33 protein-coding genes are annotated in these 46,662 nt (G+C 35.9%); 6 read left to right on the forward strand and 27 right to left on the reverse strand.

Annotated elements, in window-relative coordinates:
* Window positions 1-407 precede the first annotated feature (407 nt).
* Complete coding sequence (gene yfcC / locus WMO19_RS05685; protein WP_349170651.1) at window positions 408-2,120, forward strand: putative basic amino acid antiporter YfcC; 1,713 nt, start codon at window positions 408-410, stop codon at window positions 2,118-2,120.
* A gap of 12 nt (window positions 2,121-2,132) precedes the next feature.
* On the forward strand, window positions 2,133-3,317 hold the full coding sequence (gene iadA, locus WMO19_RS05690) for a beta-aspartyl-peptidase (protein WP_349170652.1): 1,185 nt from the start codon (window positions 2,133-2,135) through the stop codon (window positions 3,315-3,317).
* A 120-nt stretch (window positions 3,318-3,437) separates the two neighbouring features.
* Here the strand turns inward: iadA and WMO19_RS05695 are convergent, their stop codons facing one another.
* The 15 genes from WMO19_RS05695 to WMO19_RS05765 form a co-directional block, all read right to left on the reverse strand.
* On the reverse strand, window positions 3,438-3,785 hold the full coding sequence (locus tag WMO19_RS05695) for a helix-turn-helix domain-containing protein (protein WP_349170653.1): 348 nt from the start codon (window positions 3,783-3,785) through the stop codon (window positions 3,438-3,440).
* A 305-nt stretch (window positions 3,786-4,090) separates the two neighbouring features.
* A complete protein-coding gene (locus tag WMO19_RS05700; RefSeq protein WP_349170654.1) occupies window positions 4,091-5,095 on the reverse strand; it encodes a hypothetical protein in 1,005 nt (334 codons plus the stop codon).
* 28 nt (window positions 5,096-5,123) lie between these two features.
* Complete coding sequence (locus tag WMO19_RS05705; protein ID WP_349170655.1) at window positions 5,124-5,951, reverse strand: class C sortase; 828 nt, start codon at window positions 5,949-5,951, stop codon at window positions 5,124-5,126.
* Complete coding sequence (locus tag WMO19_RS05710) at window positions 5,941-6,768, reverse strand: class C sortase (protein WP_349170690.1); 828 nt, start codon at window positions 6,766-6,768, stop codon at window positions 5,941-5,943. The genes WMO19_RS05705 and WMO19_RS05710 overlap by 11 nt, the downstream gene beginning before the upstream one ends.
* Complete coding sequence (locus WMO19_RS05715) at window positions 6,752-7,732, reverse strand: class C sortase (RefSeq protein ID WP_316719140.1); 981 nt, start codon at window positions 7,730-7,732, stop codon at window positions 6,752-6,754. Before WMO19_RS05715 ends, WMO19_RS05710 begins: the two co-directional genes overlap by 17 nt.
* A gap of 38 nt (window positions 7,733-7,770) precedes the next feature.
* Complete coding sequence (locus WMO19_RS05720) at window positions 7,771-8,367, reverse strand: SpaA isopeptide-forming pilin-related protein (RefSeq protein ID WP_349170656.1); 597 nt, start codon at window positions 8,365-8,367, stop codon at window positions 7,771-7,773.
* 14 nt (window positions 8,368-8,381) lie between these two features.
* Entirely contained in the window at window positions 8,382-8,990 is a 609-nt protein-coding gene (locus tag WMO19_RS05725) for a hypothetical protein (RefSeq protein ID WP_349170657.1), read from the reverse strand.
* Between the two features lie 127 nt (window positions 8,991-9,117).
* On the reverse strand, window positions 9,118-11,310 hold the full coding sequence (locus tag WMO19_RS05730; RefSeq protein WP_349170658.1) for a SpaH/EbpB family LPXTG-anchored major pilin: 2,193 nt from the start codon (window positions 11,308-11,310) through the stop codon (window positions 9,118-9,120).
* A 176-nt stretch (window positions 11,311-11,486) separates the two neighbouring features.
* On the reverse strand, window positions 11,487-11,981 hold the full coding sequence (locus tag WMO19_RS05735) for a hypothetical protein (RefSeq protein ID WP_316719136.1): 495 nt from the start codon (window positions 11,979-11,981) through the stop codon (window positions 11,487-11,489).
* Window positions 11,982-12,000: 19 nt separating this feature from the next.
* On the reverse strand, window positions 12,001-12,594 hold the full coding sequence (locus WMO19_RS05740; RefSeq protein WP_316719135.1) for a hypothetical protein: 594 nt from the start codon (window positions 12,592-12,594) through the stop codon (window positions 12,001-12,003).
* 140 nt (window positions 12,595-12,734) lie between these two features.
* Window positions 12,735-12,968 carry a hypothetical protein gene (locus tag WMO19_RS05745; RefSeq protein WP_349170660.1) on the reverse strand — a complete coding sequence of 78 codons (234 nt, stop codon included), beginning with the start codon at window positions 12,966-12,968 and terminating at the stop codon, window positions 12,735-12,737.
* Window positions 12,958-27,204 carry a SpaA isopeptide-forming pilin-related protein gene (locus tag WMO19_RS05750; protein ID WP_349170662.1) on the reverse strand — a complete coding sequence of 4,749 codons (14,247 nt, stop codon included), beginning with the start codon at window positions 27,202-27,204 and terminating at the stop codon, window positions 12,958-12,960. Before WMO19_RS05750 ends, WMO19_RS05745 begins: the two co-directional genes overlap by 11 nt.
* An 841-nt stretch (window positions 27,205-28,045) precedes the next feature.
* Window positions 28,046-29,299 (reverse strand): ABC transporter permease, encoded by a 1,254-nt coding sequence (locus WMO19_RS05755; protein ID WP_349170664.1) that lies wholly within the window; start codon window positions 29,297-29,299, stop codon window positions 28,046-28,048.
* The gene (locus tag WMO19_RS05760; RefSeq protein ID WP_349170666.1) at window positions 29,299-29,982 is read right to left on the reverse strand and encodes an ABC transporter ATP-binding protein; all 684 of its coding nucleotides are present in this window, start codon (window positions 29,980-29,982) and stop codon (window positions 29,299-29,301) included. Before WMO19_RS05760 ends, WMO19_RS05755 begins: the two co-directional genes overlap by 1 nt.
* Window positions 29,972-32,077 (reverse strand): efflux RND transporter periplasmic adaptor subunit, encoded by a 2,106-nt coding sequence (locus WMO19_RS05765; RefSeq protein WP_349170668.1) that lies wholly within the window; start codon window positions 32,075-32,077, stop codon window positions 29,972-29,974. Before WMO19_RS05765 ends, WMO19_RS05760 begins: the two co-directional genes overlap by 11 nt.
* Before the next feature lie 176 nt (window positions 32,078-32,253).
* Between WMO19_RS05765 and WMO19_RS05770 the strand changes: the two genes are divergently transcribed.
* On the forward strand, window positions 32,254-33,555 hold the full coding sequence (locus tag WMO19_RS05770) for a Na+/H+ antiporter NhaC family protein (protein ID WP_349170669.1): 1,302 nt from the start codon (window positions 32,254-32,256) through the stop codon (window positions 33,553-33,555).
* A gap of 124 nt (window positions 33,556-33,679) precedes the next feature.
* Here WMO19_RS05770 and WMO19_RS05775 read toward each other — a convergent pair whose 3' ends face one another.
* From WMO19_RS05775 to WMO19_RS05810, 8 genes are all read right to left on the reverse strand, one after another.
* A complete protein-coding gene (locus WMO19_RS05775; protein ID WP_435891048.1) occupies window positions 33,680-33,967 on the reverse strand; it encodes an ABC transporter permease subunit in 288 nt (95 codons plus the stop codon).
* Between the two features lie 9 nt (window positions 33,968-33,976).
* A complete protein-coding gene (locus WMO19_RS05780; RefSeq protein WP_349170671.1) occupies window positions 33,977-34,504 on the reverse strand; it encodes an ATP-binding protein in 528 nt (175 codons plus the stop codon).
* Window position 34,505: 1 nt separating this feature from the next.
* On the reverse strand, window positions 34,506-34,889 hold the full coding sequence (locus tag WMO19_RS05785) for an ASCH domain-containing protein (protein ID WP_349170672.1): 384 nt from the start codon (window positions 34,887-34,889) through the stop codon (window positions 34,506-34,508).
* On the reverse strand, window positions 34,867-35,916 hold the full coding sequence (locus WMO19_RS05790) for a hypothetical protein (RefSeq protein ID WP_349170674.1): 1,050 nt from the start codon (window positions 35,914-35,916) through the stop codon (window positions 34,867-34,869). Before WMO19_RS05790 ends, WMO19_RS05785 begins: the two co-directional genes overlap by 23 nt.
* Window positions 35,917-36,003: 87 nt before the next feature.
* On the reverse strand, window positions 36,004-36,648 hold the full coding sequence (locus WMO19_RS05795) for an ABC transporter permease (protein ID WP_288167274.1): 645 nt from the start codon (window positions 36,646-36,648) through the stop codon (window positions 36,004-36,006).
* Window positions 36,641-37,627: an osmoprotectant ABC transporter substrate-binding protein gene (locus tag WMO19_RS05800; RefSeq protein WP_349170676.1), complete on the reverse strand. Its 987-nt coding sequence runs from the start codon at window positions 37,625-37,627 to the stop codon at window positions 36,641-36,643. The genes WMO19_RS05795 and WMO19_RS05800 overlap by 8 nt, the downstream gene beginning before the upstream one ends.
* A complete protein-coding gene (locus tag WMO19_RS05805; protein WP_349170678.1) occupies window positions 37,627-38,262 on the reverse strand; it encodes an ABC transporter permease in 636 nt (211 codons plus the stop codon). Before WMO19_RS05805 ends, WMO19_RS05800 begins: the two co-directional genes overlap by 1 nt.
* The gene (locus WMO19_RS05810) at window positions 38,255-39,475 is read right to left on the reverse strand and encodes an ABC transporter ATP-binding protein (RefSeq protein WP_349170679.1); all 1,221 of its coding nucleotides are present in this window, start codon (window positions 39,473-39,475) and stop codon (window positions 38,255-38,257) included. Before WMO19_RS05810 ends, WMO19_RS05805 begins: the two co-directional genes overlap by 8 nt.
* A 130-nt stretch (window positions 39,476-39,605) precedes the next feature.
* On the opposite strand from WMO19_RS05810, the gene WMO19_RS05815 reads away from it, so the two are divergent.
* A complete protein-coding gene (locus tag WMO19_RS05815; RefSeq protein ID WP_288163886.1) occupies window positions 39,606-39,950 on the forward strand; it encodes an encapsulin-associated ferritin-like protein in 345 nt (114 codons plus the stop codon).
* A gap of 73 nt (window positions 39,951-40,023) precedes the next feature.
* Here the strand turns inward: WMO19_RS05815 and WMO19_RS05820 are convergent, their stop codons facing one another.
* From WMO19_RS05820 to WMO19_RS05835, 4 genes are read right to left on the reverse strand one after another with little or no spacing between them, the layout of a single operon-like run.
* Entirely contained in the window at window positions 40,024-41,274 is a 1,251-nt protein-coding gene (locus WMO19_RS05820) for an AI-2E family transporter (protein ID WP_349170681.1), read from the reverse strand.
* 9 nt (window positions 41,275-41,283) lie between these two features.
* Complete coding sequence (locus tag WMO19_RS05825) at window positions 41,284-41,793, reverse strand: hypothetical protein (protein ID WP_349170683.1); 510 nt, start codon at window positions 41,791-41,793, stop codon at window positions 41,284-41,286.
* Window position 41,794: 1 nt separating this feature from the next.
* Window positions 41,795-42,661 (reverse strand): radical SAM protein, encoded by an 867-nt coding sequence (locus WMO19_RS05830; RefSeq protein WP_349170685.1) that lies wholly within the window; start codon window positions 42,659-42,661, stop codon window positions 41,795-41,797.
* 27 nt (window positions 42,662-42,688) lie between these two features.
* Window positions 42,689-44,143 carry a nicotinate phosphoribosyltransferase gene (locus tag WMO19_RS05835; RefSeq protein WP_332087655.1) on the reverse strand — a complete coding sequence of 485 codons (1,455 nt, stop codon included), beginning with the start codon at window positions 44,141-44,143 and terminating at the stop codon, window positions 42,689-42,691.
* A gap of 246 nt (window positions 44,144-44,389) precedes the next feature.
* Here WMO19_RS05835 and WMO19_RS05840 point away from each other — a divergent pair, with 246 nt between their 5' ends.
* Both WMO19_RS05840 and WMO19_RS05845 read left to right on the forward strand, forming a co-directional pair.
* Window positions 44,390-45,208: a tRNA lysidine(34) synthetase gene (locus tag WMO19_RS05840; RefSeq protein WP_349170687.1), complete on the forward strand. Its 819-nt coding sequence runs from the start codon at window positions 44,390-44,392 to the stop codon at window positions 45,206-45,208.
* 94 nt (window positions 45,209-45,302) lie between these two features.
* On the forward strand, window positions 45,303-46,508 hold the full coding sequence (locus tag WMO19_RS05845) for an FprA family A-type flavoprotein (protein ID WP_349170689.1): 1,206 nt from the start codon (window positions 45,303-45,305) through the stop codon (window positions 46,506-46,508).
* The last annotated feature ends 154 nt before the right edge of the window (window positions 46,509-46,662 follow it).

Consider the following 46,662-nt stretch of genomic DNA (forward strand, 5'->3'; position numbering starts at 1 on the left):
TCGTTATTAACATTTTACACGAAGTTAGTATGAGTTTTTATTTTTTATTTGTGTCGCATTTAATTTTACAACTTATCTTTCCTAAAATAATAAGAACTCATCAATAAAAAATTTTCCCTATGATAACTTTGCTCCTACAAAATGAAAACCTTTTGATATATACTATTTACATGGGATATATTATTTCAGATGAAATTTTTATGAACTCTGACTCTATATCTTAAACCTATCCATAAAGACCTAATTATAAAATTTTACAAGCTAGTCCAAGACCCCCAGCTTATAATTTTAATTATTAGGTGATTTTACCTGGCTATAAATTTATTTTCTTGTAATTATACTTATCCTAAGTCTAAAAAATTTACTAGCCAAAAAAATATGGATAAAAAACTCGAAAGGAGAAAATTATGACAAAAAAAGATTTAACAAAATTTAAAACGCCGCACACCTATGCAATTATTTTTGTTGTCGTTCTTATTTGCTGGGGCTTAACATTTTTAATTCCAGCAGGTAAATTCTCAACTCACGAAGTTGAATACCAAAATGCCTCTGGCGAAACCGACACAAGAACAGTTTTGCAAACTGAAACCTTTAGGTACATGCACCCTCTCAACAAGGACTTCTTGGCTCAAAATCTTGGCAACTTGTCCCAAAATAAAGAAGCCATGGAAGAAAATGACATCGACGAGGAGGCCTTTGCTGAACTTCTAAAAACTCCAGCTGACACTTGGGACCAAGGCGCCCTAGATAAGGTTGGCTTGACAGACGATACTCTATACGGACTTTATGGGGATAATTTTTACGATAAATCTGTCAACTTAAATAAGACAGCAAAAATTTGGGGCACAGATGACTTCAATGGCTTTGGTTTTTTAAACTACTTGTTCGAAGGTCTAGTGTCTGGTGATAAATATGGGTCTGCCGTTGGTATTGTTGCCCTTCTTTTAGTTGTAGGTGGAGCTTTTGGTATCATCATGTCTACTGGCGCCATTGATGCTGGTATTTATGCTGTAATCAACAAAACAAAGGGTCTCGAAAAATTTGCAATTCCAATTTTATTTTACCTATTTTCACTAGGTGGAGCTACCTTTGGCATGAGTGAAGAGGTTATTCCCTTCTCCATGGTCATGGTTCCCTTTGTCATTGCCCTTGGCTACGACTCCATTGTCGCCGTCACTGTAACCTTCGTTGCATCACAACTTGGCAATGCCGTTTCTTGGATGAGTCCCTTCTCTGTTGCCATAGCTCAAGGTATAGCTGGCATTCCAGTTTTATCTGGTGCAGGCTTTAGGCTTGTATGTTGGGTTGTAGTTACAGGCCTCGGCGCAGCCTACACTATGGTCTATGCAGAAAGAATTAGAAAGACTCCAACTCTTTCCGTTGTCTATGATACAGACAATAAGTTTAGGGCAAAACTTGCAGAAGACAATTCTGCACAAGAATTTAAACTTGGACATAAAATTATTTTACTTGAAATGTTGGCTGTCCTAGTTTGGATTGTTTGGGGAGTTATGAAAAAGGGCTACTACATTCCTGAAATAGCTTCACAATTCTTTGTAATGGGTCTTGCTGCAGGTCTTACAGCAGTAATCTTTAAATTAAATAACATGACAATTAACGACATGGCTTCCTGCTTCCAATCTGGTGCAGCTGATCTTGCTGGCACTGCCGTTGTTGTAGGTATGGCTAAGGGTATTTTAATTGTACTTGGCGGCAGCGATGCAAATTCCTTCTCTGCTCTAAATACTATTCTTTACTCCATGGGTAATGCCTTCGCTGGCGTGCCAAAGGCAATCGCAGCAATTGGTATGTATCTATTCCAATCACTATTTAACCTAGTTGTAACATCAAACTCAGGACAAGCAGCCCTAACTATGCCTATCATGGCACCACTCGCTGACTTAGTTGGTCTTTCAAGACAAATTGCAGTCCTTGCTTACCAAATGGGCGCAGGCTTTATGGATGCCTTTACACCTGTTTCTGCAAGTTTAATTGGTGTCCTTGGCGTTGCTGGTATAGATTGGTCTAAGTGGGCAAAATTCCAAATCAAGATGCAAGCCTTCTTCTTCCTACTTGGCTCAATAATATTAATTATTGCAGTCCTTATTAATTTCCAATAGGAAGTGAATAAGATGATTAAAGTTATTAGAAAGGCAAAAGTTTATAGCCCAGAATTTTTAGGAACAAAGGACCTCTTAATTCTCGGAGATAAAATTGCAGCCATTGAAGATGAAATTAAAATTGATTTGTCTTGTTTGGATGTAGAAGAAATCGACGGGAGAGGAAAAATTTTAACTCCTGGCTTTATAGACTGCCATGTTCATATCCTTGGTGGCGGTGGAGAAGGTGGTTTTAAGACAAGAACACCAGAAATAACACTAAGCACTCTGACAAAAGCTGGCGTCACAACAGTTGTTGGAACCCTCGGCACAGATGGTATTGCAAGAGATATATCCGCCCTCCTTGCCAAGGCAAGAGGCCTTGAGGAAGAAGGAATCACATCCTATATCTACACTGGAGCCTATCAAATACCAACTCCTACCCTAACTGGTCATGTCATGAAGGATATAATGTCCATTGATAAAATAATTGGGGCAGGGGAAATTGCCCTATCTGACCACAGATCATCTCAACCGACCTTTGAAGAGTTCATAAGACTTGCAGCCAATGTTAGAGTTGCAGGCATGCTCTCTGGCAAGGCTGGCATAATTAACATCCACATGGGCGACGGAAAGTCCAACCTGGACTATCTAAATCGTGCAGTAGATGAAACAGAAATTCCTATTTCACAATTTTTGCCAACTCACTGTGGCAGAAATCCAGAACTTTTTGAAGAAAGCATAAAATATTTAAAGCGTGGTGGCTACTGTGACTTCACTGGTGCAGACGACCCCGACCTTTGGGAAAAAGAATATGGCGAAGTTAGAATCTCCAAGGCCTTAAAACGCATAATTGATGAAAAAATATGCCTCGAGAACTTTACTTTCACATCAGACGGACAAGGAAGTTTCCCAATGTTTAACGAAAAAAATGAATACCTTGGACTAGGCATTGGCAAATCATCTTGCCTCCTTGAAGCAATAAAAGAATGTGTCTTTAAAGAAGACATCCCACTTGAAATCGCATTAAGAGGTCTCACTACAAACCCAGCAAAAATATTGTCCCTAAAGAATAAGGGAAGTATTAAAGTAGGCTTTGATGCAGATATAAATTTGCTTGACGAAAAAACTTTGGACATCGACACAGTCCTCGCTCGTGGTAAAGTTATGATAAGGGATAAAAAAGTAGAAGTCCTTGGAACTTTTGAAAACCTTTAAAATTTTAATTCTCATGACTTTTGAAAAAATTTAGAAAAAAACACACAAAAAAAGGATGCAGGCACAAAAGCTCGCATCCTTTTCTTCTTATTATGTTAATATAATCTACTTAAACTCATCTTACTTTGCATCTTGGCTCTTCCTTGCAATCCTATCCATTTCAAATTGATTAAGTACAAGCTTGTTAATTAAAGACAAAGCTTCTAAGTCCTCTCTTTTTATTAAATTAGACCTATAATCTACCTTGCAATTTAAATCTTCATTTCCATACAAAATGGAAGAAAGAGGACAGCAAAACAAATTTGCCAACTTATCAATTTGACTTTCTGAAATATTTATTTTGCCCTTTTCAATTTTCGAAATCATGTCTTGGTCCAAATCCAAAAACTCAGCAACTTGCCCTTGATTTAAACCAGATTTCTCTCTTAAACATTTTATATTTCTTCCAACATTTATTAAATCAACCATAAGCTTCCTCCTTCCTTCTTTCTCTTCCCTTTTATAAGAAATATTTTATCATAAACTAAATGATTTAAATTTTTGGACATTTTAGTTTATTATGATTTTAAAAAAGTCCTTTGCTAAGAATATCCTATACAAAAAATTGCTTTGATTTCAAATCGAAGAACTTCGGCTAAAATCGCACTGTTCGAGCGAAGCGAGTCCCAGATTTTAGAAGTTCGAGTTCTGGAAAGCGTGAGTTTAGAATGAGATATACATAATTAATTTTGATTATAGCTTTTATCAAAAAAAATATGGTCTCCCATAGTTTTTCAATCAAAAACATTCTCAAAAAATCTTACAATTATCATCGGATCTTTCTTTTCATAAGAAAATCTATATTCTAAAAGTTTTTCATCTAATTTAAATCCCTTTTTATATAATACTAAAAAAATAATACTTCTTACATTCGGATTTTCTGAATAAAAATTAGCCAATCCGTCTAAAGTTTTTATGACTTCCGATTTCTTACTCTTATTGTCTATCCATTTAGTCTCAATAATAATTTTATTATTATATAATCCTAAGTCAGCTCTTTTTTCTTGACCATCTAATTTTATCGCCACATTTTCGGTTTGTATGTCTTTATAAATTGGTCTAAGCAAAAAATGAATAAAATTTTGAAAATCATATTCATCTTTCAGCTTTATTTTGTCAAAAGTAAAATTTTTTGCTTTTTTTGAATATTCCGTAGGAATTGTTAATCCACATTCTATTATATCTAATATACTATTCGTAATCTGTTTATGGTTATATCCCGAAAAAAATGGTTTTATACCAGAATACTCTAAGTCTTTCAGAAATAGATCAAATATATAGACATCATCTCTTATCGCATTTTTAGGAATTACGCTCATAATAAATTCTGTCCCTATTAATGTTCTCATTTCCCATAAATCAAAACTATTATTAAATCCATCTTTTAAATCCCATAAACTTATAGCATCTATTTGGTCTATAAGATCTTTAAAACCTTTTTTATTATCTGATCTATAAAAAATTTTACTTCCGTTAACAACAGAATATGCAGTTATTGAATCCGTAGACAAAAATAAATCTACTGGTGGGTATTCATCGTGTAACCAAGAATTTATATCTGCTATCGCTATAGGCTCTTTACAAATTGCTAATAAGTCTATATCTGATCGATAACTTTCTGTTCTATATGCTCTTGATCCAAACAAAAATATTTGATTGATTTCTGAATACTTTTCAATTAAAGAATTGATAATATCTCTTAAATTCCAAACAAGGAAATCGGTGTTATATTTTAACATATCTTTTCTCTCAAAATTCTATTATCTATTAGCTTTTCTTCCTTCTCTTGCCTTCTCTAACATATCCCATCATTTTAAAGAAGACAACAATAAAGGCAAGCCAACCCACAAGAGTCACTCCATAGATTGCGTACTTCAAATAAGAAACTTGTCTTTCTTCCTTTACTTTTTCCACAGGCTCTGCCTTTTTCTCAACGACTCTCTCTGCGTTAATGAGTAGTCTCTTTGGCCTCGGTGGTCTCTTTGGATGACAAGTTAAAAGTGTCACCATGTCCCTGCCCTCTATTGGCAGAACTTTTTCCCAGTCGCTGGGGTCAATTATCTCCTGCCCAGTGACCTTGTACTTCAAGAGTCCAGATCGACCGTCAATAAAAATGTCGTCGCCTGCTTCAAGCTTCTCCACATTGTAAAACATGAGGTCTCCCCACCAGCCCCTGTGACCAGCTATGACAGATCTCGTGGACTTGCCACCAAGAGGAAGACTTGTCCCTTCAACTTGCGCCACGCCAAGGTCCAAGTGCTTGTAAGTTGCATCAAGATAAATTGGCTTTTTCATGTCAAGCTTGGGAATGATGAGATAGGCAAAGACTTCCTCCTTGTCAATACCCTTAATGTCATAGTATCCATCATAATTTTCATTAGAGAAGGGGTCAATAATATTGGAGTCGCCCTTCTCAACTTCCTTGTTGTACTTTTTTAGCTCCTCAGTCAGAGCCTTATCCTTTTCCTTAAAAGCCGCATACCTTTTGTTCGCCACAATTTCCCTATAAGACATGGAAGTAAAGGCAAGTAGGGGCATAAAAATCCCCAAGAGAATAAATAAATATCCAATTAAAACCCTAGTCTTAACCTTCATAGCGTCTTCTCCTCCTATGTCTAATATATAAGAATATAATAAGCATAACTACAGCAAGAACGATTCCCGGCACAATTAGAGACTTGTAATTGAACTTAGCTCTTTCGATTTCCTCTTTCACCTCTGGCACATAAGGCACCCTGTGGCCACGCACAAGCAGTCTGTGAGAGTTAATCATGTAAGGCGTACAAGTAAGTAGGGTCATGAGGTCCTTGCCTTCCACAACGAGGACTGGCTCGAAGTCCCAAGGTTCAACAACGAGAATTTGGTCCACCTTGTAGGCTAGAGTCTCCTTAACATTTGTGAAGAAGAATAAATCTCCCACTTCCATCTTGTCTAGGTCCCTAAAGAGTTTAACTTGTGGCAGTCCCCTATGGGCTGTAATGACAGCGTGAGTGTCCTTGCCGCCAATAGGAAGAGATGTCCCTTCCAAGTGACCACAAGCGTGTTGCAGTACATCCTCAGAAGTACCAGCGTAGACTGGAATTTGTTGGTTGATCTTTGGCACATCAATGTAGCCAATCTTTTCCCTTACTTCAAGCATACGAGCATAGTTTTCCACGCCCTTCTTTTCCCTTTCAGTGTAGGGGTCAGCCAGCCTTGAAGGGTCGAGAGTATCATTGTAAGCCTTGGCAAGATCAATTCTCTCCAAAACTTCCTTACTTGGCATTTCGGCAACAGCCTCTTGGAAGTCCTTAACCTGATTGTTGTTCTCCACAGTGTAATAATAATTGGAAATAATTGGGTAAATGGCAATCATTAGCCCAAGCACAAAAATAAGAATAATTTTCCAATTTTTTTTAAACTTTTCCACCATTGCCATCACCCTTACTCATATCATCATTTCCACTATTGCCATCGCCCTTAAGCTGATCCTCACTCTTATTATTAGCGCTCATATTCATCTTAGCTAGCTCAATATTTTTAGCCCTTTCCAGCTCTCTCTTCCTTGCCAATTTTTTCTTTCGCCTTGACAATAAATATCTAACTAAGATAATTATAGCAAAAATTAAGAGAATGATAAGCCTTTTATCAATGCCAAGATTTCCGCCCTTGTCTTCCATAACTTTTTCATCAACCTCTGGCACATAAGGCACCCTGTGACCACGGACAATGAGCCTGTGAGTGTTGATCATAATAGGAGTACAAGTAAGTAGGGTTGCATAGTCCTTTTCTGGCACCACAAGAAGCTGAGAAAAGTCACTTGGGTCAATGACATCAATGTGGTCAACCTCATAAGCCAGTGTGCCCCCAATATTTTCGATGTAAAACTTCTCGCCCATCTTCACCTTTTGCAGGTCCGTAAAAAGCCTTGCAGAAGGAAGACCAGAGTGAGCAGTGATAACAGTGTGAGTGGACTCACCACCAATAGGAAGAGATGTGCCTTCCAAGTGACCAGCACCCTTTTGGAGGATTTCCTCGTTAGTACCAGCATAAATAGGCAGCTCTACATCAATAGAAGGAATAGTGACAACGCCTATCTTAGTCCTTAGCTCTAGCATCTGAGCATAATTTTCGATTGCCTTGTGCTTTTCCTCTTCACTGTAAGGGTCCTTTGGAGTCACATTGCCTAGATTGTCGTTGTAAATCTTGGCAAGCCTCATCCTCCTCTGGATCTCTTCGTCACTTAAGAGGTTTCTCGCTTCCTTGTAGTCGGCAACTTGATTGTTGGACTCAATCCTATAATACCAGTTGGATATCATGGGATAGGACAAAATACCAAGCCCCAGTATGAAAATAAAAATAAATAAAAAATTAGATTTTTTCCTTTTCTTGCTCATATAACACCATAAAAAAGAGGCCCCCAAGGAGCCTCATTCTATCTCTTGTCCTTGATTAAATACTTACCTAGCCCAATCATCACAGCACCAGCAACAACTAGCACAATGAGAGTTATGTCACCCGTTTTAGGAATAGGTGGCTTTTTACTGTTTTCAATAATTAGGACTTTCTCAAAAGAATTGTCGTCAATCTCAAATTTTAAAGAACCCTGCAAGAGAGTGTAGCCATCGGGAGCCTTAGTCTCCCAAATATAATATGTGCCATAGGGAAGATCATAGACAGCAAACTTGCCATCATCGCCAGAATTTAGCACAAGGTCTTTGCCATCCCTTTGTACCCTTTGGTCCATATTGTCCTTGTCACGAGTGATTACAAACTCAGCCCCAGGAAGACCAATTTCCCTAGCCTCATCGGTCTTGTAGAAATTATAAGAACCTAACTTCTTCTCGTTGACAACCTTGACAGTGGCACTTTCACCTTCAAAAATAGCAAAGTCGCTTTCACTTTCCACAATCTTATAGCCCTTTGGAGCCTCAATTTCCTTGAAGACATAGGCACCAGGCTTCACATTCTTAATAAGAATCCTACCACCATTATCTGTGACAAAAATCTCAGCAGAACCCTTATCGTCCACAGACCCATCCTTAGTCAAAAGAGGATCGCCATTGGCATAGAGTGAATAGTGAACTTAGCACCTTCAAGAGCCTTGCCCTCTCCATCAGTCTTCAAAAGAAGAACAGAATTAGGAGGTGGTGGTGGAGTTTCTCCAGGAGGTTCGTGAGGTGGCTTTTCAGGTGGAGGTGGTGGAGGTGGCGGAGTAATCTTTAACCCCCATTTTAACTTGATAATATTAGTGTCCCCAGGACTGAAGACAGCAGACTCAATAAACCTCTCCTTATCTCCAAGTTCTCTTATATAATAAGTGCCAGGCTCAAGACTAAGAGTAATCTTATAGTCATCAGCCTCTTTAGGACTTACAATCCATTTATCAGCCTTGTTTTCAAGCTGCCTATCTAAGTCAGCCTCACTCAACCTATCGAGGATGGCAACAAGTCTCGTCTTGTCCATAGAAGTGTCAATAAACTTATCATTTATCTTCCATATACCAAGAGTCCTGCCCTCTAAATCATTTTTACTTAAACTTTCCTTTGTCTTTATGTCGATGGTAACAGATGATGCTCCCAAAACAGTAAGAGGTAGGAAGACCGTAGTTACCATCGCAAATAAAATTATTAAACTGTATATTTTCTTCTTCATCTCTACCTCACTATCATAATATGTAGGGGAAAGGGAAAGACCCCTTCCCAATTTAATAATTAGATTTAACTAATAATAATCTCCTTAAACTTAACAAATTGTCAAATTAAATTTAAATTACTAATAATTAAGCTTCTTCTCTATTTTTCTTCATTGCCATTACAGCGCCAGCCATTAGACCGATACCAACAACAGTGAAGATAACAGTACCCATACCACCTGTTTGTGGAATAGTTACTTTCTTATTGACTAATCTTTGAGCTTTAGTTGTATCAGTTGTTGTTGAATCAATCATAGCATTTTCACCTGTTAGATTTAAGTTGCTATAAGAATCCTTATCAACAGTAAACTCAAATTTTTGACCATCAGCTGGAATAGCATATCCTTTTGGTGCTTCAATTTCGACTAAGTTGTAAGTTGCAAAATCAAGTCCTGTTATTTCCATATAACCTTGGCTGTTTGGAGTTAAAACTACTAGATTTTCAGTTAAATTATCTTTTGTTCCAAATCCTTCTTTCCAAGTATATTGAATAGATGCTTTCTTCTTTAATCCTGCGATTTCAGTTGCTTTTTCATCAATTGCTGTTTTCTTAGCTGTTCCTTCAGCTCCATTTTGTTGTTCTACTGTCATAGCATTATATTCATCTACAAGAGCTTTTAATTGTCCTTCTGCAGTCTTTAAAGCTGTTTGTTCATCTGTTAATTGTGCCTCTGTCTTGTAGTATAAATATTTACCATCTTGGTTAGAAATTATAAACTTACCACCGATTAGACGAAGTGGATTTGCATTATTATCATCAGTTTTTACAAATCTGATACCGCCAGATGTTACAGTTACTTCTGGAGGTGTAATTGGATTAGGGTTAGGATTTTCCTTATTCTTGATTACAACACCACCTTGAGCATCGTGAGAATAATTAGCTACCCAACCATTGATTTCAACTTCCACTACTCTATATTTTTCTTTTTCATTAAGACCATCAAATTTACCAGAAGTTTGAGCATCATTTAAAGTTAAAGTTTTGCCTGCTACATCTTCCCATTTGTTTGTTGCTGGGTCCCATTTTTGTAACTTAACAGTAACACTTAAATCTTTTGGCCAATCTTTTGCTGTAGCGCCATCCCCACCAACAAAGGATTTGCTTACAGGAATTTCAGTTTTATTTGTTTCTGGAATTGGGTTTTTATCTCCTGGTTGTGGAGTGTATCCTGGTTTATTTCCATAGAAGAAAGAAACTGTATTTGTTTCTGGGTCTACTGGACCAGTAAGTCCGTTAAGAGTTGCTGAATATTTTAGTGTTATTTCAACTTTTTGAGCAGCTTCATCAGCTTGTTTGTTATATATTGTATTTCCATCAATAAGTTTTACGCCGTCACCTTTATTAAGTGTTTTTTCTAATACTTTCTTGATACCTGCATCAGTGAATTTTAATACAAAACCATTATCTGAATTTGTAATAGTATAATCTGCTGCTTCTAAAGCTAAATCAGTTCCTGGGTCACCATAAGTTGCACTTACAACTAAATCATTGTTATAAGTTAAACCTGGGCTCATTCTATCTGACCAAGCTAGTATGATTTCTTTTGAACCAGCTGGAATTGGAGTAGTTACAACGTAAGGAACTTTTGCGCCCTTATCTAATGTAAGAATTCTATTTCCCTTATCATCTTTAACTGTTACATTGTGAGTTTCTGTTTTCTTATTTGCCTTATTTGCTTCTGTGTCTAAATCCTTAGTTGTAGTTTTGTCTGTCAATTTGTTCTTTGGATAAATGTGTACATCCTTCATTGCAGCACCATTATCATCATAAATTGGCAATGTGATTTTAAAAGGTACTGCTAATGCACCAGTATGGTTTGCTGGTGTTTCAGATTCTACAAAGTAATAAGTTCCTTCAGCTAAGTTTGGAATTGTAACTAAACCATTACCACTTGTAGCCTCTGTTTCTACTCCTGCAACTCCATCAAATAATGCTGCATTTTGATCAATTATAGCTTGTACTTGTTCTTTTGTTTGAGGATTAGTTTCTTCAATCTTAGCTAATTGTTCAGTAGTTACTTTATAATAAGTAAATTTAACTCCATTTAACCATTCTGGGTTTTTACCTTTGAAATAGTTTTCGCCCTTAAGGTCATCAAGTGATAATTCTTGACCTTTGTGGTCTTTAGCTGTTACTCCATCAAAATTGTCTAACTTAATCTTGTGAATATTAAGATTAGTTGTGGGTACTGTTTGATCAGCGAATGCTGTTAGTGGAGAAAATACTCCAACGATCATCACTAATGCCATGATTAGTGATAGAATTTTTTTCTTGTTCATAATAAACTCCTTTGTTTTATTTTCTGGGATTGGGTCCCAGTTCCCATATTACTTCTAAGACTTATAGTCTTAATTAATCTGGGTTAGGGTCCCAGCGCCCTTATATAAATGGTCCTAAGACCAATTATGACAAATTATCGGGTTTTATAAAACCCCTTCATCTCTTTTCTTTCCAATTAATCTTTCTTATCAGATTCTAGTTCTTCCTTCTTCATTTCCAATACATCTATTCCATATTGTAATGCTACAAGTTTTCCATTGGCTGTTTTATAAACAAATAACTTTAGTGTCGAAGCTAATATAGATATTGTAGAGAAAACCAACAGTATAAGTGCAGCAATAGATATGCTTTTTACATAATACTCTGTATTCTGTAATGCTGCTATAGATATAATCAAAGATGCTCCAGCTACTATAAATGTGAAATAGTTTAGAAAAACTTCTCCATTTTTTAAATTTCTATCTAAATCATTTCGGCAATACTTAAATACTATTAAATCATTTTTCACTTCATCTTTTGTGAAATCTTTTTTAATTAAATAGTTAGTATTAATATACTCCCCTACTTCCTCGTTAGTCGCTTTCTCCAAGCTATTAGGAAACGGCTTAGATAGATTGTAAATAGATTTTCTAGTTTTTATTCCCATAGTTTTTTTTATCAGTATTTTCATTTTCCATAGAAAGATCTCTTCATTTGTTCTTATCTTCTAATTTCTGAGTCAACTTTTCTTTTTTGTACTCAAGAATGTGAATACTTTCGTTAACAATCTTTAATTTGTTGAGTTTTGAATTTTTGCAACGGCGCCATAAAAAATTTATAAATTTCATGATTAATGACAAAATTACAGCTATTATTACGATTGAAAGAACTAATTCAACTGCTCTCCAATCTTTATTTTTTGGGCTTAACACTATTGTTATTAGTGTCGTAGAAATAGCTATGCCTAGAGTTTCAAAATAATTACTTGTTTGGCTTCTGTATTCTAAGCTTGCTTTTAAATTATCCCTATAAATTTTAAAAGTTGTTAAATCTCTTAAAAATTTATCACTATATTCTTCTTTCAGATTTGAATAGGTTGTTTTTACATAGTTTTCCACATCATTTGATGTCATTTCTTCAAGATTTTTATCATTTTTATAGCTTAATGTATAGTATCTATCTATTTTTCCTAGTAAATTATCAATAAATTCAGCATCATTAAAATTGTTTTCTTTAGTTGTATCAGTTAACTTAGAATCCATATTATTTTTAGAATCTTTTTCGTCTAAATTTTTTTCTACCATAAATCACCATTTTATTATTTAGATGTTAGGAAAGTTATGAATCCGAGAGGGCGGTGGGGACTGACCCCTCCACCACTCTCAATTCATTAAATTTTATTTACTCCCACTAAGGAGGGTGCCTCTTCTTGTCTTTTATAGAATTAATCATAAGAGCAACACCTTCTCTCACTTGCCCTTAGTGGGTTTATCATAAGAGCTTGTCTCTTCTTGATTTTAAAATCATTTAAGATAAGATGATTTACCTTGTCCCTATAAGCTTTCGTCATAGGAAAACTTATCTTGTCCTTGTAACCCTTTGTCATAGAAGAACTTATCTTGTCATAGTTATTACTCGCCATTAGAGGATTACTTTTGACCTTATAACTAATCATCATAAGATTCCCTCCTCTTTCTGCTGTAAACATAAGCCGCAGCACTCATTAGTATCAAACCACTAACAGTAAAGATTAAAGTACCCATACCACCAGTCCAAGGATATACACCCTTCTTGTTTTCTACAACTATTGGAGTCTTGGCTTCAATATAAGTTGGCTTTCCACTTGCGAGTTTTGTCATATCAAATGCATATGTTAAACTATCATATTCTTTTGAACTATCTTTAATTTTAAAACTCAAATCTTCAGAAAGATTTACATTGTCAGAAAACTTACCGTTAAACTCTATTACTAACGCATTAGTAGTTGTTACATTTCCTGTTGCATTATTTTCTGGCAAATTGTGTAGGTAGTAACTATAAACATTATTGCTGCTACCATCAATTGATCTTGTTTTAAAATCTTCTGATTTAAGGCTATCTAGATTCTTACCTTTTTCTAGCTGACCGTAACTAATTACACCACCGAAACTATCTGTAGGATAAATCTTCCAGTTTTTCTCACTTATTAATAATTCAGTTGAGTCATTATCATAAGTGAAGTTTTTGTGTTCTGGGTTTATAATTAGTCGAGCTTTAAAGGTCCTATCCTTTTCATTTATTTCTAGGATTTGACTTGTCATCATACCTTTATCGCCCCTAGTCAAACTTGCTTTGAATGGATCTTTTTCAAGCACTTGAAGTTTTCCTTTTTCAAGTTTGAACTCTCTGATATATCCTGGGAATTTACCATATCCTTCTGGTGCCTTTGTTTCTTTAAGAGCATAGTAACCATCTTTTGTAACTTCTAATTTGAACTTACCATCCTTATCAGATGTTACAGTCATTGGAACTTCTTTTACTGTTGTGCCTTCAGTTTTCTTAATCTTAATAGTTTCATACTTGCCATCTTCTTTATCTTTGTATTGAACTTCAAAGATTGCATCTTTTAGCTTCTTGGCATTATCATCAGCATCAACCTTTTCAAACTCAATTGGCTTGTTGTTTACAATCTCAATTGGAACTGTTCCGTCAACTTCTTCGAAAATATCAGTTGTTACTGAACTTCCGGTTTTATTTATAGTGATTTTTCTAAATATCTTTCCTGACTCATCAACCTTAAAGTAGGAAACTGCTTCTGTTGGTTTTATATATCCTGGAGGACTTATAGTTTCAACTAACTTGTAGTAACCTTTTTCAAGTTTTTCGTAGGAAACAATTCCATCTTTGTCAACAGGTCTTGCGTTACCTATAGGAGTCCAGCTTTCATTAGGGTTTTCTGCCGTGCCACCATTTTTGAATAGTGAGAAGTAAGCGGCATCTTTTACATTGCCTTTATTATCTTTTATTACTTCACCATTTTCATCTAATGCTGGTTTTAATTCATTTCCATAAGGGTCTACCTTCTTGAACTTTATCTTGTTAGATGGGTTAACTGCTTGGATAGTTAGGTCTGCAGATGCTGTATTTGTATTATCAAAGGCATAAATCGCATCCCATCTATAAACATAAGGTGAAATGGCAGTTCCAGAAACAGTGTCATAATATCTTCCCCATGAATCATATCTATCGTATTCATAGTCGTAGGTACTGTATAAACTAGATACGCCTTTATAAGATAGAACTTGGTTTTCAGTTCCAACATCTTTCATTCGACCAGTTACTTTTATTATCATTGAACCTCTAGGTCCAAGATTACCTATGTTGTGAGTTACCTTCTTATTTGCTGCAACATTTTCAGGAGATGTACCACCACTCCTTACTAGGTTAGAATCAGCTTCATTTACAGCAAAGGACTCTGGCATAGATTGGTTGATATAATAATCAGAGTTATACCTTAGCTTGTAGTAAGTCAATTGTAAATTATCAACAGCTACATTTGGAGTATATGTGAAATACTGATCTTTTGCATTGTAATATTTGTCTCTATTTACATAGAAGTAGTGAACAAATTCGCCTGTTTTTGTGTTATATTGTGTGATCTTTGATGCTAGGTTGACTGTTGCATTGTCATAGGATTCTGAAATTGCATCAACAAGGTATTTAATATTTATGTTGTGGTTTATAGAAGAACTTCCAACGCTTACTCCAACTTTAGCATTTGGATCAGAGTTTCTTACCTTAGCTAGGCTAATATGAGCAGCTAATTTGTTTTCGAAGTTCAATAGCTTATATTGCTCAGCATATTTTGTGAAGGTATAAGTTATTGTTCCTGCTTCTTTGTTATAGTCTGCCTTAGCTATTGTACCAACACCATCAGCAAATAGGTCTAAGTTAGTTGCACCATCTGTTCTAACACCCTCTAGGTCCATGTTGTCAGTTAGTTTTAATACGAAGTAATCTCCAGGCCTTATCTCAATATTTGGATCAAGTTTAAATTCGTTGTCAAATTCCAAACTTTGTCCAACGTGAGGTCTTATTACAGTATTTCCTTCAGAGCCTGTTTTCTTTTCATCATCAGCATTAGGTCTAACAACTTTAAGTTCAGATTTGCTAATGCTAATCTTATCTGTTAAGTTTTGACCCGTCCTTGCTATGTCACCTGCATAAGGGTCTAGGTCTTTACCGCCAACTGTAAAGTGCCATATTTGGCCAGTGTTTACGTGACCAGATGGATTTTCAATTTCTTTTAGTTCGTAGTTACCAATTGGTAAGCCATCTATTACAAGAACACCATCTTTATTTACAGTACCAGTGTATTTAGCATCAGCTACTGGATTTCCATTTTCATCCTTCTTACCACTAGTTCTTACTGCTTCAAACTTTGCTCCAACTGTTAATTCTCCAGAAGAATCTGCAGTTGCTCCTAAGGCATTTCCGTTTTCGTCAAGCTTTTTGATAGTTACTTTACCTTTACCAGGTGTTTCATTTAGAATTTTACCCATGTTCTTAGCAGTGGCAGATGTTACATAGTCCACTAAGGATCCACCTGATGATCCGGCATTGCCATATTCTGCTACATAGCCACCTGGTTTGTATTCTAAGGTAATATAACCTTGGGCTCCAGAAATAATTCTACCCATTGGTTCTTTTGTTTCTGGGTCTATAAAATTTGCTTCCTTTAGTGGAATTTCCTTTGGATTTCCACTATCGTCCTTTACCTCACTTAGGATTAAGCAAGTGTCAATATCAAACTTGCTATCCTTAACTAAGTCGCTGAAGTTGTAAACTGTGTTACTAGGATCACCTTTTATTTTTGCTTGTGCATCTTTAAGTGCTATTTGCTTTTGGTTATTTGGGTCTATTATTGTTAGGTCAACCAAATTAACTTCTTTTTTAGTTTTTGGATTGATGATCTTGCCAGACCTTGTGTCAATTTGTTTGATTGTGAACTCTAAAAGTGGTCCTTCAATAGGTTTATAACCTTGAGGCGGTGTAACTTCTAGTAGTCTATAACGACCTGGTTCAAGTCTTCTGAAACCAAAGTAACCGTTGAAAGCTGATGCTACATAGGATTCATCAAGGTCATACCAGAAGGATCCTTCCTTCTTTTGTAGCTTAAATACTGCACCTTCTAGTCTGTTTTTATTGAAATCCTCTTTCTTCGGATCTGTTTCTAACTTAGCGTGCTTAGAGAAAGTAAGATTATAAGTTTCATCTTCGTTTGTTATTGTCATACCTTCTTGAGGCACTGTCTTAATTGTATCTGATGAATACAAGTCTTTGATATCTGCCTTGGTAGTTGAAGTTTGGATTGGCTTGGCATTCTTAATGTTTGAGTTAGTAAGATCTGACGATAATACTATTCGACCTGCATCGTAGTATGTGCCATCAATGTATGTGCCCTTTCTTAACCAAACTGCATATTTTTCATTGTCAGAATTGCCATAGAACCATGCATTAGTATCAGCTGCAGAATGCTTTGAAGCATAGAAGTCACGAAGTGCTTCCATACCTTGTTGGTAGGCTGCATCTCTCTTAGTTTGGAGACCGCCTGTGGAACCAATATCTTTATCATACTTCCAACCTAATTGTCCTTTTTCAAAGGTTCTTTGGGCAAATACCCATTCTCCACCATAGAAGTCTACCTTTAATTCTATTTCTCCAAGATCTTTGATGTTGTCATCGTAGAATCCTTCAATATCTATGAAGTAAACTCCGTCATTTGATAGGTTGATTTGGTCTTCGTCAAAGCCCCAATCAAATGGTCTCCACCTTGCAGTGTTGACTACAGATACATTAGACTTTCTTAAGTCATAGTCCTTTAAAATTTCATCCACATTAGGTGTTAGCCCTGGGTTTGAAACCTTATAAGTTGTTCTATAAGCAGTCTTTACACCACCCTTTGTCGTTACTGGAGAAGCTGAAGGTGTATCTTTCTCTTCTCTCTTAGTTGTAGGAGTAATTTGTACGTTGACCTTGCCATTGTATCCTCTAGTATCTACATAGATTCTTTGGATGAAAGTCTTATTGACAGGATCAATACTCTTGATTATTGACTTGTATTTAATTGTATCAGTTGAATTAGTGTTATCTCCTGCCTTTGCTCCCTCAGATGATAGGTATGAAGTAGATGAATGCTTAGGACCACTTTGTGTGATTACAAGTTGTCCACCTTTTTCTTTTACTTCAAGTTTCCAAGGAGCTGCTGGCTTTTTGTAACCTGCTGGAGATTTAGTTTCTGTCAACAAATACTTACCTACTTGAAGTTTTACAGTATTACCATTTTCGTCTACAAATTTTACATTACCATTTTCATCAGACTCAGCTGTAACTATAGTAAAAGTAGAGTCAACTTCAGTGTAGTCGTCATTTGTCTTTTTAAGTTCAAACTTTGCACCTATTAGTGGTGAATCTGCTGAGTTCTTCTTATAGATTTTAAGTTCAATACCAGTTTGCTTGTTGGTAATTTGTGCAAATTTCCCTTCTGGGATTTCAACTTCTCCATCAGAAGGAATTGATGTTCCATCAGAAGTGAAGCTTGCAGATACAGTAACTGCAGAACTTGGCATTGTAAAGTTGTTGTCTGTAACTTTTATAGGGTTACCACTTGCATCAGTAACTGTGTAAGATTCTAATTTGAATCCTTGGTTAGGAACTGGTGTAAGAGTTACAGTTTCTCCTGGTTTTGCAACTACCTTATCTGTATTAACATAACCATTTTGAGTGTCAGCTATCTTTACTTCATAAGAACCTGATGCTATGTTACTTAATGTAGTATAAACTGTAACATCTGATGCTGGCATTAAGAAGTAACCAGTATTTGGTCCAGTCTTTACAAAGTTAACAAGTTGACCATCTGATTTTTTTACGAAGATACTCTTTAGAGCAGAGGATGTACTCTTCATAGATACACTTACATCTACTTTTTCGCCTTCTTCAGCTTGACCTGGTACTCCCTTTGCTGGAGTAACTGTAACTGTTCTTCTCTGATCTGGGTCTATACCTACAATAAACTTATCTTTTTGTATAGTTGTAGGCTTAAAGAATGCATTTAGATAAACATCTTTATCTGGCATTATAAAGCTAGGGTCGCTACTATTATTAACAGTTGCTAGTAACTTTCCTTGTCTATCTAGAACTTCTATTTTTTCAAGTTCATAGCCAGTATCAGGATTTACTGTTACTGTTACCTTTTCTCCCGCTTTTGCAGACCTTGGTGCTGTAATAGAACCATGTTCTACGTTTGGAATAACGTTTATATTAGATGTTTTGACTTGCCAAATAGCTTTAACACTTGTATTTGCATTAACAGTAATAGAGTCTCCCACTGCTTTTTCTTGTCCATCTACTAGCCAAGCCTTAAATTCTTGATTGGTTGGAGCTGTAAATCCACATTCAGGCAATACATAAGCTTTGCCTTTTTCAACAGTTTGGTCTGTCATAGTGCCAGATCCACCGTTTTTATCAAAGGAAACAGTTACAGTTTCTGCAGGCTTGTCTGTCCAAACCGCATAAAATGTTACATCAGCACTTACTGTTACTACTCTGCCTGGATCAAATTCTTTTCCATTAAACCCCCATGTTTTAAAGATTTTACCTGCTGGTGGAGTGAAGCTATTTTGTGGCATAGTAAAGTCAGGTTGACCTTTCCTTGCAAAATAAGGTCCCATTGTTCCAGATCCAGTATTTGGATGGAAACTTATCATTACATAGTTTGGATCTCTTTCAAATATTGCATAAACATCTGCCTTAAAGTTACCCATTGGGAAAGTCATTTGTCCATTACCTTCATAAATGGCTCGTGTATAGTCAGATTCAGGTCTGTTTATATAAAGTTGTTTTAATCTATAACCTGGGTCTGCTTTTACAGTTATGGTAACATCTTCATATTGCCTTGCTTTGTTCTTATCACTTGTAACCTTACCATTTTGAGTTGGCATTATGTTTATAGGATAAGTTTGAACTTTCTTAAATGTTGCAGTAACATTAGCATCAAATTTACCCATTGTAAAAGATGCTTCTGAGCCATTAACATAATGTGTAACGTCACTTCCATTTATATTGAGCTTATCTAAAACATATCCTGGGTCTGGTGTAATAGTTAGTGTAAATGTATCATTTTCTTTTGCTTTGTCTTTATCACTTGTAACACTACCATATTGAATGTTAGGGTCAATTATTACATTGTAAAGAATTTCTTGATTTCTATTAATATCATCTTCACTTGGATAAGAGTCTCCTGCCCATGATTTCTTTGAGTTATCGTATGGACCTGATTTATTACCAAATTCATAATCTGCTCCTAAACCGATAGAACCATCACTTGAATAGGAAGACTCAACTTCAACCAATATTGTTTTATTGCTTTGAAGAGTTGCCTTAATCCTCATTGGTCCGGTATCGTTTCTTTCTTGCTTAGGATTTATTCTAATTTCTTTTTTACCCGTAATATTATCTATTGTCGAGCTTGCATCGACTTCATAGAATTTTACCTTTGATATTTCCTTTGTTCCTAGTTTTAAATAAAGGTCATTTCCTGGTTCCGGTTCTCTATGAATTTCGATCTTTCCAGCAAAGTTTCTACTTCCTGGTTTGAACAAGAATATTTGTCTGAATCTGTCATCTTTTTTATTTATTTCAGTGATTTTCGTTTCCATGTAATTAGCAGTATGAGCTTTATTTGTTCTATTAGTGGATAGGCTTGGATCAACTTGTTCCCAACCTCCAGCTCTTACTGGTCCTGGAACTATTGGATCAGAAATTTCTAGTCCTGAACCTGTTCCTAGTGCAAAGTCTCTGTTGTAAGCTACCATTGCAACTTCACCGAAGGTCATTCCATCTTTTAATTGGTTTTCAAGATTATTTTCTCCATAGACTGCCTTTATGTTTTGTCTTATTGCTTCTTGATTTATTTCTGCTTGAGACTTAAGTGGGGTTTTTCCATTTGTTTCTGGAGCTTTACCATATTGTGCTGCTTTTAAGGCTTGCATTTGTTTTGCCAATCTAAGATTTCTAACTGGCTTTTCTTCAGTTGAATTAGGATCTCCTACTGATAGGATTGTATTTTCTTCAGCTGGTCCGCTTAAAAGCTCAGCAGATCTTGCAGCTGTTCCTCCTGGATTATTTGTGACAGTAGCTTTAGGAAGAACTTTGATGAAAACTTTACCGTCAGCCTCTATCCTAACTGACCAATCATTATTAGCTAGTTCATATCCTGGAGCTGCCTTTGTTTCCTCTAACTTATAAGTTCCTGGTGTAAGCTTGTTAAAAGAAATCATTCCATCAGAACCTGTTGTCATAAATCTTTCATCTTTACTTGGATCTGGACCTGTTAGTTTAAATTCTGCTCCCTTGATAGCTTGTCCAATATCATCTTCTTTAACCTTCTTTAGTTTGAAACCAAAGGTTTTTGATTCATTAGTTACATCTAGAGAGTTGTCAGATATATAAGATCCTTGGATACCTGTAGATTGTTCCAGTACAGGACCAGTTTCTTTTATAATGTCAACTCTTTCGTAGTAATCGGACTTCCAATAAGTTACGCCATCTTCTACCCAGTCCATGCCTGTACCGACTCCACCACTAGCTTCTTTATAAGGAACTTTAATATCCACTACTATTGGTTTGTCTGTAGCTGGGAAGTCTAGGCTTAATCTATCAGGCTCTCCATACCTGCCTTTTACTGCCTTTGCAGAGCCCTTAACAGAGTCTGTTATGTTTTCTGCTCCGTAATCAGCAAGTCTAATATCAGATATCTCGCCTGTGACAGCTTTATTAAGTTTAAATACTTGATAGTCTGTGCCAGCTATAGCATTTCCATTGTACCAATCCATATTTGTGTATTCTACTTTTTCTCTATGGATTGTACCATTTGTTGCGCCAATGCTGTTAGCTTCTGGGTTTAGGACATATCTTTGGATAACGTATTTTTCATCTTTGTTAATACCAACTATTCTTGTTCCCATCTTAAATGGCCTTGGGAAAGCTCCTGTCCAATCAGTTCGTCTGTTGTCGTAAAGGTTCCAACCTTCTAGGCTTCTGCCTTTTACATCAACCCAATTAACATTAGCTTTTTCTAGGATAGAACCAATTGTATTTCCAGCTTGAGATTTTTCTTTGTAGTTATAGACTTTCTTCTTGCCGTCAGCATCAATTACAAGAACCCATTTTTTGTTAAGTTTCCTATAACCTGCTGGGGCTTCAGTTTCTTCTATAACATAAGTTTTATTTTTTTCTAAAGGAGGTGTGAAAGTTACAATACCCTTGTCATCTGATACTCCAGTTGCGACAGTTTTTGTTTCCTTTTCATCCTTGATTACAAACTTAGCGCCTTGAAGTGGATTGCCATTCCCGTCTTTCTTGTAAACTTTGAATTCTTCTCCAACTGGCTTGTTGGTTACAGATATTACTATTGTGTCTTTGCCTGTAAGCTCAGTACCAGCTCCACCAATTTCTCTTATGACTACCTCTCCTGTGTCATAGACAACAACTTGCCATCTTCTATTTGACTTGATGAATTTATCTGGAGCTTGGACTTCTTCGAGGGTATATATGCCTGGCTCTATGTTGTTAAACTCAACTATACCATCAGCACCACTATATCTTGCAATTGTTGTTGTGCCCTCAGTGTCCTTTAGTTCAAATATAGCACCAGCTAAAAGACTATTATCAGCTTCATTTGTCTTTTTGATTTTAAAGGAACCTGGTGTGTACTTTTTATTTATAAGTTTAATCTTTTGTGAGTAGTAAGTAGGAACTTCTTTCCCTGTTTCTGAACCCAATGCCCAGTTGTAGTTACCCTTTTGGTATGAGCCTGTGTGTCTTTGACCATTAGATAGGTAATAACCAGACCATAGGTCTTTAAATCTTTGTTTGTCTGTAACCTTAAAAGTTTGAACTATTACATAACCTTCATTGCCTGATACTCTAGGTACTTGAATTTCTAGTGGGTGTCTTTCATGACCATAATCTAGAAGACCTTCGTGGCTCTTTAGATATTCAGGTCTATAGGTAACCCTAACATCTCCGCCAGATTCTGAGAATCCTACATTAGGATTTACCTTTGATTTTGAATAAACTCTACTGTAGTTTGAAGTGTCTTGCTCTGGTCTAATACCATAAGATAAAGGCATTAGGTTTTGTTTTCTTGTTTGATTTCCATAGACCTTGTAGATTTTTAAGTCTTCAAATCCAAAGGCTGGATATCCATCTGCACGATAGTATTCCAAACCTGGTCTAGGTTTTCTCATTGAAAGCCAATCAAGTCTGATTGTTCTTTGACCACTAGACATATTAGTTGGGTTGTAGTAAGAAACAGCCTTTAGATAGATTTCTCCATCTTCACCTTTATAAATGTCTGTTATATATTCACTTGTTAGTGGTCCGCCTCCACCTTGGGAGTCATATGAATAATAGTCAGTCTTTACGTTGAAGTCTAATGTCTTATTGCTAGTTGCTGCATTTTGATCGTCTGGGTCTACTACTATCTTAAAGTTATAGCCAGAACCTTTATTTGTTTGTGTAGCATAGTACTTGTCTGGAATGATACCGACAATTTTAATTGATGCGTTTACATTAGATGCGTTATCTTCAAAAACATAGGTTAAAAGATTTGTGTCATAGTTAAAATAAGGTTTTGCTATTACTTTTCCATCACCATCTTTTAAGACCGGTATTTCATATACATATCTCTTGAAGTCAAGGTTTCTATCAAATTGGATTTTAAATTTTCCACCCTTAACGGCGTTACTTATATTATAAGTAGCATCGTATCTGTAGGATTCTATACCATAGGCTTCCCAAACACCTTCTTGCCAACCAATACGACCATCGTCTGGTTGGTTTTGTTTTTCTTGAAGGGTCATGGATTGGTTAACAACTTCAACTTTTCTTTGACCAATATCTTGTCCAATTTCTACATCTTCTAGGATATAGTCAATACCATTTTTAGGTATACCATTGCCATCTTTAAATCTAGCCTTGTAAGTTACCTTGCCATCATCTGTTACATTTACATCAAATACAACATTTGATTTCTTGTAACCTTGAGGGGCTTTCTTTTCCTCTATAATATACTTGCCTGGTGCTTGCTCGCCAAAGGATGCAAGACCTTTTTTATTTGCGTCATTTGAAGCTTGAACGTCTATTATAGGATTATTATTGGAATCCTTTAGGGTGAATGTTGCACCAGATAGTCCATCTACTCCGTTTTCATCAACTTTTGTAACTTCAACTTTTGCTTTTGGAAATTCTTCGTTAGCAATAGTTAATGTTACTCCATCACTTGTAGGATTTGTTTGTGTAGAGTCTGATGAAGTTGACAAGCCAATTGTTTCTTGGATTCTTGCTTCGTTTTCAACGCTTTGGTTATCTGTTAACCAGTCATAAGATACTGCACTTGTATTTGTTCCGCCACTTGCTGTTACCTTTACTAGGAAGCCCCAGTCATTATTAAATCTTGCTGTTGGGAATTTTATTTGGTAACCAGTTTTTCCTGTAAATGGATCTTTAACATTTGCAGTTCCTGTAATTTCATTTGCTCCACCAGCATTTATTTGGTTAGCTCCAGTGTATTCATTGGCATTTTGGTCATACATCTTATTTCTAACAGTATTTCTATTACCTGGATCTACATCGATTACTTCTACAGAATTAATAGATCCACCGCCTGCTAGGTTAAGGTTAAGTCTTGTATCTTTATTTGTGCTTCCATCATAACCATTAGCTTCTGGTTTTAAATAGATATAAAATTCTACATTTCCATTTTGGTCAATGCTTCCATAGTGCATAGCATTCATGTAGGATGGATAAGATGGATAGTAATTGTGTCTAGCAGTAACAGTTGCTATTTTCCCACCTTGCATAGAGATGTTATTGCCTTCTACTGATATTTTGCCATCAGAAGATACAGTAATTTGTTTTGCAGTTTGATCTAATTTGTATCCAGCTGGAGCTTTATTTTCTATAAGAGCATAAGTACCTGGACTTACATTTCTAAAACTTGCTCGTCCGTTGGCATCTGTTGTTAGTTTGATTGTCTCTCTTGGACTTTGAAGGGTGAATTCTGCTCCAGAAAGTTTCTTAGCAGGGTCCTTGCTATCTGTTTTTATAATTGTAAAGTCAGAGTCTTTTTCACCTGTAGACTCTGTCATTGTATTGTAAATGTGATAAGCGCCGTCTAGTAGTGAATAGTAGTTGTACTTTTCCTTGTAGGAATAAGTTTTTCCATCTGGTAGTGTAGTATCAGCTGGAAGAACTTGAACTATATTTGGAGTAATCTTAGTTTCTGATCCATCACTTCCAATTTCCCATGTCTTAACAGCTGGAAGGTCGAATTCTCTATCTGCTTGGCCTGGTTCTCCTTCGCCAACTGTTACTGGACTTGCTAAAGCATTTCCATTAGCATCTTTAACTTCTATGGTTTGTTCTGGCATCTTTTTAGTGGCATCTATACCAGACCATGTTTGCTTGATTTTTATAGGTTGGTATTTGTTGATGTTAACACCTGAAAGTGAATAACCAGCTTCTGATTCTGTTATATTTGTATTAAATTCATAAACTGCGATTCTACCTGGATATTGTTGGTCTGATGGATTTGTTCCCTTTTCAGGAATTGTCTTATTAAGATCAGTTACATTTTGTTTAACAACCATCTTTCCAGTGTCTCTGTCAAGACCATATACTGCCATTCTTGATGAAGTTAGTTCTTGGTCTCCTGTCAACTCTCTTGTAGCTAAAGGAAATCCTACAACTGGGTTATTCTTTAAAGTATCGTCCCCTGTGGACACTTGGTCTGTTACTGTCCATCTTGCAGTAGTGTCAGATGTAAATTCACCTAGAATTGATGTTCTGTTATTAATTCCAACACGCTTAGTTGTAGTTTCTTCCACATAAGATTTGTTGTCAGCTGCATCATAGACTAGTCTTACTGCTCCTGATTTCTTTCTATTATTAAGAGCAACAGAAAAATCTATCATGTATTTTTCTTGAGTATCTGTTGTATTTGTTTGGAATGTATAAAGAACTTCTCTGGTAGATTCTTGAAGGGTATGGTTTCTAGATGAAACTATGCCAAATTTACCTTCAATTTCATTTGTTGATAAACCTTGGGTGATTTCTTTACCATTCAATAATAAATTGCTAGGTCCTCCTAGACCAGAGCCTTTTACTGTTGTTGCGTTTGAGGACAGTCCTAGGTCCTTTAAATCTTTGGTTGCTGTGAATCTAACTGACCATTTAACTGCTACAAGCTTACCATTTTTTACAACCGGAGAACCATGAGCGTCCATATAAACTTTATAGTCAGAACCTGGTTCTACTATTTGTAATACATCGTGACCGTCTTCTTCTGAAATACCATTTACAATATCCCCATTATTGTTAACTATTACTTCTGGAAGTTTTACTGGTCTTAGAACCCCTAGTCCAGAAATAGAATTATTAATAGAGTGTTTGTCTTTTGTTCCATCTAGTTCTTTTATTTTTTCTACATTATAATCGACATCTATAGCTATAGGGATTTGTAGATTTTTTGCTATTGGACTTTTTACAGTGTATTTTATTGTATTTGTAGTTGACTCATAAGAAGGTTCAGCTAAAACTTTTCCATCGTTTACTATATTTGGAAGAGTAGTTCCAGATTTTACAGTAAGTCTTGGATCCAATTTGATTTCAAAGAATTGTCCTGGTTGAATAGGTCCAGTAATAGTTGAAGTGTCAAGTCTAGTCCTAATTGTGAACTTCTTATTAGCTAAGTCTTCTGGGCTTGATCCAACAGGGTTTGCCATAAGCATATCTGGTCTAAAGTTTCCGTTCCTATCCCTTTCGATTAGCGCTTGGATTGCTTCTTCGTTGTCTTCCATTAGTTTGGCTTGGCCTTCTCTTGACAAGTCGTACTTGTCTTCAAAGCTGATAAGTAAGGCTTGGATTTCTTCTAAGCCGTTTTTTTCGTCTGCAAGTGCTTTTTTTAGTTCTTTGTCTGCTTTTTGTAGACCTGTTAAGCCTAGTGTTTCTTTAAGCTTATCTAGTAAGCCCTCTTTTTCTTCTTTTTCTTCTGTATTTTCTTTATCTTCTAATTTATTTGAATTATCCTTGTTTAGACTAAGTGCTGATTTTTCGTCTTTATCTTTTTTCATGTTTTCGACTTTGACATCGATTTTTATATCTCTAAGGCCTGGCGTTGTTATTATTAGTTCGCTAGATCCGAAAAGGCCTTCTTTTATTTCCTTATTTACGATTATATTCTTGTCCTTTAGTATATCGTCGTAAGTTAAGGTTTTCTTGTTGCCTTTAAAGTCTTCTACTTCGATTAGAAGACCTTGGCAGTCAAGCTTGCCGTCCTTGTAGACTGCTTTTATTCTGTTTACTACTCTCCAAGATTTGTAGCCAGGCTTTTCAATTTCTGTAGTTTCTAGGTTTAGGTTTTCACTAGCTTTAGCATTTTGTTCTGCTTGCTTTGCCCTTTCTACTGCTTGGTTAAGTTTGTCTTCTGCTTTTTGTTCTCTTTGTCGTCCTGCTTCGATTATTGCGTTGTCAACTTTATTTTGTGCTGGACTTTCTTTTTCTGGTGTTTCAATTATGGTTGATGATTCTTTTTGCCTTGCTGGTGCCTCTTGAAGTTTATTTGTTTCTTTACGATCTTCTTCTTTTTTTACGCCAGGAACTGAAAACAAATCATCCTCAGCTTGTACTTTTTTGGGCTTGGTTTCTGGTGCTAGTATAGATTTACTGTCCATCCTTGGTTCGCTCATTATTGAGTTATGGTTTTCCTCTTCGTCGAGAAGTGATCTTGCTGATACAGCAAGTGGACTGAACACTTCTAAAACCATTAACAGAGCCAATAAAAGGCTCATGATTCTTTTCAAAATGTTATTCATTATTACTCTCCTATCTCAATCAGTCTTTGTCTATACTAGGATTTTATGTATTCTCTAGTATTGTTATATCTATTTTAATACACTAATAATAAAGTATCCATACTTTTTTTATAAATTTCTCTTAAAAAATGGCTTGCTGCTGTCATTTTTTTGAAAGTTTTTTGCCCCCCCTTTTTTCTATTATTTATTAAAATATATAATGTATACATTTTCACTGGCTGAAACTATTGAAAATTAGCGACTCAGTATATTTCAACATTCGTAAATTATAATACTCATATTTTCATATTGATTTAAATTGTATTTTATTTATACAATTTTAATTTGCAAAAACCTATAGATTCCCTATTTAATCCTATTTTCGCATTAGTACACTGACTAGGTATTCTTACTTTTTTACTAGGAATTTTTGTCTTAAATTTAAATTATTTCAATTTTTTTGATTTTTTATATGATTTTTGTATTAAGTTAATGTTAATTTTTCTTTTTTATGTTTCAGGTCTGCTACTAAATTTTAATATAGCTTTAATATTTCTCCCTCTTTGTAATACTTCCTTAAAATTTTCCCCATAAATTTTTTTGATGCTTTTTTCCGCCCTCAACTATTTATTATTAGTTATTAATTTTTTGGTCAAAACTTAGTCCCCTCTAACTTTTAAATTTTTTCACCTACAATATATAGGTATATAATAGAAAGAATTTGAAAAAGATACTATATAATAGAAGGAATTTGATTTTTTTATGTGTTTTTTAAATATTTTCATATTCGCCGCAAATTTTTGTCAAAAAAATATGCAAGCAAACTTTTTTTAAGCTTACTTGCATTTAATTCTTTTTTATTTTATTCGTATCTCAAGGCTTCTATTGGATCCATTTTTGCTGCCTTGTTGGCTGGGTAGTAGCCGAAGAAAATTCCTATTAGCATGGAGAAGCCCACTGCCACAATTATGGCGCCAAGGGAAGGAAGTGTCCTTGCCTTTAGGAGTGTGGATCCGATTATTCCTATGATGGTGCCAAGGGCTATGCCGAAGATTCCTCCGATTATGCAAATTATTACGGATTCGATTATAAACTGCTTTCGTATGTCTCCACGAGTTGCCCCCAGTGCCTTTCTTATGCCAATTTCCTTTGTCCTCTCTGTTACTGACACGAGAAGGATATTCATTACTCCAATGCCACCTACTAAGAGGGAAATGGCTGCTATGGCTCCTATTGCCATTTGAATTGATGACATGGCATTATTCATTTGTTCTATTTCACTTTTTGCTGAATAAAAGGCTACCTCTGCTCTAGGATTGTCAGCATAAAATTTTGAGTTTAATTCATCAACTATTGATTTTGCCTCTTCTTCTATGCTGTCGGAGTTTTTTAGGGTGATTGAAAGATCATAGTAAACTGTTCTAGGTTCACTTAAAAGTTCTCTATCGCCTGTTGTTCTTGGTATATATACTGTCGAGTTTGAGCCATTTATTGACTGACCCATTACTGACATTTCTTCGTACTCATAGACTCCAATTATTGTGGCGACTATTAACTTGCCGTTGACTTCAATTTTTGCTTCTCTTCCCAAAACTTCTGGCGCAGATACTTTATAAACTTTTTCTAAAACTTTATCTGATATTACTGCTACTGATTTGCCACGAGCGACATCTTCTTCGTTTAAAAATCTGCCCGCAATCATCTTTAGTTTAAAAAGATTTTTTTCTCCCTCAGATGTGGAAGATATGGATACTGCTTCTTTGTTTCTACCATCTTTTACATAGCCTTGTCCACTTTCTCCATGATAGATTAACTCCTCTATTCTCCTGCCCTTTTGAGCCTCTAAATATTTTAGTATATCTTCTGTGAAGAAATCACTTCCATTTAATTCGCTGCCGTCATAGTCTCCATTTTTGGGTCTTACATAGATTTGTACTCCTGTGTTGGCTATGGAGTCAAAGGCCTTGTTCACTGATTTTGTCAGTGCGTCACCTATGGTTGTTATTCCTATTACTGAGCCTATGCCTATTATTATGCCAAGCATGGTCAAAAAAGATCTTAATTTATTTGATTTTAGTCCTTCTAAGGAGAGTTTTATTGTTTCTAATAGGTCCATTAAATCTCCTCCAAGTTCCCGTCAGTCATCTTGTAAATCCTAGTTGCTTCTTCTGCCAGTTCAAGGTTGTGGGTGATGACTATTATGGTCCTCTTCTCCACTTCGTTTAGCTTGTGGAATAAATCCATGACAGTCCTGCCTGTCTTGGAATCCAAGGCTCCCGTTGGCTCGTCTGCCAAGATTATGTCGGGATCATTTGCCATGGCTCTTGCTATTGCCACCCTCTGTTTTTGCCCTCCAGACAGTTCGTTGGGAAGGTGGTTCATCCTGTCCTTCATGTCAACTATTTCAAGGAGTCTTTCTGCATGCTCTGCCCTCTCTTTTTTTGATACTCCTGCATAGGTCATGGGGAGTTCTACATTTTTTAGGGCATTGGATCTTGGTATGAGGTTAAAATTTTGGAAGACAAAGCCAATTTTTTTGGATCTATAGGCTGAAAGTTCGCTGTCCTTTAGGGATGAGATGTCAACTTTATTTAGCTCGTAATAGCCTGATGTCTGCCTATCTAAGAGGCCTATAATGTTCATGAGGGTTGACTTGCCTGAGCCTGACTGTCCCACAACAGAGACAAATTCGCCCTCATTGACATCAAAATCTATGCCGTGAAGGATTTCCAGTTCATTTTCCTTTCCAATGTTAAAGGATTTTTTGATGCCCTCCATTTTTATCAGCTTATTTTTCATCTTTTTCTCCAGTTTTTTCATCTGGCAAAGGACTCTCTTCTATTGTTACAGTATTTCCTTCTCCGTAGCCTCCAGATGTGGCAAGGACTTTGTCATTTTCCTTTAGGTCCTTAGATTTTATGGCTGTCTCTGCGTCATTGGAAAGTCCTAGGTTCACTTCCACTTTTTGGATTTGGTACTTATCCTTACCCATATCCTTTAGGGCGAGTATATAATTTTTGCCATCTCTTTCAAAGACTGCATCTGTTGGCACCTTGAAGGTGTTCTTTTCTTCGCTCATGATGTATTTTACTCTAAGGCTCATGCCTGGTGCCAGTTTTGTTTCTTGTCCCTCATCTAATTCAATTGTTGTCTTGTAGAGGACTTCGCCCGTTTTATTGTCGGCAGAGTCTGGCATTGGCACTGGATCTATGGAAATTACCCTGCCCTTATAAGTTTCACCCATGGCTGAATCTGATGTGATTTCCACAAGTGTTCCCACTGCCACTGAATTTTTGTCGTATTCTTTTACTTGTGATTCGATCCTCAAGGTGTCAATGGTTTCGATTTTTGCCACTGCTGCCGCTGGCGCTTGCCCTTCCTTGGCATTCACTTCTGTAACTGTGCCGTCAGCTGGTGCCTTTATCAGTGATTTTTCCAATTCTTCCGTCAAATTTTCGATTTCCACACTGTCTAAGTTGTTGGCGCCTGCCTTTGCAGTCTTTAGGTTGTCAGATAAGCCAGAAATTTCATTTGCCACTTGGGTCTTTGTGGATTCGAGATTTCTCTTGGCGCTTTCGTAATTGTCCCTGGCTGTCTCTAGGTTTTGCGCCAGTGTCTTTAGTTCGTCATCACGGGCTTTTTGTGCTTTTATGGCTTTGTCGGCATCAGAGGACAAGTCTTCCTTGGCTTTTTTCACTTCAAGCCTTGTTGCGTCAACTTGTTTTTGTTGACCTTCCAATTCTTTTTCCATTGCTTCTGCTTCTGATGTATATTTTTGCTGGTCAGCCTTGGCAGTGGCAAGGTCTTCTGATATTTTATTTACTTGGATTTCTACTTCGTTTTGTGTCCTTGTAAGTCTATTGATGTTTTCGTTGGCTGATTTTTTTATTTCCTCAAAGTTTATTGCCTCTATATCGTCTTGATTTTTTATAATGTCAGAATTAACTTTATTCAATTCGTTTTCTATTTCTATTATTTTTTGAGGATCATTTTCCTTCGATTTTTGTAAGTTAAGCTGATCTTTTCTTGCTTGAAGTGCAGACTTATCAGATTGTAAACTTGTAAGTTTTCCCTGAGCCTCAGAAAGTCTACCCTGTTCTTCCTTAATGGAAATTCCAAGTTCAGTTAGTCTTTTCTTCTCATTATCAAGTGCATTTTGTAGATAGTCCTCTTGCCTTGCCTTGTCTGCTGCCAGTGCCCTGTTGTCGGCAATTTTATTTGCATTCTTGTTCATGTCATCTTGCAGCTGTCTATATTTTAAGTCTGTTGCCTCTTCTTGATAGGCAAGATTTTCCTTCGTGCTCTTTTCTGCAACCATGCCTTGATTGTAGGCTTCATCCAAACTTCTTTTGAAGTCGTCATAGGATTTTTGTGCCGCAAGGTACTGGTCCATGGCTTGAGTAAGTGAAGTCTCAGCAGCGACTATGGCTGGATTTTTGCCAGAATCACGACCGGAAATTGCCTCATCAAGTCTTTTTTTGGCAGCAGAAATTTGTGCAGAAAGGTTTTTGTCTGTGGCAGACTTTTGTGCCCTTCTTGACTTTAGTTGCTGCTCAATAGAAGATGAATCAAGCTGAGCAATAACATCGCCCTTCTTCACCAGGTCGCCCACTTTTACATTTACATGAGTGACAGGAAGTGGCTTTTCTGCAAAAACTTCCACAGAGTTTGAAGGCACAACCTTGCCCTTTTCTGTCACAGAGTTAGTTACGCTGCCCTTCTTCAGTGTCACCACTTGGTTGGAAGAAATTATCTCTCCCTCTTTGCCATTTATCTTTCCTGAAATTATTTTAAAAATCAAAAATGCAAGGGCTATTAATAAAATTAGTCCAAGGATTTTTGTAATTTTGTTCTTGAAAATAAAGTTTTTTGTCCTTATGTATAAATTCTTCATATCTACCTCCGCAGTCAATTATATAATAATTTCCTTTGCCTTTGCAATAGTTATAAACTGCACATTTCTTAAATTTTTATTAAGATTAAGTAAAATTTTTATTAGTGAGTTTTATAAATTATAAAACATTTTATATAAAGATATAGTTAAGCTATAATGTAGTAGAGGTGATTACCATGGAAATGGCTGTCTTAATTTTATTTATGCTAATTTTATTCCTGGCAATAATTTTTAAAGTACCGATAGCCTTGGCTCTTTTTATAAATTTAATAGTCCTTGCACTTTATGCCTACAAGAAAAATTTTAGCCCAAGAGAAATTTTTAAGATGATTTCCCTTGGCATAAAAGACACCAAGACAATACTCCTGGTCTTTTCCCTTATCGGCATGATCACTGGCATTTGGCGACTATCTGGCACCATTGCCTACATAATTTATCATGGCACAAGTTTCATCTCGCCGAAGTTTTTTTATGTAGGAGTTTTTATTTTTAACTCCGCAATATCCTTTTTAACAGGAACAAGTTTCGGCACAGCATCAACTGCCGGCATAATTTCCATGTCCATATCAAATGCCATGGGCTTTAGTCCAGTAGTTACCGGCGGGGCAATTTTGTCAGGCTGTTTCTTTGGCGACAGGTCCTCTCCCATGTCCACATCAGCACTACTTGTGGCGACTCTCACAAAAACTGATTTATATAAAAATTTAAAGAATATGTTTAGGACTTGCATAATTCCCTTTGCCCTAACAATAATAACTTATCAAATCTTTAACCTTGGCATTGACGCAAGGGTCGACAAGGAAGGCATAAAGCTAATAAGAGAAATATTTAATTTCAACCCTTTATTGATTATCCCAACCCTTTCCATCATCCTGCTGTCAATTTTTAAGGTGAACTTAAAAATAAATATGGTGATTTCCATTGTAATATCAATAATTTTTGCCGCAGTCTTTCAAAATAAGGGGGCAGGCGAAATTTTTAGGGCGCTAATCTTTGGCTTTCACATAGATTCTGAGGCAGGTAAGCTTATAAATGGCGGCGGTCTTGTCTCCATGCTAAAGATGCTTTTAATCGTGGGTATATCCTCTGGCTACTTTGGGTTTTTTAAGGAGACAGACCTTCTTGTGGGAGTAAAAAAATATGTAAGAAGGCTTTTTGCAAGGCTGCCCCACATGGTGACCATGTCTATAATGTCCACAGTGATTTCAATTTTTTCATCCAACCAAACTCTTACCATAATGCTCACTTATGAAATGGCTCGTGAAAGCTATGGCGATAGCGAAAAGTTGGCGCTAGACATGGAAAACTCTGCCGTCATGACTCCCTCCTATATACCATGGAATATAGCAGGCAGGACACCCCTGGAGATGGTTGGCGCACCAGTTCTATCCCTATACTTCTCCTTCTACCACCACTATATAGTCCTAGTTAACACCCTAGCTTCTGTGATTGAGTTTAAGAAAAATAAAAAGAGTTAAGTTAAGGACTTGTAAAAATTGGAAAATATATATGTCTTAGAAATTTTAAAAAATAAAATTTTTGGCAAAAAAAACTCAGGCACTTCTATGTGATTTGTACCTGAGTTTTTTATTTTCTAAAATTTTAAATCTTAGTAAAGGTTCTTGGTGTTAGTTTGTGCTCGATTATTCCCAGCAAAAAGTCTGCCAAGACTGCCATGAGGGCTGTTGGGATTGCCCCTGCTATTATTATTGGACTGCCGTTGGCTACTGTTATTCCTCTCGTTATGATGTCGCCAAGTCCGCCTGCTCCTATGAAGGTTCCCACTGCTGTCACTCCTATGGCAAGGACTAGGGCGTTTCTTATGCCACCCATTATTATTGATATGGCAAGGGGCAGTTCCACCTTTGTCATTAGCTGAAGATTTTTCATGTAGATCACTTAAAATCTTAATTGTATAAATCTTATTAATTCTTTTATCTCTTGATCACTTTGTATCTCAAAAATCGGAATGTTTTTTAACTTTGAAAATTCCTTAGCCCTTTTGATTTCAGCTTCTTGAAAATCATATATTAATCCTTCATCCCAGGATTTATTATCTCGAGTTTCTAACCTGTTTTTTATAACTTCTGGTCTTTCAGTCTTTAAAATTATTTTTTTTATTTCAATATCATTAAATATTGAAAAAGGCAACTCGACTATTTCTGCATTAGCATTCAACAAAGTAAAATGACCATCTAATAATACAATTTCATCATTCGAAAAAATATATTCACTTAATTTAAGCTTCCATAAATCTTGGTTGTTTTCAATGTTTTGGGTGAATTTCTCTCCACTTTTAATATCATTACCAGCTTCTCTAATTAAATCGCTTACTGATAAGCTTATTATATTCATAAATGTTTTTAACTTATCCGTTAAAGTTGTTTTTCCGACACCGTGTATACCTACCAATAAAAAATATGACAAATCAACGCCCTCCTACATAACAGAATGACTGTGGAGCTGTCTTTATATTACAATCAAGTTGTTTCAAATCTAAAGGCTCATCGTATTCAACAAAATCTTCTATTTTTATTGCAAACCCGCTTTCTTGGTCTTTAAAATATCTGTAAAAAAACTCTTCTGAAATGCCAGAAAAATTTTTTGTCTCTTTCCAAAGCGCCTCCAAATCGCGTTCAATAATTTCTCCAATTTCAAATTCTCCAACTACTTTGCCATATGGCTTTGTCGCATAAACTATTACAGATGATACATTTGGTTGTTTAAATAGTTTTTTTCTATATTCAAATTTTTTCTTACCCTCAATAATTTCTTTTACAAACTCTGGTTTAATAGATAATAAAACTTTCATTCAATTCTCCCTCTTCTAGTATTTTAGCAAACTGTTTATCTGTTAAATGAACATATCCCATGTAAGTTTTTCTATCAAATCCAATCTTTTCAACCAAATCTTTTCTAATAATTCTATGATTTAAAGGAGCATTATACAACATTTTTATTATATACGGGTATTTTCTTGTTGCCCAAAAATAGCTTAACTCATTTTTATTAAAGATAGTACCTTCACCACAATAATTTATAAATCCTTCTAAAGAATTAAACTCATCAATATATTTCATTTCTACAACTGTACAAATCGAAGTAGCCACTGATGAATACTCTGCTACGTTATTTTCTTTTGTTCTATAGATAACGATAAAATCTCCTGGCTTCATATTAGTTACTCCAACCATATTACAAAGATATATTTTTTCACTTGTATTAGTAAATGATAAATCTTCTACAATGTGATTACGCTCTGTGTTCAGTCTGGAATCAGGAAAAAGTTTTGTATGATATTCTGGACGAATTGATAGCAAATGTTTATCCGTATTATTCGATAAATTAATTCTAGGAAAATCTTTATAAATATTACCTTGTTTTCTCAAATCTTTAAAATAAACTAATTCGCCATTAGATTTTTTACCCCAAAGTAAAAAACCAAATTTCTCAAATAAATTAATCAAACCTTCTTGTTTTTTAAATAATGTAGCATATGTAAAATCATAACCATCATTTAACATTTTTCTTAAAATAATACTTAAAAACCTTTGCCCCAATATGGTTCCATGTGAGTCTATCTTTAATGTTCCAATTTTTAATCTTCTTCTTTTGTCAAAAGCTGGTATTATATCAAGATCGTCTTCTTCTTCATCTTTAAGATATAAAAACCCTGCTAATTGCCCATTTGACCTTAAAACATAGGCTTTTTCTCCCATATCAGCTTTCTTCTTTAACCAAATATCAAAATTTTCATAATCAGTTCTTAGAGAATCAAAAAATATATCATCGAAATTTAAGTCTTTAATTTGAACTCTTTCAATAACATCTTTATTCATTTTGCACCTCCTGTTAAATTAATTATAACATTTATAAAATTTTTATATACTTTTTAATTAACATAAAACGAATAAAATTTTTGAATTTTAAATCTTGGTAAAGGTTCTTGGTGTTAGTTTGTGCTCGATTATTCCCAGCAAAAAGTCTGCCAAGACTGCCATAAGGGCTGTTGGGATTGCGCCTGCTATTATTATTGGGCTGCCATTAGCTACTGTTATTCCTCTCGTTATGATGTCGCCAAGTCCACCTGCTCCTATGAAGGTTCCCACTGCTGTCACTCCTATGGCAAGGACTAGGGCATTTCTTATGCCGCCCATTATTATTGATATGGCAAGGGGCAGTTCAACTTTTGTCATGAGCTGAAGCTTGGTCATGCCCATGCCTGTGGCTGCGTCAACGAGTTCTGGTGTTACTGAATTTATTCCCGCCACTGTATTTTTTAGGATTGGAAGGATGGCGTATAAGAATACGGCAAAGACCACTGTGTCTGGTCCCGTTCCTATTAAAAACATGAGGATGGCAAGCATGGCAAGGGAAGGTATTGTCTGCATTACATTGGCAATGCTAATGGTAAGCCTTGATAGTTTTCTCCTTCTTGCCACAAAAAATCCAAGGGGAATTGCTACTATTGATGCAAATAAAACTCCGTATATGGAAATTAGAAAGTGTCTAAGGAACTGCTCAAAGACATAGGATGAGTTTTGTGCATAGTAAATTATTACATCAGACATTTTTTCCTCCTTCCACAAATTCTTTGTATTCTTTTATTTTATTTTTGTCAACTTTTAGGTCTTCAAAATAATTATTCTTCTTCAAAAAGTTTTCTGCTACCTTTGCTGGCATTTCTAAGTCTTCATCGGCTTGCCTGTTTAATTCCTGCATGGTTTCTGATGGGATTTGTCCCACAAGTCTCATGATGGTTTCTTCCACTTCTGGATATTTTTCTACTATTGCCTTTGATGCTACTGGTGAGCAATCATAAGGTGGGAAGAGTCTTTTGTCGTCTTCTAGGACTACTAGGTCGTAGGATGAAATTTTGCCATCTGTTGAATAGCCAAGGACCACATCCATTTCTCCGCTGGCAAGGGCTGTGTAGACAAGTCCTATGTCCATGGGGTAGATTGTCTTAAATTTAAAGCCGTAAATTTCTTGGAAGGCCTTGTAGCCGTCGCCCTCTCTCTTTATCCAAGCTGTATCCACGCCAACACTGGCTTTATCTGCTAGTTTTTCAAGGTCTGAAACCTTCTTTAAATTATTTTCTTCTGCAAATTTTTTTGTAACCATAAAGGCATAGGTGTTGTCAAAGCCAAAGGATGGATACCAATATCTTTCCCATCTCTTGTAATATTCCTTCATTACAACTTCTTCTGCCTTTTTTGGATCCTTTATGGGTTCCATGCCAAGCTCGCCACTGAGGGCTGTGCCTGTGTACATGCCTCCAACTACATTGACATCTCCCTTTAACATGGCTATGTGATTTAGGACTGATGATGATAGGTTTGTTATAAGTGAAACTTTAAGGTCTGTGTGGTGCTCAATCATTTGCTTTACTATTTCACCTAAGATTTGTCTTTCTGTATTTGAGCCTGTGGCTACAACTACATTGGTCTTGGTATTTCCTCCTAGACCTGGAAGGGTGCAAGATGTTAAAAGCATGGATAGCATTACAAAAATCAAAATTAGTTTTTTTAATTTATTTGTTTTTTTCATTATGCCACCCCACTTGTCTTGTTAGGTGAAAGTTTGTCTTCAAGTATGCCAAATAAGAAGTCTACAATTATTGCCATAAGGGTAACTGGGATTGTTCCCCAAACTACCATAGGCATTATGGCATTGGTAAGTCCGTTAAAGATAAAGTCGCCAAGTCCACCTGCTCCTACATAGGCTGCAAGTGTTGTCCAAGCAAGGACATAAATGGCAGAAAGTCTAATGCCACTCATAATTACTGGCATTGCCATAGGTATTTGCACTTTAAATAAAATTTGTGACCTGGTCATGCCCATGCCCCTTGCCGCATCTATTAGCTTGTCATTTACTCCTGCTATGCCAAGATAGGTGTTCCTCAAAATTGGAAGTAGGGAATATATGAAAAGTGAAACTATGGCTGGCTTTTTGCCCACGCCAAAAATTGGAATCATGAGGGCAAGTAGAGCAAAGGAAGGCACAGTTTGTAGAACTGATGCTATTGCCATGACAATTTTTGCTGCCGTCTTTGAGCGTGTCAAAAATATGCCAAGGGGCACTGCTATTAAAACTCCAAAAAAGAGTGAAATTGAGGCAATAAAAAGATGCTCCAGGGACTTTGAAAGGATCTCCGTGCTATTAGTCATTAAGAAATTAAGCATTATCTTCACCTATCTTCTTAGAGGATTCTCCCGATGCATCCTTCATAAGTTTAGATAAATTGTCATCTTCAAAAATTTCTTCAACTTCATCTTCCTCTTCATTTTCCCAAAGGTTTGTGTAGATTGTGTCAACTACTGAGGCTCTAGTTACAAGTCCAACTAGTTTATTTTCAGAGTCAACTACGGGAAGATTTTTTATGTCCAAGTTATAAATGTCACGAATGGCATTCATTATTACAGTGTCTTCTCTTATGGCATAGACCTTTTCCATAACTTCATCAAGAGATTTTATCTTCTTGCCAAATCGACCAATGTCAAACATACCCACTGCTCCAAGTAGATGATTTTCTTCGTCTGTTACAAAAATTGTGTCTACTCTCTTCTTTCTCATAAGGGCTAGGGCATCGTAGGTTGACCTATCTGAAGTTAAGGAAACTGGATTCTTAAGCATAATAGTTTCCACAGTCCTATAAGATGTCTTGGCTTCGTTTAACTTTTCTTCCCCAAGCATATCTTCTACATACTTGCTCTTTGGATTTTTCAAAATATTTTCTGGCGTGTCAAATTGCTCCACATGACCCTTTTTCATAATTACAATTCTATCTGCAAGGCTAAGTGCCTCGTCCATGTCGTGAGAGACAAAGACTATGGTCTTTCCCATTTCCTTTTGCAGTCTCTTTACCAGTTTTTGTAGGGCGTCTCTAGTTATTGGGTCAAGGGCACCAAAGGGCTCGTCCATTAAAATTATGTCTTGGTCTGCCGCAAGAGCTCTTATTACACCAATTCTTTGTTGTTGACCTCCAGATAATTCTGAAGGATATTTATCTAAGTAAGATAGTGGAAGGTCCACTTTTTCGATTAAATTTTCTGCTATGGGTCTTAATTTGTCTTCGTCCCACTTCAAAAGTCTAGGCACGAGGACAATATTGTCATAGACAGTCATGTGTGGCAAAAGTCCAATTTGTTGAATTACATAGCCAATTTGCCTTCTTAAGTCAACGGGATCCATTTCATTTATATTTACGCCATTTATTAAAATTTCTCCGCTAGTAATGTCATTCATCCTGTTGATCATTCTCATGCAAGTTGTCTTGCCCGATCCACTGGCTCCAATAAAACATATAAATTCTCCATCCTTAAATTTTAAATTTATATTTTCAGCTGCAACCTGATTGCCGGGATAGATTTTACTGACATTTTTAAATTCTATCATTTCAATCTCTCCTTTTCTGTCTTTTTTTATTATACCCCAAAAAAGACATTTTCAATTTTTTGTTTATTTTCCACATTTTTGGGTTATAATTTTAATAGCCGATTGTATTTTTGTTTTAAGGAGGCATATTATGGCTAACGATTATCACGAACCCGCAGCGGAAATGACAAAGAAATCAAGAGAAATTATTAGGGCGATTAATTCACTAAAAGAAGAAATCGAAGCAGTTGACTGGTACTACCAAAGAGTTGCTGTAACTGATGACAAGGAATTAAAGGAAATCATGTGGCACAATGCTGAAGAAGAAATTGAACACGCAATGATGACCCTTGAATGGCTTCGCCGCAACCAAGAAGGCTGGGACGAACAAATGAGAACTTACTTGTTCTGCGAAGGAAATATTTTGGAAGCAGAAGAAAAAAGTAAAGAAGAAGATGAGGAAGAAGACAAAAAAGATAAGAAGAAGAAAAAATAAATAATTTATATTTAAAATTTTCCAAGAAAAAACTGCTTAGAGAATAATTTTCTCAAGCAGTTTATTTTTTATTTTAAATTTTTTTCATTCTTAAATCTAAATTTTTCTCGTCGATTTTATATTTTGTATACTCTCTCATTAGTTCATAAAGAGTTGATGCCAGTGGAATAAAAGCCCACATTCCCACTACTCCAAATAATGATCCACCAAGTGTAATGGCAACAAGAGTCCAAAGTGAAGGAAGTCTAACTTCGTCTCCAACAATTTTTGGATAAATTAAGTTTGATTCAAGTTGTTGAAGAATTACAATTAAGACCAAAAACATAAGAGCCTTTGTGGAGTCTTCTATTACTATCATAATAAAGCACATTGCTCCACCAAGGAAGGGACCAATAATTGGAATTAAATCTGTGACGCCAACTATTACCCCAAGAGTTGCCGCATTGGGTATCCTTAAAACAAAGGAAGCCACAAAGGTCGCAATACCTATAATAGTTGAAACTGTAAGCTGTCCTCTTATGAAACCAAAAAAGTTTTCGTGAAGAAGATGAAATACATGAATTATTTTATTTGCAAGATTGTTATCGAAAAAGGAGTAACAAATTCTCTTAGCTTGATAGCCAAGTCTTTCCTTATCTGCCAAAATGTAAATTGATATAATTAGGGCAAGCATAAAGGATACAAGTCCACCTAAAATACTTGATGCAGTGGAAAGAGCGCCACTAAGTATTTGTGATGACTTGTCACTGGATGTGACAAATCCCTTTATCCTATTAAATATTTCATTCCAGCTTAAATTGTCATATTCACTTTGCAACTTGTCTGAATAATTATTTAGATAAGGTATTTCTCTAGTCTTATCTATTGCCATTTGTAAAAAGCTAGGTAGGGACTTTCTAAGTCCATCAAAGGAATTTATTAGCTGTGGCACAATTATTGCAGTAATAAGGAAAAATACAAGTATTATAAATATAAAGGAAATTGCAATAGAAATTGTCCTCTTGTGTTTTTGAAATTTTTCATTTCTTACCTTGTCAAAAACTTTTCTCTCTAAAAAGTTTAGAGGTATTTTCATAATAAAGGCAATGACTCCTCCAAGTATAAAGGGTGCCAATATACCAAGTAGGACTCCAAAGCCTTTGAAAATACTTTTGCTATTTAAAAATAAATAGGCGACAAATAAAAGTGCCAGTCCCAGTAAAAAAACTTTCTTGTAAACTTCGTTTTTAAAGGATAGTTTTTTCAAAGGAAGGCTTGTCTTTTCCATTTCTTCTAGTTCTTTTCTTTCTTCTCTTTCTTCTCTTTTTTCTCTTCTTTCTTCCATATTTCTCCTCTATTCTTTTGAAAAGTCGTCAAATAATTTAAAGTAGTCTTCAAAAAAAGATTTTTGCATACTACTTATGCTCTTGACGTAAATTTCAGAAAAATCCATCATGAGCTTCATTTGCCTTGAGAAGATGTCGGCGTAATCGTCTATTATGCCCATAGTTTCTTCTTCCATCTTCTCTTTGTCATAAAGCATTGGCAAATTATTTTTTTTCTTAAATTTTTTCTTCCTGTCATCTTCAAAATTGCTTGGATTTACTTCCATAATTATTTCAAAATCCTTGTTGGAGGGCTCATCTTTTTCCTTGTAGTCAATTTCAAGTTTTTCTTCTTTACGAGGAGCCTTGCTATAATCAAGGGGAAGCAAAAATCTTATGGGATTTACTGCAAGAGCCTTCTCATCCTCATCCTTGGTAAAGGAAATAACGCCCCTATTTTGGTGCTTGGAAATCTCCTGTAATTTTAAATCCTCTTCATTTTTTGAAGCTGCATTATTTTTTAAATCTTTTTTACTCAATTTAGAAACCTCTCAATACATCAGGTCTAAAGTTTTTCTTTTTCAAAGTTTTTTCAATGGACTTTATTAGAGCCTCTCTATCTTCATTTAAGTTGCCTGCAAGTAGGACATAATTTGATGCGTGATTGGACCTAAAGACTGTGCCTTCTGAATCCACATGCTCCAAAAATATTTTCATCTCTTCCAAAATTTCTCCTGCATCTGGCATTTTAAATTTGCCAGAGATGTAGTCGGCATAAAGAGGAGTGTTCTTATAAATTCTCATTGTGAGATATCCCAAAAAGTCTGGCTTTGTTTCAGAGACAAGTTTGGCAGTTCCAATAGCATTTCTTTCCATGCCATCAACTCCACCAAGACCTGCAATAATAGTTACAGAAGTCTTAAAACCTGCTTCCTTTGCCTTTTTCATTGCTGTGACATATTCCTCATAGCTGATGCCCTTTTGAATCTCTTTTAGGAGGTCCTCGTCGCCTGTTTCAAAACCAATATAGAGCATTTCAAGTCCTTCTTCTCTTAGAGCCTTTAATTCTTCAAGGGACTTCCTGTTAATGTCCTGGGCTGTCGCATAGGATGAAACTCTATTTACATTGGGATAATATTCTTTTATAGTTCTTAAAATTTCAAGTAGATCTTCTGTCTTTAAGATCAAGGCATCTCCGTCAGCCAAGAAAATTCTCTCGAAATAATCTCCATAGGAGCTCATGTCGATTAAATCCTTTTTTATATCTTCAAGAGGTCTAATCCTAAAGTCGTCATCTTTATACATGTAGCAAAATGTGCAAGAATTGTGGGAGCAACCCACTGTTGCCTGAATAATTAGAGACCTTGCCTCACTTGGCGGTCTAAAAACATTTCCGTAATACTGCATATTTCTTCCCTTTCTATTTTTCTATTTTTAATTTTTACCGTGTTTCTTTAAAAGTTGGTCCTTAACTTCCCAAAGTTTTTCTGACAAGTCAACGATGTATTCATTTGGATTGTCAAGTCTCTTTGTTTCTTCCCAAAGTGTGTCAAGTTCTCTCTCTGCCTTTTCCTTTATCTCTTCAAGGCTTGGAAGCTTGTAGACAAGTTTTCCCTTGTCATAAATTTGTACTAGAACCTTTTTGGCTGTGTAGTCAGTGAGGGTTTTTCTCTTCCAAGTGTAAACTGGGTGGAAGATTTCATAATTGTCTTCAGGAATTTCTTCATCCCTTAGGGCAATTACATCTGCCATTGCCTTGCCTGTTTCATTTTCATAAAATCTGTAAAGTTCTTTAAAGCCTGGAGTAGTAATTTTCGCAACATTTTCAGAAATTTTTATCTTTGGAATAATTTTTCCATCTTTACTTACAGTTGCAACTAATTTATAAACTCCGCCAAAAACTGGAGATGATTTTGATGTAATAAGTCTTTCCCCAACTCCAAAGGAATCAAGCTTTGCCCCTTGGTGGAGGATTGTCCTTATAGTGTACTCGTCAAGAGAGTTTGATGCCATAATTTGTGCGTCAGGATAGCCTGCATCGTCAAGCATTTTTCTCGCCTTGTTGGAGATGTAAGTGATATCTCCTGAGTCAATTCTTATTCCCTTTGGTCTAAATCCACGAGGGAGGACTTCTTCGTCAAAAACTTTTATGGCATTAGGTATGCCTTCCTTTAGGGTGTCGTAAGTGTCAACTAGAAGTAGACAGTTGTCTGGATAAACTCTTGCAAAGGCCCTAAAGGCTTCAAGTTCAGAGTCAAACATTTGAACCCAAGAGTGTGCCATGGTGCCAAGAGCTGGCACTCCAAACATCTTATCAGATAAAGTGTTGGCAGTTCCTGCACAGCCACCAATGTAGGCAGCCCTTGCTCCTAAGTTTGCAGCAGAATAACCTTGCGCCCTTCTTGATCCAAATTCAACAACTGGCCTTCCCTTGGCTTGCTTGACAATCCTAGATGCCTTAGTGGCAATCATTGATTGATGATTTAAAGTCAAGAGAACCATAGTCTCAAGCATTTGTGCCTGGATAGCAGGACCCTTAACTGTGACAAGGGGTTCACCTGGAAAGGCGAGAGTTCCCTCTGGCATTGCCCAGACATCGCATTGAAAGTCAAAATTATATAGATAATCTAAAAATTCTTCGTCAAAAATATTTTTGTCTCTCAAAAATTCTATGTCTTCTTCGGAGAAGTGGAGATTTTCCATGTACTCGATTAATTGTTCTAGACCAGCAACAATTGTGTATTCACCGTTGTCAGGTACTTCCCTAAAAAACATATCAAAGATGACAGTCTTGTCTCTCATGCCTTCCTTAAAAAATCCATTTGCCATTGTTAATTCATAAAAATCCACAAGTAATGTGTAATTTTTCTTAACGTTATAATTTACCATTTTATACTTCCTTTTCTTCTTTCTACATAAGTAGAGTCCCTTAGTTAATTACATAAATTATATCACATCATAAATATTTTTTGAAAAATTAATGATTTTTAGCCCTTTATTTTAAAATAGATGTTTTTTATAAATCACCAATATTTTTTTAGCAGAAAAATTTTTAACTGGCCTACAAATTCTATTATATTAAAAATAAAAATTAACTGTGCTATAATAAGATTAGATTGGTAAAGGTGGAATTTTTTGGAAACAATAAAAAGCACTGTGGACATAGAAAGGTCCCTTATAAAAACTTACAGACGAGACATATATAAAAAATTTGTGCAAGGCGTAAATAAGTACCAGCTTATAAGCCCTGGCGACAAGATTGCCGTTGCAATTTCTGGTGGCAAGGACTCCCTCACTCTTGCAAAACTCTTGCAGGAATTAAAGAAACACAACAAGGTGCCCTTTGACCTGGAATTTATAGCCATGGATCCAGGATACCTTCCTGAAAATAGAGAGAGGTTGGAGTTTAACTGCGAAAAGCTTGGCATACCAGTAAAGATTCACGAGTCTGATGTTTTTTCCGTTGCAGAAAAAATGTCTGAGGGCGGATCTCCCTGCTATATGTGCGCGAGAATGCGCCGTGGAAATTTATACAACAGGGCTCAGGAACTTGGCTGTAACAAGCTTGCCCTAGGTCATCACTTTGACGATGTCATAGAGACTGTTCTTTTAAATATAATTTATGCTGGCGACTTCAAGACTATGATGCCGAAATTAAAATCGCAAAACTTTGAAGGGCTTGAACTAATTAGACCCATGTATTTAGTTCGTGAAGAGGCAATTATTCGCTTTATGAGGTCAACGGGACTATCTGCCCTTGACTGTGCCTGCACTGTGACAAAGAAAAAGTCTGGCAACAAGAGATTTTTTATTAAGGACTTAATCGAAGAGCTAAAAAAAGAAAACAAAAATGTAGACATAAATATTCTTCGAGCAACTGAAAATGTAAACATGGAACAAATCTTAGGATTCAAAGAAAAGGGAGAGCGACACGACTTTTTGGAATTTTATTAGGAGGAGATATTAAAATAATTTCTTGTCAAAGGACTTGGTCCTGATCTTAAAAGACTTAAGGTAGTTTAAATAAATTAAAAATAAGGAGGATTTTATGGAAAATTTATTGTCAGTGCCTATTAAAAATGACATTTACTATATAGGCACAAATGATAGAAAGACTGAACTATTTGAAGGCATGTGGCCCCTACCAAAGGGAGTTGCTTACAACTCTTTTCTTGTTAAGGGCGAAAAAAATGTACTTTTTGACTTAGTAAGAGTAAACACAATTGATTCCTATGTGCAAAAAATAAATGAAATAATTGGCGAAGGTGAAAAGATTGACTACATTATGATTAATCACATGGAGCCAGACCACACTTCTTCAATTAAATCAATTTTGGAAATCTATCCAGATGCGAAACTTGTTACAAATAAAAAAGCTGTTGCCATGCTAAATAATTTCTATGAGATTACAGACAACATCATAGAAGTTAAGGATGGTGAAACACTAGAACTAGGAGATAAAAAATATACTTTTTACATGACTCCAATGGTTCACTGGCCTGAATCTATGGTAGCCTATGAAGAAACTACAAAGACACTTTTCTCACAAGATATTTTTGGTGGCTTTGGAACTCTTGACGGCGGAATTTTTGACGATCAAATTGAATACGACGCTCACTATCACGAAGAAACAACAAGATATTTTATAAATATAGTTGGAAAATATGCAGCACAAGCCCTTAAAGCTTTAAATAAATTAAGTGGACTTGAAATAGAATTAATTTGTCCAGATCACGGACCTATTTGGAGAGAAGATCCTAAGAAAATAATTGACATCTACACATCTCTTGCTAAACAAGAAACTGTTGACGGATGCGTTGTTATCTACGGCTCAATGTATGGAAATACTGAAATGATGGCAGAAGCTGTGGCAAGGGGACTTTCTGAAGGCGGACTTAAGAATATCAAGGTCAGAGACATCACAAAGACATCTAACTCCTATCTCCTATCAGATATTTGGAGATACAAGGGCGTAATCATAGGATCATGCTCCTACGACAACAACTTATTCCCACCAATGGATTATCTAATGACAGAAGTTTCTCACCAAAGAATGAAAAATAATTATTGGGGAATTTTCGGCTCCTATTCTTGGTCAGGCGGTGCTCTTAAAACCCTAAAGAAATACATGGAAGATGGCAAGTACGATGTACTTGACACACAACTAGAAATCCAAGGTGCAGCAACGGATGAAGAAATTAAAAAGCTTATAGACTTTGGAAAAGAAATGGCTGCAAAAATTTTAAACAAATAAAAAATTAATCGTCACGAATTTTGAACTGACCCCCAAAAGTTGGACTAACAAACCAACTTAAGGAGGTCAGTTTTTTAAGGCTCTATGTCAAATATTGGGGAGACTCGTTAACTCGAGTCTCTCTTTTCATTTAAAAATCAATACTTAGACGCTA

This window comes from Peptoniphilus hominis (ex Hitch et al. 2025) (assembly GCF_040096015.1).
Lineage (GTDB): Bacteria > Bacillota > Clostridia > Tissierellales > Peptoniphilaceae > Peptoniphilus_A > Peptoniphilus_A hominis.

What these genes read in the sequence shown, in the direction of transcription:
- WMO19_RS05845 (WP_349170689.1), top strand. Translation starts at nt 45,303, where the DNA reads ATGGAAAATTTATTGTCAGTGCCTATTAAAAATGACATTTACTATATA.
- WMO19_RS05760 (WP_349170666.1), bottom strand. Translation starts at nt 29,982, where the DNA reads ATGAAAAATAAGCTGATAAAAATGGAGGGCATCAAAAAATCCTTTAAC.
- WMO19_RS05830 (WP_349170685.1), bottom strand. Translation starts at nt 42,661, where the DNA reads ATGCAGTATTACGGAAATGTTTTTAGACCGCCAAGTGAGGCAAGGTCT.
- WMO19_RS05735 (WP_316719136.1), bottom strand. Translation starts at nt 11,981, where the DNA reads ATGAAAATACTGATAAAAAAAACTATGGGAATAAAAACTAGAAAATCT.
- WMO19_RS05765 (WP_349170668.1), bottom strand. Translation starts at nt 32,077, where the DNA reads ATGAAGAATTTATACATAAGGACAAAAAACTTTATTTTCAAGAACAAA.
- WMO19_RS05700 (WP_349170654.1), bottom strand. Translation starts at nt 5,095, where the DNA reads ATGTTAAAATATAACACCGATTTCCTTGTTTGGAATTTAAGAGATATT.
- WMO19_RS05770 (WP_349170669.1), top strand. Translation starts at nt 32,254, where the DNA reads ATGGAAATGGCTGTCTTAATTTTATTTATGCTAATTTTATTCCTGGCA.
- WMO19_RS05725 (WP_349170657.1), bottom strand. Translation starts at nt 8,990, where the DNA reads ATGAAGAAGAAAATATACAGTTTAATAATTTTATTTGCGATGGTAACT.
- WMO19_RS05800 (WP_349170676.1), bottom strand. Translation starts at nt 37,627, where the DNA reads ATGAAAAAAACAAATAAATTAAAAAAACTAATTTTGATTTTTGTAATG.
- WMO19_RS05775 (WP_435891048.1), bottom strand. Translation starts at nt 33,967, where the DNA reads ATGAAAAATCTTCAGCTAATGACAAAGGTGGAACTGCCCCTTGCCATA.
- yfcC (WP_349170651.1), top strand. Translation starts at nt 408, where the DNA reads ATGACAAAAAAAGATTTAACAAAATTTAAAACGCCGCACACCTATGCA.
- WMO19_RS05820 (WP_349170681.1), bottom strand. Translation starts at nt 41,274, where the DNA reads ATGGAAGAAAGAAGAGAAAAAAGAGAAGAAAGAGAAGAAAGAAAAGAA.
- WMO19_RS05745 (WP_349170660.1), bottom strand. Translation starts at nt 12,968, where the DNA reads ATGATGATTAGTTATAAGGTCAAAAGTAATCCTCTAATGGCGAGTAAT.
- WMO19_RS05835 (WP_332087655.1), bottom strand. Translation starts at nt 44,143, where the DNA reads ATGGTAAATTATAACGTTAAGAAAAATTACACATTACTTGTGGATTTT.
- WMO19_RS05805 (WP_349170678.1), bottom strand. Translation starts at nt 38,262, where the DNA reads ATGCTTAATTTCTTAATGACTAATAGCACGGAGATCCTTTCAAAGTCC.
- WMO19_RS05785 (WP_349170672.1), bottom strand. Translation starts at nt 34,889, where the DNA reads ATGAAAGTTTTATTATCTATTAAACCAGAGTTTGTAAAAGAAATTATT.
- WMO19_RS05740 (WP_316719135.1), bottom strand. Translation starts at nt 12,594, where the DNA reads ATGGTAGAAAAAAATTTAGACGAAAAAGATTCTAAAAATAATATGGAT.
- WMO19_RS05790 (WP_349170674.1), bottom strand. Translation starts at nt 35,916, where the DNA reads ATGAATAAAGATGTTATTGAAAGAGTTCAAATTAAAGACTTAAATTTC.
- WMO19_RS05710 (WP_349170690.1), bottom strand. Translation starts at nt 6,768, where the DNA reads ATGGTGGAAAAGTTTAAAAAAAATTGGAAAATTATTCTTATTTTTGTG.
- iadA (WP_349170652.1), top strand. Translation starts at nt 2,133, where the DNA reads ATGATTAAAGTTATTAGAAAGGCAAAAGTTTATAGCCCAGAATTTTTA.
- WMO19_RS05695 (WP_349170653.1), bottom strand. Translation starts at nt 3,785, where the DNA reads ATGGTTGATTTAATAAATGTTGGAAGAAATATAAAATGTTTAAGAGAG.
- WMO19_RS05750 (WP_349170662.1), bottom strand. Translation starts at nt 27,204, where the DNA reads ATGAATAACATTTTGAAAAGAATCATGAGCCTTTTATTGGCTCTGTTA.
- WMO19_RS05810 (WP_349170679.1), bottom strand. Translation starts at nt 39,475, where the DNA reads ATGATAGAATTTAAAAATGTCAGTAAAATCTATCCCGGCAATCAGGTT.
- WMO19_RS05730 (WP_349170658.1), bottom strand. Translation starts at nt 11,310, where the DNA reads ATGAACAAGAAAAAAATTCTATCACTAATCATGGCATTAGTGATGATC.
- WMO19_RS05715 (WP_316719140.1), bottom strand. Translation starts at nt 7,732, where the DNA reads ATGAGCAAGAAAAGGAAAAAATCTAATTTTTTATTTATTTTTATTTTC.
- WMO19_RS05815 (WP_288163886.1), top strand. Translation starts at nt 39,606, where the DNA reads ATGGCTAACGATTATCACGAACCCGCAGCGGAAATGACAAAGAAATCA.
- WMO19_RS05705 (WP_349170655.1), bottom strand. Translation starts at nt 5,951, where the DNA reads ATGAAGGTTAAGACTAGGGTTTTAATTGGATATTTATTTATTCTCTTG.
- WMO19_RS05755 (WP_349170664.1), bottom strand. Translation starts at nt 29,299, where the DNA reads ATGGACCTATTAGAAACAATAAAACTCTCCTTAGAAGGACTAAAATCA.
- WMO19_RS05795 (WP_288167274.1), bottom strand. Translation starts at nt 36,648, where the DNA reads ATGTCTGATGTAATAATTTACTATGCACAAAACTCATCCTATGTCTTT.